The following is a 57,671-nucleotide window of genomic DNA, read 5'->3' as shown; positions in this document are numbered from 1 at the left end:
AATAGTAATCCATCAGTTTGCGGGCAATCGGTGCCGCGATCGCCGAACCGCCACCTTGGTTTTCAACAATGACGGTAACCACAATACGTGGATCATTAAAAGGCGCAAAACCGACATAAATACCGTTGTCTCGGTGTTTCTCTTTGAGGTTTTCGGCATCATATTTCTCACCTTGAGCGATGCTTACAATCTGCGCTGTACCGGTTTTTCCAGCAGGATCGTACGTTGCCCCTTTAAATGCTTTGTTTGCAGTGCCCGTCGTCTTTTTGACTGTATTGTGCATGGCATCTAGGGCAATTTGCCAATTATGAGGGTCTTTTAGTATCACTGGTGGCTTTTCTTCGGTGTACATCTGTTCTACATCACTGTTTTGTTTGGCGACTTGTACAAGGTGAGGGGGGCGATGAACGCCTTTATTAACCAAGATTGAAACTGCATTGGTAATTTGCATTGGCGTTGCAGTCCAGTAGCCCTGACCAATGCCCACAGAGATCGTATCACCGGGCCACCACGATTCGTTAAAGCGCTGCCTTTTCCATTCTGTTGTCGGCATAATTGCGGATGTCTCTTCGTGAATGTCTATGCCAGATAAGTCTCCAAATCCGAATTGACTCATAAAATTACTGATTTTAGTGATGCCCAGTCGATAAGCTGTTTCATAGAAGTAGGTATCACAAGACTCTTCGATAGCTTTGTACACATCTACATGGCCATGCCCCCAGCGCAGCCAGTCACGCCAGCGGTGATCTACATTAGGGATTTGGAAGAAGCCTGGATCCCAAATCTTGGTTTGTTCAGTAACGACGCCTTCTTCAAGGGCCAAAATCGCCAAATGAGGCTTAACGGTCGATGCTGGTGCATACCTACCTTGCGTGGCGCGATTAATGAGCGGTCTGTCAGGGTTTAGTAGCGCACGGTAATCTTTGCTGCTAATACCATGGACAAATAAATTGGGATCATAACTTGGGTTTGAATACAGCGCTAGAATCCCACCATCTTTTGGATCCATGACAACAATAGCACCGCGTACACCTTGTAAAACCTCTTGGGCTATTTTTTGTAGTCCAATGTCTAATGTAAGAACCAGATCTTGTCCTGGTTTAGGTGGTTCAACACTGAGTGAACGAATAATGCGTCCGCGGTTATTCACTTCAACCCGTTGAGAACCGACCTGCCCGTGCAGGCGCTCTTCATAGAACTTTTCGATCCCTAACTTGCCGAAGTCGTGCGTTGCTCGGTAGTTTTTATCCCGTCCTTGCGACTCCAGTTCGGTAAGCTCTTTTTTATTAAGTCGAGATACATAGCCAAGTGCATGAGTTAGCGCATCTCCATAAGGGTAATGGCGAGCCAACCTCGCTTCAACGCTGAAACCAGGGAAGCGGTGTTGGTTGACTGAAAATATAGCAACTTCTTGTTCATTGAGTCGCGCTTTTAATACTTGGCTTTTAAATCGTCTAGAACGGCGATTACTCTTTATGACGGCGGCTTTTTGTGCGTCAGTGATCTCGATGATGTCATCAATGAGGTCTAAGGACGCTTCAATATTGTCGACTTGTTCTGGGATCACTTCTAAATTGTATACAGGCCTATTTTCGGCGAGCAATACCCCATTTCTATCGTAAATGAGCCCTCTGTTGGGGGCTATGGGGATCACCTTGATGCGATTGTCATTAGAGCGGGTTTGGTAGGTATCGTGTTGCTCAACTTGAAGGCTATAGATGTTATTTAAAAGTATGCCGATTAGCAGTACAACAAAAACAAAGCCAACAAAAGCTCGACGCGCAAAAAGATTCGCCTCTGCGCTATGATCGCGGATCGTTGGCCTAGTTTTAAGCATATTACTATTATTCTCTGTGATAAGGGTGGTTGTTATTTAAGCTCCAGCCTCTGTAAAGACTTTCTGCAACGACAATTCTAACCAGCGGGTGTGGCAGAGTAAGGTTAGATAGAGACCACTTTTGTTCCGATGCAGCGATACACTCTGGTGCTAAACCTTCAGGGCCGCCTATCAGTAAACTGACATCACGTCCATCCAACTGCCATTTTTCCATATTGCTTGCTAGTTGATGGGTATCCCAAGGCTTACCTGTGACTTCCAGCGTGACAATGCGATTTCCTTTTGGAATAGCAGCTAAGGTTTTTTCACCCTCTTGTTGCAAAATACGCTTAATGTCGGCATTTTTACCGCGTTTACCTGCGGTGATCTCAATGAGCTCTAATGGCATATCTTTGGGAAAGCGGCGCTGATATTCTTTGAAGCCTGTTTCCACCCATGCAGGCATTTTAGTGCCAACTGCAATCAACTGGATTTTCACATTATCCCCAAAGCTTTTCTAAATCGTAAAAGTCACGAGTTTGGTCTTGCATAACATGTACGACAACATCACCCAAATCAACCAATACCCACTCACCAGCATCTTGTCCTTCGTGGCCAAGCGGGGTCTCACCTGCGTGACGCGCTTCTTTGGCTACATGATCTGCAATCGACTGGACATGGCGTTTTGAATTACCAGAACAAATTACTAAATAATCTGTTATTGAAGAGGTTTCACGTACGTCTAATTGGACGATATCGCGGGCTTTCATATCATCGACTTTATCAATGGCGAAGTCTAAAAGTTGTTTTGAATTCAAATCAGAATCTCTTTGCTACATTTACTTATAAATAAGGGCGTAATTCTAACACGCTTTTCTCTATATTTCCCAAGGTGATTTAGCGCTTACTTGGTGTACAATTCGTTTTTGTTTATATAGGTTAGGACATTGGTGCTCAACCAAGGTTCAACATTTTCCCCCGCTTTTATTGCCGCCCTGATGTCGCTGGATGCCGCTGAGAATGGTGTACCTGTTAGGAAGTAACACTTGCCAAAAGGATGTGCGTTCAGCGCTGAAGGAGTCAGTACTTCAGCGTTTTTTAAATATGTTTCCAGGGCAGGTGTCGGATTGTACTCATCGCCAGGACGGCGATATACCACGACATGGCAAAGCTGCGTAATTTTTTCCCATTGAAACCATTTATCAAGACTATTGAATGAATCCATCCCCATTAAAAAAGCGATAGGCTGTGTTGGAAATTCATCTCTGAGCTCTTGCAACGTAAGTACCGAGTAGGAGGGCTCTGTACGCCTTAATTCTCGATCATCGAGCGCAAACTTGGGGTTATCAGCTATCGCAGTATACAGCATGTCTAGACGATGTGCCGCGCTGATGCTAGGACCTTGCTTATGCACAGGTGTGGCATTGGGCAAAAAGCGCAATGTATCTAATGACAGTTCTTCAACACATTGCTTGGCCATATTTAAATGACCTTTGTGAATGGGATCAAAGGTGCCGCCAAATATAGCTATCATCGTTGGCTCATCCCATTTAGCGGATCATCAAAAGCGCCCTCGTAGGGCATTGGAAAAGGTACTGACTGGCAAAAACTCAAAGCGATATGTGCGAGGCTTTGATAAGGGGCTACCAGCAAATTGCGCTTATAGGCAGAGTCATATTGTGCAAGTAAGGCGATGATTTTCTCTAATTGGGCGATCGTCATGCGGTCCAGCGCTTGTTGTGTCACTTGCTGCTGGTTTTTCCATATATTGTGTTGCTTGAATTGTGCACCAATGGCTTGCCCAGCAACCAAAGCACGCTTGATACTTAGCAAGGTACTGGCTTGATTGTGGAGTGTCCAAGCCACGCTGGTGGGTTCGACATTATCAGTTGCTAGTTTATTGAGGATTTTAACAATGTAACCTGGGTTACCTTTTAACAGCCCATCATTTAAGTCAAAAATATCGAACTTGGCTTGGTTGAGCAATCCACTCATCAATTGTTGTTGATCTACCAAGCTGTCTTTATATAACAAAGATAGCTTTTCAAGTTCTTGTGATGTGGCCAGTAAATTGCCCTCAGTCGCAGCCAGCAGACTGCGTTTCGCATCATGCTTTAAATTTACTTTGAGTCGTTTACATGCTTCGTCTAGCCACTTTTCTAAGTGGTACCCTGTTAAAGGGTAGCAGGGGACAAACAGGCCATTTTTTTCTAACGCTTTGAACCAGGCCGCGCGCTGAATATCCTGACTCGCTTTGTTGCCTTTGACAACTAAGATAACATCGGGATTAATATGGTTGGCAATCTCTTTGAGGGTTGTCACGCCTTGCGTAGGGGGTTTTTGTTGATTTAAATCTAATTCTATCAAGGTTTTGGCGCTAAAAAGAGACATGCTATTATATTGTGCAGCCAATTCTTGCCAGTCAAATCCTGGTAAAATGGCAAACTTAATAACTTCATCAAATCCCTGCTTTTTAGCCGCTTGGCGCACGCTTAAAGCGCAGTTCCCTTCTTGGAAAGGCTCTTCACCGAGAATGAGGTAGAATGGTTGCAGGCCTTGTTTGAGTTGGCCTGCCAATTGATTTGCATAACAGCGCATTAGAGTTGTGATAGTTCTCGAATGATACGTTTAGTTGCAAGCTTGCGCATTTCACTCAAAATGATTTCAAGCTCTTTTGACTTTGCAAGCGAGTTGTTTGGGTCGTCTTGATAGTTACGATATAGCTCAAAGCTCTGCTCATAGGGGGCTTGGTTTGGCCTTGTCAATCGGTAAGAGACCACATAGGCCAGCTCATATTGAGCAACCTGTCCGTTAGAAAATAAGCTGAGCGTTTGTCTGCTAAGTGAATCTTTGTATAAGTGCAGCTCTGGGGCCGCGCTAGAGTGATTAATACTGTCACCCTCATTGACTTTAACCTGAGAACGCTGCAATTCGTATTTTAATTGTTCAAACAATGCGGACTTTTGGTCGTCACCGGTCAATTGGAGTGCTCGCAGATCTTCTGGTAGGTAAGAGGCCTGCTTTAGATGAAACCCACATCCAGTGACAAAGAAACAGACTAGCAACATTGCTAGCCCATTACGTAGATTACCCAGCATACGGATCGCAGACAAGCCACGAAGGCTTGCTGCTAATATTCCTCGCGGAGTAGAGGCGACCATTAGTTGGCTACCACGTTGAGTAGTTTGCCAGGCACGTAAATTACCTTACGGATTGTTTTACCATCCGTGAATTTAGTTACGTTTTCTTCGCCAAATGCCAGTGCTTCTACTTGCTCTTTTGTTGCGTCGGCAGCAACGGTTAATTTCGCACGTAATTTACCATTTACTTGCACAACAATGAGCTTCTCATCTTCAACAAGGGCATTTTGGTCAACGGTTGGCCAAGACGCATCTAGCACATCACCTTCATGACCAAGCTGACTCCACAACTCATGACACATATGCGGCGTGATTGGCGCAAGCATAACCACCATCGCATTTAATGCTTCGTTTGCTATCGCTATGTCTTGTGCCTCGTCTAGCGGCGCTTTTGAAAGTTTGTTTGACAGTTCCATAACGGCAGCAATAGCCGTGTTAAACGTTTGACGGCGTTCAACGTCATCGGTGACCTTTGCAATTGCCTTGTGAACTTCGCGACGAAGCGCTTTTTGATTGCTGCTTAATGCCGCTAAGTCGAGTTCTGCCGAGCCCGCATTTTTCACGTCTACCGCGTACTTCCAGATGCGACGCAAGAATCTTTGTGCGCCTTCTACACCTGAATCAGACCATTCAAGCGTTTGCTCTGGTGGTGCTGTGAACATCATAAATAAGCGAACGGTATCCGCACCATACTGCTTAATTACCGTTTGAGGATCGATGCCATTATTTTTTGACTTGGACATTTTACTCATACCGGCAGAGAAGACCGGTTCGCCATCGTCTTTGTGCCAAGCTTTAGTAATTCTGCCCTTGTCGTCTTTTTCAGTTTCTACATCGAGTGGTGAAATCCAAATATCACCGCCTTTCTCATCTTTACGGTAATACGTATCGGCTAATACCATACCTTGACACAGTAAGCGCTCAAATGGCTCGTCAGAATTCACCAAACCAAAATCACGCAATAGTTTGTGGAAGAATCGTGCGTAAAGTAAGTGCAGGATAGCGTGCTCGATACCACCGATATACTGGTTTACCGGCAGCCAGTAGTTTGCAGCGCCAGGCTCCAGCATTCCTTCATCATAACGCGGGCTGCAGTAGCGAGCGTAATACCAAGATGACTCCATAAAGGTGTCAAAGGTATCCGTTTCATGGAATACAGTTTCACCATTAACAGTTGCTTTTGCCCACTCAGGATCTGCTTTGATTGGTGAAGTAACACCATCCATTACAACATCTTCAGGTAAACGCACTGGCAGCATATCTGCTGTGGCCGCAAGCTCAGAACCATCTTCTTTGTTCAGCATAGGGATCGGAGAGCCCCAATAACGCTGACGACTTACACCCCAATCGCGAAGGCGGAAGTTAACGGTGCGTTTACCAGCACCGATACCTTCTAGTTTATCGGCAATCGCGTCGAAAGCGGCTTTGAACTCTAGTCCATCAAACTCACCAGAGTTGATTAGAACCCCTTTTTCGGTAAATGCTGCGCTGTCTAGATCGGCAACTTCCTCAGTGCCCTCAACAGGCGCGATTACTTGCTTAATCTCAAGGCCATAAGCTGAAGCAAACTCGTAGTCGCGTTGATCGTGTCCTGGAACTGCCATAACGGCACCCGAGCCATAATCCATCAGTACAAAGTTAGCGATCCAGATTGGTACTTCTTGGCCAGTTAATGGGTGGATAGCAGTAAAGCCTGTCGCTACCCCTTTTTTGTCCATCGTCGCTAGATCCGCTTCAGCTACTTTGGTGTTTTTACATTCTTCAACGAATGCTGCCGCCGCGCTGTTGTTTTGTGCGGCTTCTAGAGCTATCGGGTGGCCAGCTGCTACAGCAACATATGTGACACCCATAAAGGTATCAGGACGTGTTGTATAAACTGTAAAGCTTTCGCCATTGTCAGCTCGTTTAAAATCAATCTCTAAACCCTCTGAGCGGCCAATCCAGTTGCGCTGCATGGTTTTAACTTGCTCAGGCCAATGATCTAGCTTATCAAGGTCATCAAGTAGCTCTTGCGCGTAGTCAGTAATTTTAATGAACCACTGTGGAATTTCTTTTTGTTCTACTAATGCACCTGAACGCCAGCCTCGGCCATCGATAACCTGTTCGTTTGCAAGTACTGTTTGGTCAACAGGATCCCAGTTTACTGTAGACATTTTCTTGTAAACTAAGCCCTTTTCGTACAGCTTAGTGAAGAACCATTGTTCCCATTTGTAGTATTCTGGGTGGCAGGTTGCAATTTCACGATCCCAATCATAGCCAAAACCAAGTTGTTTTAACTGGTTACGCATATAATCGATATTTTCGTAAGTCCACTTTGCTGGTGCAGTGTTGTTTTTAATCGCAGCATTCTCTGCTGGCAAACCAAAAGCATCCCAGCCCATTGGCTGCATTACATTTTTGCCCTGCAAACGTTGGAAGCGTGATACAACGTCGCCGATAGTGTAGTTACGAACGTGACCCATATGGAGTCGACCACTTGGATATGGGAACATAGATAAGCAGTAGTATTTTTCTTTGTTTTCGTCTTCAACTACTTTAAATGTTTTATTTTCTTCCCAATAGGACTGAACCTTTGGTTCGATTTCTTGTGGGTTGTATTGCTCTTGCATTGACGTTTCCAGACTTCTTGCAAACTAATAATAAAAATTGGCCAATAGCATACCCGAAAACTTGTTGTGATCACAGTTTCGGATGGTCATTTTACGAGTAATTAGGAGATTTTTGGCAGAAAGTGAACTTTCTCAATGACCCGCATGCATTATATCGCCCAAATGCCGGTATTATGGCTCTTTCGAGTGACTGAACTATACTTTATATCAGAGTGAAGTGCTCAACACATGTGTCAATTGTAAACCGCGAATGTTTTGTGATGAGGTGATAGTTCGGTCTACCTAGGTGAATCACATTGAGAGCGCGCCAAATTCAACCCATCAAATCACAGTTAAGTGTCTGAATGTGATTGATAAGGAGGCGCAATGGCTGATTATAAACAGTGGCTTAGCGATTTTTCTAAATGGATGAAAGATATTAGAGAACATGAGTTAAAAAAGCTTGTGGAGAATTTCATTCAAGAAGAAGAAAAATGGCGAGAATTTGGCCAAAACAAACTCAGTGATTATCGCCATTATTTTAAACGCGACCTTGAGCATATCACCGAGCACCATGAACACTATGAAGGAGTTGCTTGGGAGGAATTTAAAGCAACTGTTTTATATGAACTGGCGTATCTTGAAGACCGCACTCAGCTCGAATGGCAGGCGCTCATGTCTGATTTTGAGCATGATGGGGTTTATAAACAGGGTGAATGGATAGCTTTGGGCCAATTAGTATGTAAGAATTGCGGCAATAAAGTTGATATATATCACGCCTTTGAAATCTCTGCTTGCAGTGAATGTGGACACGATAGCTTTATTCGTAAGGCGCTGACCCCCTAATAACTCGGTTTCTATCGGGTGTTAACAATAAAGAATTCAGGAATGACTAAGACAATAAAGCCGCTTCTATCGGAGCAACTTGCACCGAGTGTTTCCTTGCAGCACATCCGCTCGTGTATGCAAAACCCGTATCCAGAGTCTTTACCTTTTATAGGTCAGCAGCGCGCCCAAAGCGCGTTAGACTTTGCGCTTGGCATGGACTTGCCTGGATATAATGTATTTGTCATGGGGGAAGCCGCGACAGGTCGCTTCACGATGGTTAAAGAAAAACTCGAAGCGCACAGTAAATCTAAGCCAACCCCAAAAGAATGGCTTTATGTCAATAATTACGAAGATCATCGTGAGCCCATCACCATGTTTATGCAACCTGGCGAAAGCCGTAAGTTAGCTGATGATATTGATGCGTTTTTAGATGAGGTTGTTGACACATTTCCAGCGGCCTTTGACAACCCAGGCTACCAGCGAAAGAAAAAGTCGTTAGACAGAGATTTTGACAATAAATACAACGCGGCTTTGACTGCTGTCGAGAACTTAGCGATGGAAAAAAGCGTTGTCATGATGGAAGAAAATGGGGCAGTCAGTTTTGCCCCGGTCGTGGATGGCAAACAGTTGGATGATACTGAGTTTGCCGCACTGGATGAACAAGCTCAAGCTCACTTTTATGATGCGATTGATGAGTTAGAAGATGGTCTCATTGAAGCGTTGATTGAGCTGCCTCGTTGGAAAAGAGAGTCGTCAGAAAAATTACGTAAGCTCAAGAAAACCACCATTGAGCTCGCCACAAAGCCACTGCTCAAAGCGCTCGAGCATAAATATGCGAGTCATATAGGTGTTATCCGTTACTTAAAAGATCTGAGAGTCGAAATTGTTGAAGCCGTACTAGATTGGCTGGATGATGAATCAAATGCCTCAGAAGAGCAAAAAGACGATTTTGATGCGAAGGGGATGCTGTCAGATTTCTTTGCACCTAATATTTTAATTGAATATAAAGAGGGCGCACCAGCGCCGGTTGTGTACGAGCCAAATCCAACTTTCGGGAATATTTTTGGCAAAATCGAGTATGAGAGTGCGCAGGGCTCGCTCATTACAAGCTATCGGTCAATTCAAGCCGGCGCACTGCATCGAGCGAATGGCGGTTACTTAATCATGGATGCTGACAAAGTGATTTCCTCTTCGCAGGTTTGGGACGGTTTGAAGTTGTCACTCAAGACGCACCAAATTAAAAATGATTTACCTTATCAGGATAGCTCGGTTGGGAGCAGCTTTACACTGAAACCTCAGCTCATTCCCATGGATGTAAAAATCATTTTGCTCGGTTCAAGAGATTTGTATTACACAATCAGTGAATACGATGAAGAGTTTGGCGAGCTGTTTAGAGTCCTTGCGGACTTTGATTACTATTTACCATCGAGTGATAGACTTCAGTATCAATTCGTTTCAAAAGTACAAGATTATACAGAGCAAACGCTTAAATGTAGCTTAACTGCTGAAGCCTTAGCTCGGTTACTTAAGTTCAGTTACCGCCAAGCTGAGCATCAAAATAAGTTGTCTGCACGGTTCGCCGATGTATTAGAGCTGGTGGCTGAAGCCAGTTACTACGCAAAGCAAGATGGTGTTGATGAAATTGATGCTCACCACATTAATGAAGCGGTGTTAGGCAAACAATATAGAACGGGCCAGTTAAGTGAGAATATGCTCAGTGATATCGAAGAGGGCCACACATTAATTGCCACAGAGGGAAAGGCAGTTGGTAAGGTTAATGGACTCACCGTTTTGCATATTGGCGATACCTCTTTTGGTAACCCAGCGAGGATCACGGCAACCGTCTATGCTGGATCAGATGGCGTAATCGATGTTGAGCGTGAGGCAGAACTTGGTAAGTCAATCCACTCTAAAGGGGTGATGTTGTTGACTGGTTATTTGGGCAACAAGTACGCTCAAAACTTCAGTTTAACCTTGAGTGCCAATATTGCCATTGAACAGAGCTACGGTTATATCGATGGTGATAGTGCGTCACTTGCTGAGCTTTGTGGACTTATCTCAGCAATTACCCAGCTACCCATCGACCAATCATTAGCTTTGACTGGATCCATCAATCAACATGGCGAAGTACAAGCCGTAGGTGGTGTAAATGAAAAAGTCGAGGGTTACTTTAAGCTTTGTAAAATGCGCGGATTGACGGCAAAGCAAGGCGTCATTATTCCGCATTCAAACCTGATCAACCTCGTGCTTGAAGATGAGGTTATTGATGCAATTAATAGTGATAAATTCCAAATTTTCGCGGTGAAAAATGTAGATGAGGCGCTCGAACTGTTGATGAAAGTACCAGCAGGTGACACACAAAATGGCGCGTACCCTGAAGGCACTATTAACCAAAAGGCTTTGCTACGTTTGGAGCAAATTGCACAGGTTGTGAGTGGCGAAGACAAAGAATCAACAGAAGAAAGCGAATAGGAAGTAACATGTCGATGACAAGTATTATTGTAACAGTGCTAGCACTCGGGCTGGCATGGTTCATTTATAATGGCAATCAAAAGCAAAAGCAGGTAGCACAAATAAACCGCATTGACGCACAGGCGTTCCTTGCTGAAAATGGCGCTAAGGCGGGTGTAACAACAACGGCAAGTGGCTTACAGTATGAAATCATTCAAAAGGGAACGGGGACAACTTCTCCAACGTTAAATGACTCCGTGACAGTGCACTATCATGGCACCTTGTTAAGCGGGGTGGTGTTTGATAGCTCCGTTGAGAGAGGAGATGCCCTGACATTTAGCCCAAAGCAAGTTATTGCTGGGTGGACTGAAGCATTACAGCTTATGGTTGAGGGAGATAAGTTCAGACTGTTTATTCCCCCAGATCTGGCATATGGAGATCGCGCAGCGGGAAAAATAGGCGCGGGGTCCTTGCTCGTGTTTGAGGTGGAGTTACTGTCAATAAATTAAATCGAGGCATTGTAATTACAAGCTCGTTGCGCTTTTTTAACGCAGGTCGATATTAGATCGAAACAGGCGCTGGTGCCGTCAATGGCAAGAAAAGGGAGCAGGGTGTCTGTTGCATGTCATCTGCCGTGTTATGACAAGGGGTATTGTCCTAGCGCAAGGATCAATAAACAGATGATTATTTGCCGAATAGAGTTTTGTTCCCTTATTGATATGTGCAGGGCGATAAAAAACCCACTTTGCTGCCAAAGTGGGTTGTGCTTTTAACTCCAGCCGTCATACCTTTTTCTACGTGACAGTAGCAATGTCAGTATCACACCTAGCAAAACCCCGCCAAGCGCAATGCCACCGCCATAGGACAGAAGCAGGTGTTGTTCACGTTCAACTTTGCTCTGTGCGCTCTTGGCCTGCTGCTCTAATTGCGCATTTAAATCCTTGATCGTTTTTTGTAATTCACTGTTTTGTGATTCAAGCGTATCGTAATCACTTTGTAGCTGTGGCATGGCTGATTGTAAAGATGCTAACTGATTTTGAGACACGTCCAATGCCTGTGTGAGCTCACTGAGTTGCTGCTTTAATCCAGGTTCTGCTGTGACAAACTTGGATTCAACCCAACCACTACGTTCTTTATTGTCAATGATGCGTACGTAATTATTATTTTGCTCATTGGTAATGGTGACAGGTGTCCCCGCTTCAATGGAACCGAGTATACGGTAATTTGTGCCTGGACCTGCGTGCATAAACAAGTAGAGATTATCAACGATATAGCCGTTAGGCATCGTCTGTTGTGCCGTTTGTTCCTGTGGATTTGTCTCATCTAAATCTTGTGCATGCAATGTAAGAGGAGAAAAAACAAACAAAAATGGCAGTGCGAGCTTTTTGAACATTCGCGAGCCTTTATTTTTTAAGTTTTATAGACAATTACCAAAATAGTATGGATTTAAGCGGCGCTTGGCAAGCGCTTAAAGCATAAACAGAAGGTTTTAATCTATATGTAACTGAAGGTTACCGCACCGTGAAGATGTATCTTTATATCGTGCAGTAGGTTAGCGAAAAAAATAGGCATTTAGGAAGCGTTTACCTGAAAAATGACAGAAGAAATGACGAATGTGTATGAGATGATAAGGATTTGTATAATTTAGTGCGTTTAGCGCTAGCTGGTGGTAAAAAGATTGCAAATGTTGATGCCTTTGTATATTTTGGGGGTTCTCAATTTTTATAGGTAAACCACGCCCTAATGGACACTGAAATAGAACTGAAGTTTTTGGTTTCAGATAATGAAGTTCCCTTGATCCCAGCTTTAATTACACAATTTGCAAAGCGGGTAAACAATAAACCAGCAAAAAATCTCCAGAATGCTTACTATGATTCTCCGAATAGAGAGTTGAGAGCCCTTGATATTGGCTTGCGCACTCGTTGTATGGATGGCAATTGTGAGCAAACAATTAAGCTTTCTGGCGAAGTCGTTGGTGGGCTTCATCAGCGTCCGGAATACAATCTACCGCTAGCTGGGAACAAACCAGACATTTCTGCATTTGACAGTGGCATTTGGCCAATGGGCATGCGCTTAGAGTCTATCGCAGAAAATCTATATCCAATATTTAGTACCAATTTTATTCGCCGCACTTGGCTCATTGAAACAGACAATGGCGGTAAAATAGAAGTGGTATTAGACAAAGGGGAAATTGCGGCAAGAGGCCAAGTAGAGGCCATTTGTGAACTTGAAATCGAATTGATTGAAGGTGAGCGCGCTGATCTATTTGAGCTTGCTGAACAGTTTTTATCCCACATAGGCCTTCGTCTTGGTTTTTACTCCAAAGCGGCACGGGGGTATCGACTCGCGGATGATTTGCCCTTAGCGGTAGATAAAGCAATTGGGTTTGTGCCGCTATCAGATGATTGCACACAAGAGCAAGCGCTGATAGCAACCGTCAATTATGCTATTGAATTTGTCCAAAAACATGAACAGTGCTACGTGAATGAGCCGAGCTTAAAAGCATTGAAGCGTATCATCGATGGCGTCCGTTTAATTAGACATGCTTTTTGGTTGTTCAATGATTTTGTTGCAAAAGAATCGACAGAGGCTTTGAAGAAAGAGCTAAAGTGGTTGTTGGGTGAATTACAGTGGGTCGAAAGTGCCAGTTATTTAAAAACTTATACGTCCAAACGACATGCATATTATAAGCGAATTCATAACGCACCTGAATTAGCACAAGTAATTGATGACCTTAAAGATGTCCAGCCTACTCCAACTGATTTAGAAGATTTGTTTCACTGTTCTAGATATAACAGGCTCATTCTAGATTTAACACGGTGGTTGTTAGAGAAGAACTGGCGACAAAATTGGGATCAAAATGCCATTAAGGCCGCGCAGAGCAGCGCAAAATCTCAAGCAAAAAGAATGTTTGATTCAGACTGGAAGGGGTTACGACATACTTTTTCAAACAATGAAGTGATGTCAGTGAACGCATACTTGCACGCAAGAGACGTACTTGAGACGATGTTGCTTAGTGGTAATTGCTTTGGCAGTTTGTTCGAGGCGTCCGATCGCCATGACTTTAGAGCGCCTTGGGTTGATATTGTCTTTGGTATTCATGAATTGGAAACTTTGCATTATTTAAAGCAATTATGTGAAGGTCAAAAAGAGCAGCCTTTCACGGAAATATTATCTTGGTTGCAGCAAAAAGCCGATTTTCTTGTGAGTGCCATGGAACAAAGCCGACATGCATCACTCAATTGCGAACCCTATTGGTAACAAGGTGTATGCCCGAGCGTTGGCATGCATCTTTATTTGTGCCATTACACTGGCTTTGTCTACTCGGTTTGCATACGCTTCTGAACCTTGGCAGCTGTATAAATCTAATGCTTGGCTCGATATTTACTACCGCAAACTGCCCAATGGCCTTTTGCAGGTAAAAGGCCATGCAACACTCGATAAAACAACGACAAAGTCTGTGATTGGCGCTTTAACTGATACAGACTCCATCCCCCTCTGGGTTGACAATATTCAGTCGGTTACTTTACTCGCAGCGCCGCAAGAGAATCGCTCGCTTGTCCATACAAAACTAAATCTCCCTTGGCCTGTGGCAGATAGGGAGATGCTGACGTTATCGTGCTTTAGTCAAATAGAGGACAACCAGCATTTATTGCAAATTCGCTCAGTCTTCGCGCCTGAAAAGTCGGACTCGTTAATTCGCATTACAGAAATTGTGATTGATTGGGAATTCTTCGAGCGTACATCTGGTTTGGATATCACCTACACGGCGCAAGCTCAGCTTAATGGCTCAGTGCCACAATGGTTAGCAAACAAAGCGTCACTTAAAAATACCCAAAAGATGCTTCAAGCATTAAAAGCACATCTCGCGACGCAGCAAGCACAGCTCTCGAATTGGACATTGCTGCCAGGAGATTGTGACGGATTTTGAAATAGTCGCGACAGGGCAAAATTCATCTACTACACTAAAATCAAAGCCACCTGACAGTTGCCATATGATAGACATTGATGACAAGGTTTTAGCTGATTTAAGATCCGGGTTCAACCTCCCTGCAAAGCCAGAAATTTTGCAAAGCTTACAAAATGAGCTCAATCAAGATGAGCCTGAGTTAAATCGAGTGGCCGAGATAATATCCGTAGATGTCGCGACGTCTGCTGCCGTTCTGAAGGTCATAAACTCCCCCGCATATGGCATGTCTAGGACAATCACGGATATTAAGCAAGCGGTGATGTTTTTAGGTATGAACTGTATCACGCAAGTAGTGACAGGGCATTTGCTTAAAAGTGCTTTTGACCAAAACGATAGCTGTATTTCTTTGCAACGATTTTGGGACAGTGCTTCTGAAATCTCTCAAGTGGCTATGCTTATCGGCAAAAAAGTTCGGGCCGAGACACCCATTGAAGACTTGCAGCTATTAGGGTTGTTTCATGATGCTGGTATTCCCGCTATGGCAATGAGATTTGGTGATTATGCTGATGTTTTATCTCGCGCTTCCCAACGCCCCGAGAAAACCTTACTACAGTACGAAGAGCAAGATTATCCGACCAATCATACGGTGGTGGGGTATTACTTAGCGAGTTCTTGGCATTTACCAAAGCGTGTTTGCCAAATTATTTTACGCCATCATGATGCCTTGTTTTTTCAAGATTGTGAAACCGAAGTCGAAAAGCAAACAATGGCCATATTGAAATTAGCTGAGAACTTTACGTTCGAGATCAAACATTTTAGAAGTTGTGCCGATTGGCATGCCTTTAGAGATGACGCAATGCTTTGCTTGGACCTAAGTGATGATGATTACACGGATATCAAGGAAGATGTTGAAGAGTTTTTGATTGGCTAGAATTGTAATTTAGAGCGTGCAATTAGGCATTAAAAAAGGCGCAATTAGCGCCTTTTTTGCAACTTAATCGTCATCAAACGATTATAAGTTAGCGGCTGCTTTTAGTGCGTCAGCTTTGTCTGTTTGTTCCCAAGGAAACTCTTCACGACCAAAGTGACCGTATGCCGCTGTTGGCTGATAAATTGGGCGCTCTAAGTCAAGCATGGTAATCAAACCATAAGGGCGAAGATCGAAGTGTTCACGTACCAATTCGATTAAACGTGCTTCTTCTAGTTTACCTGTACCGAATGTATCAATGCTGATTGACGTAGGCTCAGCAACGCCGATTGCGTATGAAACCTGAATCTCACATTTATCAGCAAGGCCAGCTGCCACAATATTTTTTGCGACATAACGGCCTGCATATGCAGCTGAGCGATCAACTTTTGATGGATCTTTACCAGAGAAAGCACCACCGCCGTGACGTGCCATACCGCCATACGTATCAACGATGATCTTACGACCAGTCAAACCACAGTCACCCATTGGACCACCAATAACAAAACGACCCGTTGGGTTAATGAAGAACTTGGTTGCTTCAGTAATAAGTTCTGCAGGTAATGTTGGTTTGATGATAGTTTCCATGACAGCTTCAACAAGGTCATCTTGTGAGATTGAGTCACAGTGCTGTGTTGAAAGTACAACCGCATCAATACCAACAGGCTTACCATTCTCGTATGCAAACGTCACCTGTGACTTTGCATCTGGGCGTAACCAAGGTAGTGTGCCATCTTTACGAACAGCAGCTTGACGTTGTACTAGACGGTGTGAATATGTAATTGGTGCAGGCATTAAAACGTCTGTTTCGTTACATGCATAACCAAACATCAGACCTTGGTCACCGGCACCTTGCTCTTCAGGACGAGCACGATCAACACCTTGGTTGATGTCTGGAGACTGCTTACCAATTGTGTTTAGAATTGCGCAAGAGTCCGCGTCGAAACCCATATCAGAGTGGGTGTAGCCGATTTCACGAACTGTTTTACGAGTTAGCTCTTCGATATCTACCCAAGCACTTGTGGTTACTTCACCACCAACCATGACCATACCTGTTTTTACATAGGTTTCACAAGCAACACGTGCTTTCGGGTCTTGTTCAAGAATTGCATCTAATACTGCATCTGAAATTTGGTCAGCAATTTTATCCGGGTGGCCTTCAGAAACTGACTCAGAAGTAAATAAGTGTTTCGCCATTATTTTATACTCACAATAGGGCGCTTCGCGAACACGCGTAAAACAGCGCTAAAAATTTAAGAGGATATTCTAACTAAAACATTAAACTATGCATAGCTTTTTTACGCCTAGACGTCTATTTTTACATCGCTTCTTTTAATGCATTAAAAACAATGTGAATTTATTACTTTTCTGCTGATTTTAATTGCAGTGGTTATTTTATTAGGTAAGAATGGGCCTTTAAAACAACCGTGCAAACATTTAAAGGTAGGAGAATCCATGCCATCTCGCAAAGAACTTGCAAACGCAATTCGCGTTCTATCCATGGACGCTGTACAAAAGGCTAAATCAGGCCACCCAGGGGCACCAATGGGAATGGCTGACATCGCAGAGGTACTTTGGCGTGACTATTTAAAGCACAACCCAAATAACCCAGAGTGGGTTGATCGTGATAGATTTGTATTATCAAATGGCCACGGTTCAATGTTAATTTATTCACTGTTGCACTTGAGTGGCTATGACCTGTCAATTGAAGATTTGAAGAATTTCCGTCAAATGCATTCCAAGACTCCAGGTCACCCTGAATATGGTTATGCACCAGGAATTGAAACAACCACAGGTCCATTAGGACAGGGTATTACAAACGCTGTTGGTATGGCGATTGCTGAAAAAGCGTTGGCTGCGCAATTTAACCGTGACGAATATGATATTGTAAACCACTACACTTATGCGTTTTTGGGTGATGGTTGCTTGATGGAAGGTATTTCTCATGAAGCATGTTCTTTGGCCGGTACGCTTGGGCTTGGCAAATTAATTGCATTTTGGGATGACAATGGCATCTCTATCGATGGTGAAGTTGAAGGGTGGTTTAGTGATGACACACCAAAGCGTTTTGAGTCATACGGTTGGCATGTAATCCCAGCAGTGGATGGTCATGACAGTGAAGCGATCAAAGCGGCAATTGAAGCTGCTCGTGCTGAAACAGGCAAACCAACTCTAATCTGTTGTAAGACCGTCATTGGTTATGGTTCACCGAATAAATCAGGTAGTCATGATTGCCACGGTGCGCCACTGGGCGATGATGAAATTAAAGCAGCACGTGAGTTCTTAGGTTGGGATCATGGTGCGTTTGAAATTCCTGAAGGTGTGTATGCCAAATGGGATGCAGCAGCACATGGCCAGCAAATCCAGAGTGAGTGGTTGGTTAAATTTACTGAGTACCAAATTAATTACCCAGAGCTAGCTGCCGAGTTTGAACGTCGTACCAAAGGCGAGTTACCAGCTGATTGGACAGCGCAATCTGAAGCATATATCGCACAATTACAAGCGAACCCGGCGAATCCAGCGACTCGTAAAGCGTCACAAAATGCCTTAAATACATTTGGTCCTATGCTACCAGAGTTTATGGGCGGCTCTGCGGATCTTGCGGGTTCCAACTTAACCATTTGGGAAGGCTCCAAAGGCCTGACAGCTGAAGATGCATCTGGCAACTACATTTTCTATGGTGTCCGTGAGTTTGGTATGTCTGCAATCATGAATGGTATTGCACTGCACAAAGGGTTCGTACCATACGGTGCAACTTTCTTAATGTTCATGGAGTACGCGAGAAATGCAGTTCGTATGGCAGCACTTATGAAGCAGCCAAGCATTTTTGTGTATACACACGACTCTATCGGCTTAGGTGAAGATGGCCCGACGCACCAACCAGTAGAGCAACTGGCGAATATGCGCATGACACCAAACCTAGTGAGCTGGCGTCCATGTGACCAAGTTGAGTCTGCGGTTTCATGGCAGCAAGCGATTGAACGCAAAGATGGCCCTACATCGCTTGTATTTACGCGTCAAGGACTAGAGCAGCAAAGCAGAACAGAGGCACAAGTCGCAGCGATTAAACGTGGTGGTTACGTCCTAAGCTGTGATTCAAACCCTGAAGTCATTTTGATTGCAACGGGTTCAGAAGTTCAGTTGGCCGTTGAAGCTGCTCAGCAGTTACGTGAAAGCGGTAAGAAGGTGCGCGTTGTATCTATGCCTTCTACTGACGTATTCGATGCACAATCGGCAGAATATAAAGAATCTGTACTACCAGTCGCGGTTACACGCCGAGTTGCGATTGAAGCGGGCATTGAAGATTTTTGGTACAAGTATGTTGGTTTAAACGGCGCTATTGTTGGCATGAGCACATTTGGTGAGTCAGCGCCAGCTGGTGAGTTGTTTAAACACTTTGGCTTCACTGTTGAGAACGTTGTAGAAAAAGCAAACGCACTTTTCTAAGGTAACGCACATACCTTGTGCTACAGTGAGTAGACACAGGGTATCAGCTTTAAAAACCGCCTCATTGACACAGGCGGTTTTTTTATATCTATGATCTGTGTCGAAAAGAGAGATGTATAGTTCAGGTGTTGACAGACAATGGAAGCGGTGCTGATATTCCTCAGCATAGGCATTAGGAAGGAAAGAAAAAGGCCATAACGAATTATGGCCTAGTTGTCGTTAAACTCTAAATTGAGATACTGACTGTCTGAGTTCTTCAGCCAGTTTGGCAACCTCAGAACTTGATATCGAAGTCTGGTTTGCCCCTTCGGCTGTTTGCTCAGCAATGGTGACGATGGACTCAAGTCGTTCACTGATCTCTTGAGATACCTGCTGCTGTTCATTGGCTGCTGTGGCGATTTCCTCACTGACATCATGCGCTCTGGATACTGCATCTGTAATGCTATTAAGTGCTTCGTTTGCAATATCACTTTGAGCCACACAAGATTCCGCCTGTTGCTGACCCTTCGACATTGCACTCACGGCCTCTTCGGCGCCGGATTGTAGCGACTCAATCATGGATTGAATCTCTTGGGTCGACTCTTGAGTCTTGCTTGCCAAAGAGCGAACTTCATCTGCAACCACGGCAAAACCACGGCCTTGCTCACCCGCACGGGCAGCCTCAATAGCCGCATTGAGTGCAAGAAGGTTCGTTTGTTCAGCGATACCGCGAATCACATCCAAAATCCCACCGATTGCTGAGCTATCTTGATGAAGTTTATTGATGACTGAAGAGACCTCTTCAACTTCGTGCGCTAACTGCTCAATCGTCCGTTTGTTATCGTGAGAAATACCTTTGACTCGTTCAGCTTCTTGATCTGCATTTTTGATTTCCTCAAGCGCTTGGTGGGCACTATTGCTTACCCCATGCGCCGTTGAACTCATTTCAGTCGTTGCTGTAGCGGCTTGTTCAACCTGAGATTGTTGGCTCTTGATTGCATGACTCGACTCAGAGGTAATTGCTGACGTTTGTTCAGAAGCTGCTGCCAATTGTGTAGAGCGAGAAACAATGCCAGCGATAAGATCTTTCAAGCTCTCGATTAAGGTATTACAGCTTTGTGCTAACTCTCCGAATTCGTCTTTTGCTGAGGCGTCAAGAGAATGTGTCATGTCACCTTTGGCGACGATATCCAATACGCGGTTGACCTCTGCAAGCGGTTTTGTAATTTTACTTACAGTGAAATAGGCAATACCGATTGCAAGTAATGCAGCCGCAATCATACCAGTCCAAGTTGCAATATTTGCAGAAGAAACATCTTGAGTCACTTCGTTTTGAATTTCAAAAGCGAGTTGTTTAGATTGCGCAACGAGGTTACCTAGCTGCTTTAAAGCTTTGGCTGTCGCTTGCTCAGCAGTATTTAATTCATTTTTTGTATTTTCTCGCGCATTGATAAGTTGCTCTCTATTACTAGCGATACCGTTACTACCTTGAAGCTGCTCAGACAAAGTTTGATAGTAGGTGTCTAAATCATTGAGCAAGTCTTCATCCAATTCTGCAACCGTTGCACGCATTAACTCGATGTTGCGGTCAATGTCTTCAAACACATAGCTTTGCTCTTTTTTGACGATATCTAACGTACTTCTTTCGTTAATGGTGAGCATGTCCGCGCTACTTGTGGCAAGTGAGCTAAGAGAATTTTCTAGCTTGTTTGCTGCTTGATAAGCTCTTTGGTTTATGGCCTCAAAGCCTTCTAAGTCCAAAATGTCGACAACCACGGTTGCGGCGTCATCTGCTGCGATTTCAGCTTCTTCTAACTGGTTTTTCAGTTGTTTGTTGAGGCTAAGTTCTAATGCCTTGTCTTGAAACAATGATTCCACCGAACTAGAGAAAGTCTGGAAGCTTGAGCGTACTTCCTTACTGCTGCTGGACAGTGTTGGTTCATCACTAACAATGTTGTCTAGATCCGAATAACTACGCTCGAATGCTTTTTGACGCTCGCTAAAAGCAGACTTAAGGCTGTTTAAGTCACCGCTTGATTGAGTATAAAAACTAGCTTGAGCTATTTTACTCATTTGAGTAAATTCAATCTGTAATGCTGCGCTGCGGTCAAGCGCTGGTAAAGATAGCGTATTAACGAGCTGAGTAGAACTATCTATATTTGCAATCCTTAGCAGTGAGTTCCCTCCGATGGACAATAAGAGTAGGGTTATGATTATAAAGCCACCCCAAATACGTTGGCTAACGGTTAAATTCATACAGGTATACCATCAAGTTAAAGCAGTACAACTACTTATCGGATTTATTGCGCATTAGTTAAGTATTTTATAGCAGATGTGAATAGAAAATTCAGTAAAAATGGACAGGTTTCGATTATTTGCTTGTTATTTGTTCATTTGTAGACAAGTTTAGCAGTGTCATCGGTCCCCCCCAAACACATCCAGTGTCTAAAGCAATCACTTTGTTTAAATTGGTCTTACCTTCCAGCGCAGCCCAATGACCAAAAATAAACTGCGTGCTCGCCGTTTTAAATCTAGCGTGATCAAACCAAGGTTGTAATTCACTTTCTTGGCCAAGTCCAGTTTTATTTTCAAAATCTAGGCATAATTCATTGGTTAAAAAACGCATGCGTGAAAAGACATTGATGATTGAATTAAATTTAACTTGTTTGTCCTGTGTGTCAGTGATGACGTCGGGCTGCTTTCCATACATAGCTTTGAGATAATCTGCTGCTTCTGCGCCTTGATAGCAGCTTTGTGCCCAATCGGAATGTCGCAGTGCAGTCTCTATGCTCCACAATGGATAGATCCCCGCGTGGGAAATAAAGCTGTCATATTGCGAGTTGTACACACAAAGCGGCTGCGACTGAAGATATGTGATATATGACGCCAACTTATCACTGGCTAACAGTGGGGCCAGTTTATCTTTTGGATTCGCTTGTTTATTTGCTAGAACAGTCGCAATGAGGTGTAGGTCGTGATTACCTAATGTGACCGTAACCGAGTCTTGCAATGTATAAACGAGGTCAATACATGAAAGGGAGTCAGGTCCTCGCGCAACCAAATCTCCCACAAGATAAAGGTGATCTTGACTTGGGTTAAAATCAACTTGTTCAAGTAAACGCTTAAACGGGCCGTAACAGCCTTGTAGATCACCTATTGCGTAGGTAGCCATAGCTTAATGCAAAATATCCGGTCGGTTTAGTCGAAATACTTTGATCGGTGCTTTAAACTCAGACCCAAACTCGTTGCGCATTAAGTAGTAGCCTTCCATCGTACCTACAGGTGTATCGAGTACCGCACCACTTGTGTATTGGTAGCTTTCACCAGGGCGAATCGTCGGTTGCTCTCCAACCACACCATCGCCTTCAACCTCCGTTTCTTTCCCGTTGGCATCTGTTATAAGCCAATAGCGACTCTCTAGCTTGGCACTACATAAACTATGGTTTTTGATAGTTATAGTATAAGCAAATACGTACTTGTCTTTCTCAGGCTGAGACTGAGCTTCTACATAAAATGTTTCTACCGAGACTTTTATCGGAGTACCGATCTCACTGTTTGTTGTCATAAATCCAATTTGCAATTTCAATGAATTGAGAAAGGGAGATATTTTCCGCTCTAAGGGACGGATCAATACCTAATTGTGTAATTTCTTCTACAGTTAGTAAGTTAGAGAGGCTGTTTCTGAGCGTTTTACGTCTTTGGTTAAAGGCCTCTAAGCAAACCGTATTTAGGATTTTGGTGCTTTTTGCGTTGCGACTCGCAGGATCTTTTGGCATTAATCTAACGACGGCAGAATCCACCTTTGGTGCTGGCTTAAAACATGTTGGTGGCACTTCAATCACTGGTATGGCATGGCAGTAATATTGTGTCATCACACTGAGTCGACCATAAGCTTTTGAGCCTGGTCCAGCAACCATACGATTCACGACTTCTTTTTGAAGCATAAAGTGCATATGTTCAACCTGATCTGCAAACTCAAATAGGTGAAATAGCAATGGTGTAGAAACGTTATAGGGGAGGTTACCAAAGATCTTTAATTTAGCTTGCTCATCGACCAAGGTTGAGAAGTCAAACTTCATAGCATCACCTTGGTGCACAGTCAGCTTACTGCCCATGAAGGGGTGTGCAATTAAGCGTTCAGCCAAATCTCTGTCTAACTCAACAACGGTCAATTTACCACTGAGCTCCACTACAGGCTCGGTAATTGCGCCTAAGCCTGGTCCTATCTCTACAAGGTTATCACCTGGTTTTGGATCGATAGCAGTCACTATCTTATCGATAATACTGTCATCATTAAGGAAGTTTTGGCCAAATCTTTTGCGGGCGCGATGCCCTAAATGTACTTTATCTGTCATGAATTCTGTAATTTCTTGCTTGCAAGCTTAATTGCTTCGTGTATTGCTAGTTCAAAGCTACCAACTTCTATGTCACCTGACGCGGCTAAGTCTAGCGCCGTACCATGATCGACAGAAGTTCGAATAAAGGGTAAACCCAGCGTAATATTGACCGAGTTTCCGAATCCTTTATATTTTAACACAGGTAAGCCTTGATCGTGATACATAGCAAGCACCGCATCTGCATTATCTAAATATTTTGCTTGAAACAGCGTGTCAGCCGGCAATGGGCCAATGAAATTTTTACCCTCTTGGTTCAGCATCTCGAGTACTGGCGTGATTGTCTCAATTTCTTCATTACCAAGATGTCCACCTTCTCCTGCGTGGGGGTTTAAGCCACACACTAAAATGCGAGGTTCTGCAACCCCAAATTTTGTTTGCAAGTCGTGATACAGAATGTTCGCAACCTTAGTAAGGCGTTCTTTGGTGATTGCTTTGGAGACATAGGCAAGTGGAATGTGGGTTGTCGCGAGCGCAACTCTCAGTCCTGTTGTGGCAAGCATCATGACGACATCAGGTGTATTTGATTGATGCGCGAAGTACTCTGTATGACCACTGAAAGAAATACCGGCACGATTAATAATGCCTTTATGTACTGGACCTGTGACCACCGCCGCGAATGTACCATCCATATTTTTTTCGGACGCAATACGAAGCGTGTCTAGGACATACTGACCATTTCTTTCATCTAGCTGGCCAGGTGTGACATCACACCCTTTGTCTACTTGTAAATAGTAGAGCTGTTTGGCTTCAGCAGGTTTGACTGGGTGGTCAGCATTAAACGGTAATAGCTCGATAGCTAGCCCAAGCTCTTTTGCTCGCTGTTCTAAGATGGTTTTATCAACCACCGCGACAAGCTGCGCAGGCCAGCTTTGTTGCGCTAATTTCAGAACCAGGTCTGGCCCAATTCCCGCGGGCTCACCTGGTGTAATTGCTATTCTCAAGCACATATGGCGTCTTCTTATTGGCTTTCTATAACTTGAATGTGAGCTTGCTCGCGCATTTCTCTCATCCACTTAAAGCTTTCTTCTTTAAACTTTCTTCTGAATAAAAGCTGATGAGCACGATTAAGCTTTGCTTGTTCTGTTTTATCAGCAACTCGCTTATCTAGCAACTGAACAATGTGCCATCCAAATGTACTACGAAATGGTTCACTGATCTGATCTTTTTCCAACCCCAGAAGTGTATCTCTAAAAGCAGGTACATAGGTTGATGGATCAGTCCAGTCATACTCGCCCCCTTTGAGCGCCGAGCCAGGATCTTCAGAATGTTCTTTTGCTAACTCTGCAAAGTCAGCATTGCCCTCGCGAAGGTCTTTAACGAAACCAGCAAGCATGTCTCTGGCTTTTTCTTCACTGAGAATAATAGATGGCTTTAACAGAATGTGTCGAGAGCGCACTTCGACGGTTTCGACGACTTCACGCCCTCTGACATCTTGTACTTTGATGATGTGGAAACCTGCACCCGAACGCAGTGGACCGACAATTTCGTCTTTTTTCTTACCTTTGATTGCTTCGGCAAACAGCGTTGGCATTTCGTTGATACCCATCCAGCCTAATTGTCCGCCATCTAGTGCGTTAGCACCGCCTGATGACGCAATTGCAATGCGTTTGAACTCTCTACCTTCATTTAAGAACTTGATGACGTTTTCAGCACGTTCTCTCGCTTCTGCGATTTCTTCAGGATTGGCTTTGCTGTCAACTTTAATAAGAATGTGCCCGATATCATACTCTTCACTTTGGCCTGATTGTTGCGCCAAGATCTTATTCAAGTTTTCGACTTCTTGTGGGCTAATGTAAACCCTTCTGTCGACTGCACCACGCTTAACTTGGTTCATGGTGATTTCTTTTCTCAGCTCTTCTCGATAAGCTTGATAGCTCTCACCCGAGGCTTCAATAGAACTTCGCAAGTCAGCGATTGTACCGCCTTGCTCTTTTGCTATGTTAGACAGTGTTTGGTCCAAGTGAGCATCGGAAATTTCAAGTCCCATACGCGTTGCCAGTTGTAAAACTAACACTTGATCAATCAGTCTATCAGTGGCCTGAATACTCAAAACTTTATCAGAAGGTAACTCAGTCCCCTGTTGTTTTGCTTGCTCTTTTACGCGATTGATAATTTGGTCTACTTCACTTTGTAAAACCACACCTTCGTTGACAGTCGCAACAACTTTATCTATTTGTACACGTTCAGCAAGTGCTTGCTGGCACAGTGCAGCGCTCAAAATTGGAATTAGTAACAGCTTTTTGAAATTCATAAGAGTCTTTGTTGTTAATTATTTAAAAAATAAGGTCTTCGGTAACCAAAGATACCTTGTTTTAGCAATTGGCTCGCGTCGTATCTTGACTTGCTTCCCAACCCTTTTAACACAAAATTGATGCTAATGCTTGAGTCAAAAATAGGGTCTTGAAATTGCGTTGTTTTATTTAAGTCAGTTTCTATGGTTCTATTTCCCGTGATCTGGATAGCCCAGCAGCAAGATTCATACTGAACCCCTGCAAACACTTCAACACTGCGTTTTGCAGTCAAATCTCGGTGGTAACTTGCGACCATTTGCCAGTTTTCATCAATGGGTAAGCTGGTAAAAATACCAACCTGATCTATTTCATTACCTGAGACATCGTTTGCATAGTGATGGTTCAACTGTACCAGCTTTTTATTATTACCACGATAATCTAAAGTCATATGCGAGCGGATCAAATCTTTTTCATCGGCATCATATTGCAATCCGCCAGAAAAGTACCAACGAGGGTGCCAATGTATCTTTGTTTCCGCAGCAAATAAAGCATTGTAGTTATTTTCTCGAAACTGCTCGTTGAGTGTGGCTTCTGTTGGCTTTGCTGAATTGCTCAAGTATATGATCTGGCCAACACTGAAACTAAACCTTTCAACATTCTTGTTATCTAATAATCGAGTTGTTGCCCCGAGTGTAAACTGATTTGCCTCTGAAATGTAGTCCACGCTAGAGAATCGTCTTTCTCTGAATAACCCAAAAAAGTCATCCTGCATTTTTACTGTGTCGTATAGACCGATCTTACTTTGGTCTTTATCTCGGGTATAAAGGTACTGAATCTGAGGCTCTAGTGTCTGTGTGCCACCTTCGAGTATGCTGTTCATACTGCGTTCTAGGTTTAACTGGCCATGAAGTCTCACTTGGGGCAGTGTTCTTGAGACTGATTCTTTGAATTCATTTTCGCTGAAATTACCATTTTGCTCATAGTGCGTGTGCAGTAGGGCAAAGCGGGAGTCAAATGACCAAGCATGATCATTCAAATTGTAAGTGACACTTGGTTCAAGGTGAAGTCGAGTCGCATCAGTAATCGTTGCATTACTGTTTCTAAAATGACTCAGTTGGCCTGTGAAGCGCCAATCTAAACCAAGATATTGTTCAGCGGTACGATTTTTAATCGTAATTTCGGGGAGCGTGGAGTAGGACTCTGTATGATTACCCAACACTTCAAAGTCTTGCACTTGGAGATTGATCAGCCAGTCTTCACCTAGATAGCTAAGTTCCCCTTTTCTTGTTAATTGTGTATCCGTTTGATTTGCATAGCTAGAACCCAGATCTGTTAGGTAGTTGTCATCACTGACATTGGTGATGTCGATGCTCGCGCGCCAAAATTCATCAAAGTAACTTTGTTGTTGCCAATGAACTAAATAACGATCATCAAGGCTCGCTTCAGATTTATCGTTACTTAGATATTCAGTTGCTAAAACGCCATAGTGTTGATCGGTCAGGTATCTAAACTCGCCTTGCAATTGCATGCCTTTGTTAGACATGTAACGAGGTGTGAGCAATGCGTCATAATTTTCAGCAAGATTAAAATAATAGGGGGTGACTATCTCCAGTCCATACCGGTTGGAGCTCGATATCGTCGGTGTTAACAATCCTGATTTTCTTTTGTCATCAATCGGAAAGGTAAAATACGGGACGTAAATAATGGGCGTATCGAGTATTTTTAGTACTGTATTATAAGTTTCACCCCAGCCATTCTCCTTGTCTAATACAATTGAGCTGGCTTCAATAGCCCAAAATGGGGAATTACCCGGACACGTTGTGAAACTGGCATTGAACAAGCCAACCTGACTTTGCGACGCATGTAGTTTTTCTGCTTTGCCTCTACCTTGTTGCTGAGTCAGCCGATATTCAGCACCGAGGAGGCTAAATTCGCCATTAGACAGATCTGCATACATACCAGAGCTATTGACGAGGGTATAGCTGTCTTGGAAAAGCAGCGGTCCTGACGCATTGAGCAAGCCTTGTCGTTTGTCGATCAGCGCGCTTTGTGCAGTCATTGACATGGTATCTGTGTTGACGGCAACATTACCAGAGAACTCTGCACTTTCAGTGCCTTGTAGTTCTACTTTATTTGCTTGAATGTCGATGGTATTAGGCACTAAGTCGGGTATAGGTTGCCACCCTTTAGGCTGAATATACTCTTTACAGAGTCCGCCAACAGTGTTCGAATTGGCTATAGCCGTTGTACTAATAAGGGGTAGGACTAGAATGCCCCAATTTTTACTCATTTATCAACCTTGTCTACCTAGCACCACTATTCAAGCCAGACATGATAAATGAAAACCGTGTTAAATACAGTAATTAAGATCAGTAATTGGTGAGAAAAATGACGAGGCCAAATTCAACAGTGACAGAGCAAAGACATCGGGACAGAGTGTATTTTATCGCGCAGTATCTAACCCACAATGCGTACCCAGATACGAATCCCACACTCGAGGCAATAACAGGGGATGCAAGCTTCCGTCTGTACTTTAGAGTTAAATTGGCTTCTACGGCACTTATTTTGATGGATGTCGCGCCAATAAAAGGATCCATAGAGCCTTTTGTTGAGCTTAATAACGACTTTAAAAACAGCGGGTTGAAAGTGCCTCAGATTCATGCATATGACATTGAGCGAGGTTTTGTGTTACTGGAAGATTTGGGGTCTATTCACTTGGCGGATGTTATTGACGCGCAGTTTGATACAACTAAGTACAGTGAGTTACTCAGTTGGATTCCCCAAATTGCCAAAATGGGCCATTCAAAATGGATGAACCCGTATGATAACGATTTTATTAGTCAAGAAACAAACCTATTCAGACAGTGGTTGGTCGAAGCTTGGTTAGGCATTGAAATGCCTGTTGCGCTTGAGGCGCAATGGCAAGATTTAACACAGCGGTTAACCAATCAAATGCGAGCGCAGCCCCAAACGGTTATGCATCGCGATTTTCATAGCCGAAACATCATGTACTGTAGCGGGGAGGGGAGGCTCATTGATTATCAAGATGCGGTTGTTGGTCCAGTGTGTTATGACGCTGTTTCTCTTCTCAAAGACTGTTATATCAAACTACCACAGGCTGCGTTCTTATCGTTGCGAAAGGAGAGCTTTCAACGACTCGAGCAAGCGGGTGTCCTTGATGGCATGACTTACCAACAATACATTTATCATTTTGATCTGACAGGGATGCAAAGGCACTTAAAAGCTGCCGGGATATTCGTGCGGTTAAATTTAAGAGATGGTAAGGCGGGTTATTTGCAGAATATTTTACCAACGCTTGAGTATGTGATTGATGTGTCAAATAGTTACAATGATTTTCAATGGCTTGCAACTTGGTTACAATCCGAGATAATACCCTTGATACAAATCAAACTTCAGAGTTGATAATGAAAGCGATGATTTTAGCGGCTGGTCGAGGTCAGCGTATGATGCCATTAACCGCGGATAGACCAAAGCCTCTTCTTGAGGTCTTAGGAAAACCCCTAATCGTGTACCACCTTGAAAGGTTAAAAGAAGCGGGTATCAATGACGTGGTTATCAACCTTGCATGGCAGGGGCATCTGATTGAGCAGACGTTAGGAAGTGGTGAGCAGTTTGGCATGCACATTGAGTATAGTTATGAACCAGAGGGTGGATTAGAAACTGCGGGAGGTATTGCCAAAGCTCTGCCCGCGTTGTGCCAAAAGGATGATACGTTTGTCGTGATCAATGGGGATATCTTTACTGACTATGACGTACATGCGTTGAGTCAGTTGCAATTATTAGAGGGCGAAGCCCACATAGTTTTAGTTGAGAATCCAGAGCATAATCCGCTAGGAGATTTTGCGCTTGTACATCAGCCTAGCAACCAACAAAAGTACACTTTTTCAGGTATTGGCCTGTATCACAAAAGCTTTTTCGTTGATGTGGCAGCTGGCAAAGTCCCTCTGGGCCCAATGTTGCGCAGCGGCATTGGCGCTCACAAAGTGTCTAGTGAATTATACCTCGGTGTTTGGCATGACATCGGGACGCCTGAGCGATTAACTCAAATCAACCAAAATATGGAGTCCAATCATGTGGGGTAAGTTGTTAGGCGCAGGCTTTGGATTTTTGTTTGGTAAGTGGCTTGGCGCCATATTAGGCTTTTATTTAGGGCACTTATTCGATAAAAGTCTCAAGCAGGATTTTGATAAAGCAGGGGGCTTTCAAGGGTTCTTCAATGGAGATGACTTAAATGAGCGACAAGCGCTGTTTTTCTCTAGTTGTTTTTCAGTTATGGGCCATATCGCCAAGTCTAATGGGCGTGTGAGTGAAATTCATATTCAAGCTGCGTCAGCATTTATGGATGAAATGCGCTTACATGGAGATGAACGAAAAGAGGCACAAAGTGCGTTCAATGCTGGGAAAAGCGCAGAGTTTTCTATCAAAGAATCCGTCAGTGACTTCAAAGAAGCATTTGCTAGACGATACGATTTATTGCAGTTGTTTTTGGAAATCCAAATTCAAATGGCGTTTTCTGATGGGCATCTAGCGGCCCAAGAGCTGGCGCTTTTAAAGTTGGTAAGTAAATACTTAGGTATCGGTGAAAAGCATTTTCGTTTTATTCTTAAACGTTATCAGGCTGAATTTAAATTCAGGCAGCAACGTGCTCAATGGCAATCTCAGCAACAAGCGCATGCTAACCAGCATGGGCGACAATATCAGCAGCACTCGCAGGCTTCTGCACCGTCGCAAGCCGTGTCTGCATCACAAGCGCTTGCTGTGTTGGGATTGGATCAAGGGGCCAGTGACAAAGACATTAAGCGTGCCTACAGAAAGCTCATGGCGCAACATCACCCAGACAAGTTAGTGTCGCAAGGGTTACCGGAACACATGATGGAAATTGCCAAAGCCAAGTCACAAAATATACAAGCTGCTTATGAGGTTTTGAAAAAGAAGTAGCTATTCACTCATAGCTGACGTAGGAAGCCTGATAGTTCTTTTCTTAGCCTCTGATGTTGACGTTCTTGTGTATGTTGCCCAAACAGTTGTCTTTGACGGTAATCGTATTTACTGTTTCGTTTGGCCCACCTGCGCCGGTCTTTAATTGTATGCAGTACGGCTGGATTATCATAAGAATAGTACACATCTAAGAGTGCTGGGCTGACTAAGGATAAGCTGGCTGGCAGATGCTTATTTCTATCAGGGTTGGCGAGCTGTGCACTGACGGTGATAAGTGCGTCGACTCGGATATTTGGCAGAGTAGCAAGATACTCGGTGATCAGTCCTGCGCTATTGCCAAATGCAAGAATCGCGATATGCTCGCTATCGCGAAGCGCCAGTGTTTTATACAAAGCTGAAAATCTTGCAACCAACTCGGCCTTATACTCATTGAGGGCAGAATCACTCACAAGAGCGCGCTTAGTGGGGTTATTCTTCTCAACTTCAACGTCATTGCCAGCAATGGCATCTTTCATTAAATCTGGGCCATAGTTAAAGTCAGGAGACGGAATTACATAGGTATCGTAACCGTCGTCGTTTAAGGCTTCACGTAAATAACTCAACCCATTACCTTGAATGGGGCTCTGATCAACCCCTGGCAGCATCACGATAATACCGCGTTTATAGTTACTCATGTACTCTGAAAAGAGTACGGGGATTTCTCTTTCGTCATCTTTAATCGTGATAAATGAATCGCTGGCAAACCAGTAGTCAAGGTCCGATTGGATAATGTCTGCTTTTGCAATAGGCGCAATATGCTCAACTGCCAATGTTGATGCCGAATTGATGACTAGGGTTAGGCAACATAGAAAATAAGAGACGGGTAATGGCAGGGCTTTCATTGTCATTCACTTTTTATCGACGCGTATACTGTAAAGTATCGACGGCAAGTCAATGAACTTTAGCAATTTAACAAGGTAATTTGATACACTTGAACGTGTTGATAGGATTGGAGGTATATCAGTGTCAAATACGACAAATAGCAAACGTGATTATTTATGGTTGTTTTTTAAAGGCGCAGGTATGGGCGCAGCAGATGTTGTACCAGGTGTTTCTGGTGGCACAATCGCGTTTATAACGGGGATTTATACGCGTCTATTAGCGGCAATTAAAAGTGTTGATTTAGACGCTTTGAAAATGGTGTTTAAAGGGCAATTCAAAGACGCTTGGGCGCATGTCGATGGTAGCTTTTTACTCGCAGTATTTGGCGGCTTGTTCACTAGCGCGTTGTCGTTAGCAAAACTGATAACTTATTTACTTGAGCACCATCAGCAACTGGTCTGGTCCTTTTTCTTTGGCTTGATAATCGCATCGTTTGTATATATTGCCAAAAAAGTAGAGCGTTGGCAGATAAAGCATATTGTGAGTTGTATTTTAGGTGCTGTTATTGCTTATGTAATTACTTCTCTTAGTCCGGCAGAGGCGCAAGCACAACCTTGGTTATATTTTGTGGCTGGCAGTATAGCCGTGTGCGCAATGATCTTACCCGGCATTTCTGGCAGCTTTATTTTATTGTTGTTAGGCATGTATGGTCACGTACTGAGTGCTATCAACAATAAAGAAGTGATGTTAGTCGGCTTGTTCTTACTTGGTTGTATTTGTGGTTTACTGATGTTCTCGAGGTTTTTGTCGTGGTTGTTGAGCCAGTATGAACAAGTGACGTTTGCAGTACTTTCAGGGTTTCTGATTGGTTCTTTAAATATGTTGTGGCCATGGAAACAAGTTGTGTCTACCTATGTGAATTCTAGCGGTGTTGAAAAGCCATTGATGCAAAAGAATATCTCGCCGATGGAATTTACTCAGCTAACAGGCCAAGATCCTCAGCTATTGATCTGTATAACACTGGCTGTGGGTGGCTTGATATTGATCCTCACTTTGGATCGTATGAGCCGACAAGACTAATCTCACCGCTTTTCAAGGGTTAAGTTACCAGTGGCTGGTAACTTAACTTTCGTTTTCCCTCGTGATATGTCCACCCTGAGTTCAATTGATAGCGATGCCTATCACATACTCACACATTCTTCATAAACGCCATTTATCTTAAGTATAGATATGCCTTGTAGTACCAGATATCAGTCTTTTACATGCCATATCGTAAAATAACTGTAAATGTAGACTTGTGTACAATGCCACGGGTGTAAAAAGTGTGTTACCTTTTGGCGAAGATGTGCTCACTTATTTAGGAAAAGCCTTGAAATGAAACATGTAGGGATAATTTGCCTGCTATTTTTCTGCTTGCTGGGAATGAGTTTTTCAGCGTTTGCTTCTACTTCTCAACTCGATTTAACCGCCAATACGCTTGGGTTTATTTGCATTGCCATATTCGTGGTGGCATACACCCTTGTTATGCTTGAAGAAAAACTGCATATGCGAAAATCCAAGCCCGTTTTAGTTGCTGCTGGTCTGATTTGGATACTGATTGGGGCTTACTATGTTGAGCAAGGTATGCCTGAAGCGACCGAGCATGCGTTTCGACATAACCTCCTTGAATTTGCCGAACTGATGTTGTTCTTATTGGTGGCAATGACGTATATCAATGCCTTGGAAGAGCGTCGGCTGTTTGATGCACTACGCACATGGATGGTCCGCAAGGAATTCAGTTATAAGGCATTATTTTGGCTAACGGGTTTTCTTTCATTTTTCATTTCGCCAATAGCAGATAACTTAACGACGGCGTTATTAATGTGTGCGGTAGTAATGAAAGTCGCCGAGGGGGATAAAAAGTTCATTAACTTAAGTTGCATCAATATTGTGGTTGCTGCAAATGCGGGTGGCGCTTTTAGCCCTTTTGGAGACATCACAACATTAATGGTGTGGCAAGCGGGCATGGTAAAGTTCAACGAGTTTTTTGTGTTACTGATTCCTGCCGTAGCCAATTATGTTGTACCAGCAGCCATCATGAGCTTTTTTGTTGCTGATAAAAAGCCCAACTCGAGCTGCGAAGTGGTTGAGCTCAAACGCGGAGCGCTACGCATTTTAACTTTGTTTTTACTAACAGTGGCAACAGCAGTCATGTGCCACAGCTTACTGCATTTACCACCAGTGCTAGGCATGATGATGGGACTTGGGTACCTACAGTTTTTTGGTTATTTCCTACGTGTGACATTACCTGGTTCTTTGGCGCGAAAAATGGCGATGGCGGAACGTGAGGGGGACAAAGAGCGACTCAAGAAATTGGGAAGTGTTGTGCCGTTCGACGTTTTTAGCAAAGTTTCTCGAGCAGAGTGGGATACGCTACTTTTCTTTTACGGGATTGTCATGTGTGTAGGCGGACTTGGGTTTCTTGGCTATCTAAATTTGATGTCTCATGTACTGTACGGCGGTTGGTCTACTACAGGTGCCAATGTGTTCTTAGGTGTGATTTCAGCTGTCATCGATAATATTCCAGTTATGTTTGCGGTGTTATCAATGCAGCCAGATATGTCACATGGCCAATGGTTGTTAATTACCTTGACAGCAGGTGTGGGGGGCAGTTTATTGTCAATAGGATCTGCTGCGGGTGTTGCTCTGATGGGGCAGGCGCGAGGATACTACACATTTTTTGGTCACTTAAAGTGGACGCCGGTCATTGCGCTTGGCTATGCTGCAAGTATTGTTGTCCATTTATGGTTAAACGCAGAGTTGTTTACGATTTACGATTAATTGCAACACCTAATCGCTATGTTAAGAGCTTGTAGACCGAGTGAATCGCTTGGTCTACGGGCTTACTTTGCTCAGTTGCACCGATAATACAACTTCTCTTTATGCGCCCTTGCTCTTTGCCTATCATTACCCCTGACTCTGTAAAGGCAGCCTCAACGGCTTCCATGGCCAGTTCAGTGGCCAGTATCCTGTCTTCGGTGGAGGGGCTACCACCTCTTTGAATGTAGCCCAACACACATACCGCACTGTCAATGTGTGCTTCACGATGAAGCGCTTGCTGCAATCCTTGAGGGCCGCCGGGCCAGAGGTTTTCAGCAAGTACAATGACAAAACTACTATGGTTGTTTTGTTGTTTGGTTTGAATTTGTTCGATCAGTGTTTGCTTCACTTGAGCTAAATCCTGAGCTGGGCAATTTTCAAATGACAATATACTTTCGGCGGCTGTTGCAAGACCTACATTAAAAGCGATATGCCCACTGTGCCTACCCATGACTTCAACAATAAATACGCGCTCAAATGCATTTGCAGTATCTCGAATTTTATCGATAGCTTGTGTTGCGGTGTTCACTGCTGTCGAAAAACCGATTGTACTATCTGTGCAAGCTAGGTCGTTGTCTATTGTGGCTGGTACACCAATTAAACGTCCCGTCCAATGGGGCTGTAGTGCCATCATACCGCGAAAAGAGCCATCTCCACCAATAACAACGAGGGCCTTAATATTATGGCGTTGTAGTGTTTTTACGACGCTTTTTACGCCTTCATCGGTATGCATTTGTGGGCAGCGCGCGCTCTTTAAAATCGTGCCTCCATACTGCATTATTGGCCTGACCATATCCGGGGTGAGCGTCTGGTAATCATCATCGATGAGTCCATTGTATCCGTGATAAAAGCCAATGCACTCGATGCCTTTTTTATGGCAAGACAGCACGATGGCACGAATGGCTGCATTCATGCCGGGTGCATCGCCGCCGCTGGTAATAATTGCGAGACTATCCATGATAAACTTCCAATTTTTCTACCACATGTATTAGCCTTTATCCTAGACAGCGATGCTTAAATGTCAACGCCTTAGGAGTTATTGCTCGGCAATTGACCAAACTGAAATACTACCAGAAATCTCGTTTCCGACGATCAGTAGCGCGGTACCGATAGGACTGTCTTGTGCGCCTATAAATACCATGCCTTCAGGTGCAAGATCACCGCTGATGTCAGCGTCTTTTTGTAAGCCACGATTGATCATGTAGGTATTCATCTTGACATCAAATGGGTTGGTCACGTCATACACTAAAATACCACCCATTCGCTCCAAACCAATAAATGCATAGGTACGATCACCGATATTACCAATAGCAAGCGCTTCAGGTTCAGCACCTTTGGCATCAGAGCGCGTGTCGCCTGAGTTTTCATCTTCATCGTTGTTAAATGCTTCACCGTGAATAGCCGCTGTGATCTTGCCTACGTCATCCCCCGAATCATAGATCCTATGTCCATTATGATCCCAGATTGAGAACGAACGTGCGCCATATGTATAGAGCTCTTCATATTGATTGTCGTTATTTGTATCTCCAAGCTCTGTAGACACCTTTAAACGGCCAATATCTAGGTCATCATTGTTCAGATACGAAAAGGTACTTCCTAACGTGAGATCTTCTGCGCGAGACTCATCAGTATATGCTAAACAGCCATCATCTTTGTCAAACTCGATTCCACCCTCAGCAAGGCAAGAGGTTTCATCCTGAGAGTCAAAGAAGTATTCTCGTCCGTCCCCCTCATTGGCAGAGACAATAAAGTTAGCGCCTTGCCATTGATAGGTCGCAATAGAGTCTGGCTGGTACATACCATATAGTCCAGGGTAAGAGGCAAAGTTAATCATATCGTCTTTATCGGAAGCGTCGAGCGTCCAGTTGCTCCAATCTTTAAACCCAAGCCCTTTTACAGTAAGCGCATTTGTCTCAAGGTCTACGATGGCGAGTGCATTGTTTTCCTGAAGTGAGACATAGGCATAGCGCCCATCTTTACTCACGGATACGTATTCAGGCTCAAGGTCCATTGAGACGCTCGTGTTTATCGTCTTCCCTTTAATTGTTCTACCCGTCGGGTTAGCGAAGATTACACCTTGTGCTTCAAGTGTTGCTTGTTGGTCATCAAAAGCGTTGAAGTTGAGCAGGGTTGCGGAGTCAGCAATTTGGTTATTGATGATATCGATGATCGCGATACTCCCCTCGGGATCAATGCTGTAATCACTTTTAGGCTCCCCTTCATTGGCGACAACCACTTTGCTGCCGTCGGGTGTAAAAGTTACCATATCCGGCAAATCACCGACGGTGACCGACTTTATAAATTGTGGATTATCCTGTGCAATATCAAAAAAGAGGATTTTACCAGCTTGGCCTGTATCCTTTGCTACGGCCACGGCCAATAGGTTATTGTGAATTGATAAGCTGTTTGCGTCTCCTGTCTCAAATTCACTCAGTTGAATCGTTTTACTACTTTCTAAGTTGGTGTTTGTAACGACACCCTCTGGGTTTTTCGCTAGCGCTTCTGTATCCATCTGTGCGAGGCCAATGATTTCAATTGTCGCAGGGGATGCGGAACTATTGAGCGCAAAGATACGTTGACTTTGTGCATGGTATGCCACAATTTCAGCCGCGCCTTCTGGGCTTTGCGCATTTAAAACGGCACGTCCGACTAGTGTGGGTACTAATTGTACAGTTGCGGATTGCCCTGATTCACCAACTTGTCCTTGCGCACCTGTATTGCCTTTTTCGCCCGCCGGTCCTGTTTGACCAACTTGTCCTTGTTCACCTGTTGCACCATCTTTGCCATCTGATCCATCATCTCCCTCCAGTGCACAACCAATGAGTAATGTAGAAAGTGCCAAGGGTAGTATTAGTTTATTCATTATTTGATTTCTCCTAAAAGCAAAAATTGTCGAAAAGGAGTGAATCACAGCGGTTTTACGAAAGCATGACAGTCATAAAAGTTTCAGGAAGAGAAAGGGAGAGGTTTTGAAATAGAGGGGGGCTAAATTGAGCAGTTAAATGGCCCTCGCACAAGGTGCGAGGGAGGCCAATTAATTATCACCTGTGGTGATACGTGCTAACTCTTCACGTTGTGCTGTTGGGAGATTGTCCACAACAATGTTGTAGGAGTCATCAATCAGCTTTCTCAGCTCATCTTCCGGGATGCTACCATCTAGTACGATGGTATTCCAAAGACGTTTGTTCATGTGATACCCAGGAACAATTGACGAATATTTGTCACGAAGTAACAAAGCTTCATCAGGGTCACATTTTAAATTCAACCACCAAATGGGTTCCCCATTCGCATTTGTTTGACCTTCTTTACCTTCATAAAGGGTCGCAAACATCTTATGTTGCACTTTATAAACGTCTACCTCTTGCGCAAACGGTTTAGTAATAAAGGTTCCAGGCTTTGCCTGTAAATATGTATGTACACTCTTCTGATCCATAGCCCGTGTCCTTGAAAAAACTATATTAATTAATACAACATGGGGCTAATTTTAGCAGCTATTGAGAGATTTCTGTAATATGTCAGCTTTTTTGCACATTCTTGATGCGGTGTGCAAGCCTAATAAGTGTATAAAAATTCACTGACCCGGTTTACTCAAATACGTTATTTTCACAATCCTTTGAAAAACCGTTGGTTAGTCAAGTGAATATTCAAGACTTTAATTAGTTCGCGTTTATATACATTAAATCATCTCAAGTGTGTAAAAAACACACTACACAAAACGGTCCAGCTGCAAACTACACCATGACCAAATGATCTAACAAGTACTGCGTTGACTACTTACTACTAACTTTAGCTTAGTATTAGCCAATGCACTATTTAGTTTTACAAAGATAGGCTTTACGTTGCTCTTGGCGCTTCTGTCACTTTACCAAACATTAATTTCACAGGCGAATAGCCAATGCGACGATAATGCCCGTCATGATAAAAGTCGGGAAGACTGGCAACGACAACGAATTAGTCATTGCTAAATTTCTAAAAAGTTGTTTCTTATAGAGTTTTCTAAAACTCTATGTCGAAATACCTATTTTAAGTACTAAATACCCGCAAATACTTGTATCTTCAAGGCTGGTATTAAATTAAATAATACAAAATTTTGCAACAATTTATGTCGTTTTGGGTGATTTTCACTCTAAAATACGACGGTTTGCTTGGAATTTGTACTGGGTTGGTTGGGATTTGTTCAGTGGGGAGGTTTCTCAAGCTTTTCGTGTTATACGTGTCATATTCTCAAGGTTTCTGGTTGAAAAGAGCCGTATTTTATTGGGGTTTAGTTTACTAATTGAAGACTTGGCTTTTGCTCTGTTTCAGCCTTTAAAAAACGCTCGAATTCTTCACTCGAAAGTGGTTTAGAGTAGTAATACCCTTGTAGTGTTTGGCAATCTAATTGCTTGAGCAGTGACAATTGTGCTTCTTCTTCTACGCCTTCCGCCACAACATGTAGATCTAGGTTGTGTGCAATCGTTACAATGGAATCGACCATATTACGCCCTCGCTCACTGGCCATGTCGTCAATGAAGGCTTTATCTACTTTTAATGTGTTCAGTGGGAATTGCTTTAGATAAGCCAAAGACGAATACCCCGTACCAAAATCATCCATTGCCAAATGTATTCCGCGAGAGCTCAGTGAGCGCATAATTGAAATTGCTTCTTGAGGGTCATCCATTACTGTGCCTTCGGTGATTTCTAGCTCTAAAAAATAAGAAGGTAGTTGATTTTTTTGCAAGATAATATCGATGCGAGCTGTGAGGTCAGGTAAGCTGAATTGTTTTGCCGAAAGATTCACGGCCACACGTCCATTAAATAGACCTTCGTCGACCCATCGCTTGACATCTTTACAGGCTTTATCCAGTACAACTTCACCAATTTCAATGATTTGGCCAGTTTCTTCAGCGATAGGAATAAAGACGCCAGGGCTAATAATTCCTTTTTTAGGCGTTATAAAGCGTACTAAGGCCTCCATACCAACCAACTTGCCTGTACGAATATCCATTTTAGGCTGATAATACACAACAAAATGATCTTCCTTTAGACCAAACCGCATTAAATTTTCTATTTGCAGGCGTTTTACTGCTTGTTCATTCATAGAGTCATTGAAGAATAGGTAGTGATTACCTTTTTGTTTTGCATGATACATTGCTGTATCTGCATTTTTCAGCAGTATTTCGGGTGTATTTCCGTCTTCTGGGAAAAGTACAATACCGACAGAAGAAGTGATCACCAGTTCATGGTTGGCCATTTTGAAAGGAGTAGCGATGGCCGCCAAAAACTGTTTAGCCACTTTGGTTATCGTGTGTATGTCATTTGTGCCAGACATCACTAAGGCAAACTCGTCTCCCCCCAAACGGTAGAATGTATCTTGCTGCCTACATAACTTGTTTAGTCTCATAGCCAATTTGGATAACAGACTGTCGCCGAGCTGGTGGCCTAAAGAGTCGTTTATTTTTTTAAAGTTATCTAAATCAAATACCAACAACGCATGGTGAGTGCCTTGTTGGGAAAGCTTTTTCAAATTGGTAAAAAAGAGATTCCGGTTAGGTAAGCCGGTAATGCGGTCCCGGTTAGATAGGTTGTGAAGCTGCGACTCAGCCTTTTTCCTTTCGGTTAAATCAGAAAACACGACCACGTAATTCGTGATATGACCATGACTGTTTTTGATTTCGTCAATCGTGACTTCGATAGGAAGCATTAGACCTTGTTGATTATAAATTTTAAGCTCTTCTTGCCAATGTTCGGTTTCTTTTAGTGCTGATTTTATTTGTCTAATAAAACGGCTGTCGTAACCTGGCAGTTGAAAGTCGGAATTAAGATATTGGGCGCGCTTACCACCAAAAATTCTCAAGTAGCTAGGGTTTAGGTCAACTAATTTAAAGTGGTTGTCATAAATGGCGATGGCATCTGTCAGAGACTCAACGCATTTAGCAAAGAGGTTTAGGCGTTCTTCAGTACTTTTTAAGTGATTGATGTCTCTGACTGTGCCTGTCATTCTCAAAGGGTTTAAATTGTCGTCTTTGCTGATGACTTTGCCTTTGTCTAGGACCCAATGGTATTGGTTTAAGTTGTCTTTTAATCGATATGAAGCCTCAAAAAAGGCCGTTTTTTCAGCAAAGTGAAGTTTAAGTTGTTTTTCTACCAGCGGGATATCTTGCGGGTGGATCCGACTTGCATTGGGAATAAAGTGTTCGCATTTGGCCTCATTCAGTGCGTATTTATCATTGATACGAATGATTTCACCAGATTGAATGTTCCAATCCCACAATGTATCGCCGCTGCCTTCAACGGTACTTTTCAGCCACTTTTCAGACATTCGCAAGTTCGACAATGAACGAGAAGCTCGACGATTTAATATCAGCAACACGACAAATGGCGCAAATGCCACGAGGGCCACCGTTATAAAAGGCGTAGGGTTATCTAATATAGGCTCTACATATGGATGCGCATGAACTGAGGTACTCAGAATAAGAAGGGCGATAAGAGCCGATAATATGCTTATGTTTTTTTTATGTACCATAGTGCAAGAGTTAGCTGTATTCACCCCTAATCTAATCTAAACAACCTGTCTGAGTCAAAGCATAATTGATGAAACGTGAAAAGAGTCAGCTAGATGTCAAAATCTCTGTCATTTGATGCAAGAAAAATACACGAATGTAATCAAACTGAAGTGATAGCGACATAAAACCTGCGGTTTTATGTCGCGTGGTTCTATGCCGCGCGGGGCACTAATTCATTTGGAGTGTAATACTTGGGAAGTCAGGTGCAGTGACATGCATGATGAATTGCTTGAGCTGTTGAAACGTCAGAGATTGCAAACTTTTCAATAGTTGTTCTTGCATTGAAAAAGCGTGATCATCATTGCCTATGGCAACCCAAAATCGTTGTGAACGTAACCGAAGGTTCTTATCTTTCTCTGCAATTTGTGATTTAAGCCCCGATTTGACATCTTCCCATTGTGTTTGTTCTAACTGGTCTATGTGCGCCACAAAGTCTGCAATGAAACTATTGTGATGTGCGAGCAATTCGGCGCTGGTGAACTTTGGCGATTGTATATAAAACGCGATACCGGCTCTGGTGTTGAACGGTGCATAGCCAGCGCCGACTAAGTATCCGAGCTGTCGCTGCGTTCGCAATTGTTCAAAGTAATGTTGACTTATCAATTGATTAAACGCCATAATTTTTATTTTGTCGTCAACATTTTGTGAGGGAGCTTGAATATAGTGGACAAAAGCATGTTCGCTGCTCTCTTTCGTGTATTGCTCAACACTCGACGTTTGAATTGTATTAAGCGGTTTTTTCAAATCTTCTAATATTTCACTCGATGCAAAGTTACACAGGAGCTGCTGTTGAATGGCTTTTGCATGTCTTTTTTGCCAGTTGCCATGTAAAAATGCCTTTGCATGAATTGAATTAAAGAACGTTGCGCGGAACGTATTAAATTCGTTGAAACAAACGTTCTTTAGCGCTTTGGCAAGTGCCTCCGGCGTGGGGTTCCACGGCATGAGCTTGGCACCAAGAAGGCTAAAAAGTTCACTAACAGGTTTGTTTTTATTATGATTTTTCCAATGGCGGATGAGTTGTTTTTTATATTCTGCAAATCGAGTGGCACTGATAGGCTGCTTTTGTAAGGCTTCAACCAATTGCGAAGCCAGTTTCAATTGGCAAGCTGATAGGCCCGCAGTATGCAGTGTTAAGCCTCCTTGATGAGACGTTAAATGGTAGCTAAGCCCGGCAAGCTCTGCGGAATAAAACTGTTCAGCAACACTATCCATAAATAGATCCGCAAACAGCCGTGTGAGTGCCATGGTTTTGTGATCGGCAATCGAGATTTCAGAATCTAACTCTAAGTAAAAATGGCCTTTGGTGACACGAAATGTAGCATCTTGTTTAAACCAAAACTCAAACCCAGGCTTGTCTTTGAGTTGAGTTGGCACTTTATCTGTCGATTCCACTTCAAAGAGTTCGTTATCGTGTGCTAGATAAGGGTTGACATTAGGCAATAGCATTTCAGGTAAGGGAGCCTGAATATTGGCAAGTGCTTGTAACCAATCGGCACTGATCTGCTCGACTTGATAGGGGGTGTTGTACCATTGTGCTTTTTTATTTATGATTTCGGATTCGTGTGTTGCACTAGGGTGAATCATGATAAGGCGCATGTTATGGGGCGACAAATATCCCAATAGTTGCTCATGCAACGCTTCATTGAAGCCTTCCATACAATAGTCGCCATACAAGACATTCTGCTCGTCATAATGATGCATGTTAACACTGACATTACTCACCCAGTCGATCAGTTTATTGACCTCTTGATTATCGAAAGCCAGCTCCAACAAACGCTTTTTATCCTGATATAGCGAAGGCAAAGCGGCTTTTTTGTCTTTAATCAAACAAATGTATTCAAACAACATCTCTACAATATCTTCGTAGTATTCAATGCCGGTATCAGTCAGTGCAAAGCTGACATTAAAGTCTTTGAAGTTACTCCCATTTATGCCCCCACCGGCTGATAGCGCATTGATCCAACCATTTTTCTTTAAAATGGCATATAAGGAACCATCGCCTTCATACCCTAATAAATGGGCTAAAAAGCTTAAACTCTTGTATCGATAAAGATCTTCGATATCCGGCATAGCGAAGCTGACAATGAGTTTTTGTAAATGTTTCCGCGGTTTAATGTGAAGTAACAGTCCTAGGTCTTGCTGCCTGTATAAGGGGACTGCAATGGGCGGTTTCTCTACCCCTGAGCCAGATATTGCACTAAAGTGCTCATACGCCAATTGTGTTAACACAGCTAAGGGTTGAGGACCCGCTAAAACAAGGGTCATCCATTGTGCTTGATAGTGAGTTTGATAAAATGAGACCACTTCATCACGAATACTTCGCGATTTATCACCGAGTGTGTCGTGATTTCCGACAGAAAACTTTGTAAATGGATGAGCTGGGTTTACGGTTTCTTTGTGAACTTGAATAATGCGTCTGTTATCGTCTTTGACTTTTAGGTTAAATTCAGAGTCGATGGCATTTCGTTCATCATATAGGGCTGATTCTTCAAAAAGCGGTGCGATAAAAAAGTCAGCAAAACGTGGCAGTACTTCATCAAACTTTTCAGCGCGAACATCAAAAAAGTAGCAAGTATGCTCTGTGGCAGTCCAAGCATTAGAGTTTCCACCAAATTGACTGATGACCTGCGAGAACTCGCCGCGATTGGGGTATTGCTCTGTACCCAAAAACAACATATGCTCAATAAAATGCGCCATACCTTGTCGATCGATAGGATCGTCAAAGTGGCCTATATTTATTGCCAATGAGGATGCAGACTTCTCACTGCTCGGATCGTTAACAAGTAGTACCTTAAGACCATTGTCCAGTGTCAGGTGCTTATATTGTTTATTATCATTGTTACTTAATTTCAAATGTGCGCCGCCGATATATAAATAAGTGAGATAGTCTGTCGATTACGTAAATTACTAACAGTTATGAATCTTTTGTTTTAATATAGCGGACAAATAACTAGGTTTACTACTGATAAAGATAAAAATTTCGATACTTTTCGGAGAGCTATGAAAACCTTATTGATTATGCGCCATGGCGAAGCCGGGCCAATGCAAGCAGATGATGCCGGTCGTTTGTTAACTGGAAGAGGGCAAGCACAGGCTCTCGAAATGGGGCAATGGTTACAAGAGCATCATCAGCCTCAGGCTTTGCTAGTGAGTCCATATCAGCGTGCCCAGCAAACTGCGTTTGAAGTAAAACGCCATAATCAGTTTATGTTTGAGGAAACGTGTACAGATATCGTGCCCAGCGGTAGTGCCTCTTTCGCGGTGGATTACATCGAAACGTTACTCAGTATGAACGACACAATAGAGTCTTGGCTGGTTGTGGCACATATGCCTATTGTCAGTTACATGGTTGATCAGTTAGTCCCCGGTGAAATGCCTATATTTGGGACTGCAAGTATCGCTGAAATACACTATGACCCTGCGACACATAAAGCATCATATATTGGTATGCACTCGCCTAAAGTTTAAATTTTCGTGCGTGACACTTGCTTGCCAGAGGATACGAGTGTCTACCTTTTTACATATACTTAGAATGAACTTAGGTGTAGATACCCGAGTTACATTGCAATTATTTTTGCCAAATCCACTTTTCAATTGAACTTATTTAAACCGACATAGTCCACTGATAGGTGCTTGGATTATGATCCTTATAAGCGGTCTAATGTCCTCCCTTAGCTGTAAAGGCTTAGATAAAATGCATCTGCTTTCATGACACCGGTTACCATTTTGGGCGATGGGAATCGGTAAAAATTAAATTTCTGCTAGGTTACGCCTTTAGTGCATAATTTAGCTGTTTTTGAAACATCAATAGAATATTGATCTTTTGTTTAGAGAATAGGTAAAAAGCCATTTCGTGACCACAATATTTATTTTTTTATAAGGACAAATGTCCGCTTTTTGTTGCTAAAAGTTGTAAAGTTTGGCCTAACGTCGTCGAACGTTGTAAAAATGTGTGTAATTTATGAGTTTATTTGAAGCATTTTTAAATTATGCTGCTATAATTACGCCCGTTGCGTTCAGCCTCGTTTTTTCGCTTTGCACTCTCGATAATGAGGTCCGCGTTGTTTGTCATTGACGCGCAAAATTGAACGCCATAGCCAATGTGAAACGGCGCCCAATTTACCGTTGAACTCAAAGAGTGCATAAAAAAGGTCAAAAACCAACATGAAAGCAATGAAAAGATCTACGTTAGCAACTTTAATTAATGCAACGTTGTTCTCTGCTGTGGCAGGTACTTCATTCACTACACTTGCTGAAGAAGAGCAAGCAAAAAGTAATCAACTGGAAGTGATTCAAATCACCGCACGTAAACGTGTTGAAAACGCACAAGAAGTGCCAGTTTCAGTGTCTGCATTACAAGGCGACAATTTAGACGCCTACAGTTCAGCTGGTATGGATATCCGCTTTATGAACGCAAAGATCCCGAGCTTATCGGTAGAATCTTCGTTTGGACGTACATTCCCGCGCTTTTATGTCCGCGGTCTTGGTAATACCGACTTCGATCTAAACGCATCTCAACCAGTTTCTTTGGTTGTAGACGAAGTGGTTCAAGAAAACCCCATTCTAAAAGGTTTCCCTGTATTTGATATTGAACGTATCGAAGTGTTACGTGGTCCACAGGGCACATTATTTGGTCGTAATACGCCAGCCGGTCTAGTTAAATTTGATTCTGTAAAGCCAAGCCAAGAGTTTGATGGCTATGCATCAGTTGCTTACGGTAGCCGCGAGTCTGTTGACTTTGAAGGAGCTGTTGGCACAGGTCTAACGGACAGAATCTCTACGCGTGTATCTGTTTTATGGCAAGAACAACCAGATTACATTGATGTGCGTTCACCAGAAGGTGTAACCAATGAGTTCGCAAAAGATGAATCATTAGGCGGTTATAGCGAAAAAGCTGCGCGTATCCAATTCTTATATGAAGGTGATGACTTCACCGGTCTACTGAACTACCACGTTCGTGACCTAGATGGTCGTCCAATTCCTTTCCGTGCAAATTTAATTGAGAAAGGTTCAAACAACATCAACCCTGCGTATGATAATGATGTTGTATTCCACGATGCATCTTCTCGTGCAACACAGCAAGTGGAAACGCAGGGTGTGAGTTTAAAACTGGAGTGGGATCTTGCTGAGCACACAGTGACGTCTATCACTGCGTGGGAAAGCGCAGAAATCTATTCTCGAGCTGACGTTGATGGCGGCTATGGTGCTGCGTTTTTACCTGCACAAGGCCCAGGTGTAATCTTCTTCCCGTCTGAAACGGCGGATGCGTTGCCGAATCACGATCAGTACACGCAAGAGCTACGTTTGTCGAGTAACTATTCTGGTGACTTCAATTACCAGGTTGGTGTGTTCTTGTTTGATGAAGAAATGACGATCGAAAGCTTCAGCTTCGATACGTTAGCGTACGATACCGCTGCGGGTAACTACGGTCTGCAAAATGGTTATGCTGTTCAAAATCAAGAAACTTCTGCATGGGCAATCTTCGGTTCATTTGATTATTCGGTTTCTGATAAGTTAGATGTCACTTTAGGCCTACGTTATTCTGACGATGAGAAAGAATTCCGTGCAGAGCGTACTAAGAGCCCTGTAGGTGCTGCTGATTCGATCGTTGGCACTGCTAACCCTAGCGACAGTCATGTAAGCTGGGACTTAAGTGCGACATACAAACTTACTGATGATGTTAACTTGTTCGCACGTTTGGCAAATGGTTTCCGTGCGCCTAGTGTGCAGGGGCGTATCCTATTTGGTGATGAAGTAACGGTTGCTGAGTCAGAGACAACGAACTCAATCGAGTTTGGTATTAAGTCAGATGTATTAGACGGACAAGGTCGTGTGAATGGTACTGTTTTCTACTATCAGATGGATGACCAACAGTTAACCGCTGTGGGTGGTGGTGCAAACTTTAACCGCTTAGTTAATGCTGATAAAACAACTGGCTACGGTTTTGAGTTAGATACTGAGTGGGTGCTTACTGACGAACTCAATGCGACATTCAACTTGAGCTATAACAAAACAGAAATTGACGATCCAAGCCTAGCGATTCAAGGCTGCGCTCAGTGTACGATCACAAACACAAAGAATGACGCTGGTCTTTATAACCTAGACGGTAACAGCTTACCTCATGCGCCAGAGTGGATTGCAAATGCGACGTTACGATATACCAAAGAGCTTGAAAATGGCGACTTCTTTGTATACGCAGACACGTCTTACCGTAGCAAAATCAACTTCTTCTTGTATGAGTCAGTTGAATTTGAAGGTGAAGCGCTGTTTGAAACCGGTGTGAGAGCAGGCTATGCATGGGCATCAGGTGACAACGAATATGAAGTGTCAGCATTTGTACGTAACTTGTTTGATGAGCAAGTTGTGATCGGTGGTGTAGACTTCAACAATAACACGGGTATGTTGAATGAAGAGCGCTTCATTGGTGCTGAGTTCAAGGTTCGCTTTTTCTAATTAGTGAAAGTGAAATAAACCCTTATAAACCCGTGTTATTGATTAAATAACGCGGGTTTTTTATTTCTTTAATGCAACTGTCCAAATTAGTTGGTACAGTCGCAGCGTAGTATTCAGTAAGAGGAGTAAAATATGTCTGGATTTTGGAACTATCGTGTGATTTATTGTGAAGGCAAAGACAATGAGTCAGCGCTATACCAGATTCATGAAGTTGAGTATAACATCAACGGAAAAGTAACAAATTGGTCAGAGACTGGCGCAGCTCCTTTTGGACATACCATAGAAGAGTTACAAGCAGACTCAGATAGACTGAAGTCAGCCTTCGAAAAACCGGTGTTAAAAGTCGTAAGGAAGCAACGTGGCTACGAGCTGGTGGAAGTTGAAACGGGTGAAGAGGCTTATGCTGAACCGCCATCTGCGCTAAAAGGCGAATAGTGCATTAATTGATAAGGAGTGTTTATGGAGATACAAGCGTTATTATTTGATTTTGATGGGACGTTAGTAGATTCAGAAACACTTCACTACTTGAGCTGGTGCGAAGTTTTAAAACCATTTCAAGTGTTTATTGATGAGCTGACTTTTTGTAATGAGTTTTCAGGTGTGCCCACCGTTAAAACTGGGCATATTTTACAGCAACGTTATTCTTTACCTGAGACAGCGAATGTACTTGCGCAGAAAAAAAATCTGCAATTTATAGAAACTGCGAAATCACATAAGCCAATTTTAATGCCCCATGCTCGGGATGTGTTGGCACGCTGCGCAACACGGTTTAAGCTTGCCCTCGTTACTGGGAGTACGCGCGCAGAAGCCATACCTGTCTTGTTACACTATGATTTGCTTGAGCTGTTCGATAGTGTTGTTTGCAAAGATGATGTACAGCATCCTAAACCCCACGCAGAACCCTACCTAAAGGCTCTGAACGACTTAAATATAAATGCACAGCAAGCGATTGCATTAGAGGACTCTCATACCGGTTTAACATCTGCCGTTGACGCAGAGGTAAGAACGATTGTGATACCTCATCAACATTCACAGCAACAAGACTTTTCAAAAGCGACATGGCTCTGCGCCAATTTAGAAGCCGCTTATGAAGTGATAACAGCAAACGATTAGTCTGTACAAATGCGCTAAAAGTGCTACTTTTGAGGTTGGATATACGTTTTTTATCTGCAAAGGAAAGTAGCATGAAACTTCATATCATTTGGCTTATCGCCTTCTTATTCACCGTTGTAACATCACCTTTATCAGCCAAACAAGTTCCTCACATCCAGCTTGCCAAAGTGTACACACAACAACAGCCTGTCAGTCATTATTTAGTTAGTGAGAAGTATGATGGCGTGAGGGCTATCTGGGATGGCCAACAGCTAATAACTCGCGGCGGTCACCTCATTCACGCACCCCATTGGTTTACCGCAGCCCTACCCAATCGCTGGTTAGACGGAGAATTGTGGGCAGGGTACAACAACTTTGCATTTGTCAGTAGTTTGATCCGTAGGAAGGTACCAAATCATGAAAATTGGCAACAGGTAGAATACCTTGTTTTTGATGCTCCAGATACAGCAGTGCCTTTTGAAGTGCGTTATCAAAGATATAAAAAGCTCATCTCACACTTACCGAGTATGCACATAAAAGCTGTTACGCAGCACAGCTTTGAAAGCAAATCCGAATTGGACTCCTTTTATCAACAGGTTTTGGCTCGCGGTGGGGAAGGGGTGATGCTACATGATAAATATGCAGAGCACCAACATGGTAGAACTGCTCACCTCCTCAAATATAAGCCTAAATTTGATGCCGAAGCGGTGGTCATTGCACACTTACCCGGCAAGGGTAAGTTTAAAGGGATGATGGGCGCCCTTAAAGTTCGTATGGCCTCAGGTGTGATGTTTAACCTCGGCACGGGGTTTAGTGATCAGGAGCGTCACTCACCGCCCCCAATCGGCAGTACTGTCACTTTTCAATATCAAGGTAAGACCAAATATGGCAAACCGAGATTCGCGAGTTTTTTGAGAGTCAGAGAACCGTTGTAGCATTCGTATATTATACCTGTTGACCTTTTTTTTATGTGCTGGCTGTGTTAAATTCGCGACCTTTTTCCAAGCAGATGTAAGGTTGTGACAATGGTCGTTGGTTTTGATTATGGTAGTTCAAATTGTGCAATGGGTGTCATGCAAAATAATGTGGTTGATCTCATTCCATTGGAGCAAGGTAAACATTACTTACCGTCTACCTTATATGCGCTTCACAACTCTTTGATATCTGACCTTGTTGCAAGGGAGTTAGATGGTAACAATCAGGCAGCATATCGTACCGCGAGGGCTGGAATCCTCAAAAGTGCCCAATTTGCTCGCACTGACCTAGATTTAGACAGCACGGAAAGCGGTGTTTTCGTAGGGCAAGAAGCAATCGAAGAATATATTTCTATGCCTGAAGAAGGATATTTTGTGAAATCTCCCAAATCCTTCTTTGGTGCCATTGGCCTGAAACCAGAGCAAATCGCATTTTTTGAAGACATCGCGAGTGCGATGATTATTGAACTAAAGCGCAGAGCAGAGCGTCAACTCGGTAAAACGTTGACTCATACTGTTATTGGCCGCCCCGTCAACTTTCAAGCCGTTGGAGGAGAAGACAGTAATCGTCAGGCCATTGATATTCTGACGACAGCTGCGCACCGAGCAGGGTTTAAAGAGGTAGAGTTCTTGTATGAGCCGTTGGCTGCGGGTATCGACTTTGAGTCTAATTTACAACAGGACCAGAAAGTTTTGGTCGTTGACATTGGCGGGGGAACGAGTGATTGCTCTTTTGTTCAAATGGGGCCTAGTTTTAGAAACAAGCAGGATCGTAGCGGTGATTTCTTAGCCCACACAGGCAAGCGTATTGGAGGCAATGACTTAGATATCGCGTTAGCTTTTCATCAGTTAATGCCGATATGTGGTTTGGGTAACGAGTTTAAATCAGGGTTACCACTGCCACACCAAATATTTTGGCAAGCCTGTAAAATTAACGACATTCAAATGCAAAGTGATTTTTATAGTCCTGCTTTTGGCCGAGAGTTGGTGACGATGCTACGCGATGTAAAAGAAGCGAAAAAGCTAGCGCGCCTACAAGTGATCCATGAAAACAAAATGACGCATCAATTTGTCAGACAAGCAGAGCTTGCGAAAATCGCATTGAGTGAACACCTTGAGTGTAGTGCCGATTTGTCATTTATCGAAACACAGCTAATGCAGCAAGTCAGAGTTTCTGAGCTTGAAGAGTCAGTGCACAGCAGTTTGTCCCAAATTACGCATTTAGCTCAGCAAGCAATCTCAGATGCAGCCGTCAAACCGGATGCTATATATTTGACGGGAGGAAGTGCTCAGTCGCCGTTGTTAAAGCAAGCGTTACGCGAAGCATTGGGTACTATCCCAATGCTAAATGGCGATAACTTCGGCAGTGTTACGGCCGGTTTGACTAAGTGGGCTGAGCGCATTTATCGCTAACTGAGTCGATTTTTTAGGTAGGCTTCGTAATCGGGTTGCTGTCTCGGCAGCTCGCTATCCATAAAAGTGGAGGTCAGTAGCATATCTGCTGTGGCCTCATTGCATGCAACGGGAATATTCCAAACAGCGGCAAGGCGCAACAATGCTTTGACATCAGGGTCGTGCGGTTGGGATGAGAGTGGGTCCCAGAAGAAAATCAGCATATCGATATCTTGTTGTGCTATTTGGGCGCCAAGTTGTTGGTCACCGCCCATGGGACCGCTGAGTAATTTAATGACTTTTAAGCCTGTTTTGGCCTCGATTAAATTACCCGTTGTACCAGTGGCAGATAAACGGTGGTTATACAGTATGTCTATGTGATTGGCACACCAGGTCACTAAAGTTTGCTTTTTTCCGTCATGCGCGACTAAAGCAATGTGTTTTTTGGCTGGAATCGTTGAATGTTTCTGTTCCATAAGCGAGCCCTTCTATAAGAGGAGGTTTACTGCCAGTGCAATAAATATGGCACCCGAAATTCTGTCTATCCAAAGCGGAGCCTGTGGATGTGCTCTAAAATATCCTGCGATTTTATCTCCTCCATATACATATGCACAGTCTATGGGAAAAGCTAAAATAGGGTAGAGCAGACCAAATAAAGCGAGTTGTAATGTTGTTGAAACCACCAAAGTGGTATCAACAAATTGTGGAATAAATGCGATAAAGAATAGTGCCACTTTAGGATTGAGTACTTCGGTCATCATCGCTTGCAACGTCACATTTTTATTTGGTTTATCTGCCTCAATCTCTGCGTCTTGCTGTGCTTCTTTCGAAGGTTTACCAAAGGTATCCTTGAGTGTCATGACACCCAGATATGCAAGATACGCAGCCCCTAAATACTGAACCGCCGTGTAAGCCGTCTCGGATGCTTTGAGGATTGCTGACAGGCCAATAACAGCAAATAATGTGTGCACTACTCCACCCAATGCAAACCCAAGCGCACTTTGCATTCCTGCGGTTCTCCCATTGGTAAAGGTTTGTGCCATTAAAAAAGCATTTGACGGGCCTGGGGCAACTGCAATAACAAGACTTGCTACAGCAAAAGAAAACAAGTATTCGGGGTTTAGCATGGCATATTGTTCTTTTTTTGACTTCGACGTTAGTGTAATGGGTTAACAAAAATTTGAAAATGCTTTATTGCAAATAATAAAAACTATGCGGGGTTTTAAACCCGCATATCAAGGTTGGGGGATCTTGAGTCTATTGCTCTAAACAATGCTAAAAGAAGTCAAACGCTTTTTAGATATCAGCTAAACAGCGAATGGTGAGCAGTATGCCTTCACTCTATGACATTTTTACGACTGAATTGGGTTATTTATATTAAGCCGTGCTGTGCAATGAATGGCGATACCTCGAAAACAATAAGATTAAAAATGGCGTTGCCATGACGAGGTGCAGTGCTAACTGCCATGGTGCAATGAGGCCAAGTGGCTGTGTCGCCACGGCTAATACCCCTGCGCCACTCATTTGCATTAACCCTATCAATGCTGATGCAGTACCCGCTTGTTTAGGAAATTCAGCAAGTGCGTTCCCAGCTGCGGCGCCTAAGGTAAATGCAAACCCTATTGAAGCCATGTACATTGGCAGCATGTAAGTGATGACTTCGGTTTGAGGCAGTAAGAATGTCATGAAACCAGCACCACAGAATAGTGTCAATCCAAACTGAAGTGCCCGTCGGCTGTTTCGTTTGATAAATTGCGGTGCGATAAAGCTCGATACAATACTGATTGATGCATTGATGGCAAACCATAAAGTAAAATCAGACATGGGTCTGTCTAAGTGACTCATGATCCAACCTGGTGCACCGACAACAAAAACCAACATGGCAGACATGCACACCATTGTAATTGACGCATTGAACATAAATTTAGCACTGTTCAGCATAGGTAAAAAGCGGCGTAAGTCTAAAATGTGGCCCTGATAAATTGAATCGTCAGGTTTGGTTTCTTTAAATAGTAGAAAGATCATGACAGAGCCTAGCGCAGCAAATATACTCAAAAATACAAAGTTACTGCGCCAGCCAAATTCGACGGTCAGCCATGCGCCCAAAATCGGGGCTAGTGCGGGTATAAAACACACAATACCATTTAAATACGTGATCATTTGGCCACTGCCTTTGTGGCCAAAGCTGTCTCTTACAATGGCAAATGCGCTGACAAATGTCGCACACGCGCCGAGGCCTTGAAGTACTCGGGCTATCATAACCCACTCCCAAGATTGCGCGAATGATGCGACGACAGCACCAATGATGAATAGTGCAATGCCCACAAGCGCAACTGGTTTTCGGCCATATTTGTCCGCCAGTGGTCCTGCGATAAGTTGGCCTATGCCAACGGCAAGCATGTAAACACTGACCGTTTGTTGTATTTTTGCTTCACTGACAGACAACGCGCTTTGCATATCAACGAACGCAGGAAGGTAAAGATCGATGCCTAGCGGACAAAAAATGACGAGCAAGGCGAGGATAAAAATTAATGATTTGCTGGTACGGTGTTGCATGGTGTCTCCTTTTCGACGCTATTGTATTGCGCATCCAATAAAAAGACAGGACAAAACGCCGAAATCAGAAAATAATTTATTTATTGTTAGAAATTATCGAAATGATATTGCCACTAAGAACGTGACAGAGTCGAAAGGCGTTAATCATGCGGGCCAAACATACCTATAGACGCTAGTTTTAACTGGTCTGATGTGTTAGGTTGTTCTAAAACACTACTCAGGATAGCGTATGGCTAGCTCACTATTAAAAGCATATAAAAAATTTAAGTGGCTCCCTTTTGGTAACTGGTTATTCAGTAAAGCAATATGTAAAAGAGCGCCCTATTTTGCCACCATAAAGCCAAAGGTGACGCACTTAAGCTGCGGTCGTATTTGTGCAGAAATGCCAAATCGCCGTGCAGTTCACAATCATATCGGTACCGTCCATGCAATTGCACAATGCAATCTTGCTGAGCTATGTGCTGGCGTTGTGACAGATGCGACGGTGCCAAATCATACACATCGGTGGATACCTAAGGGAATGACAGTGCAGTATCTTAAAAAAGCGGATTCAGACTTAAAGGCACACGCAACCATCCCAATGCCTCGCGAATGGCAAGACAAAGAAGATTTGATTGTACCCGTAGAGGTATTCAATAATGACGGCGTAAAAGTGTTTCACGCCGACATCACCATGTACATTACTGAAAAAAGCTAAGCGTGCTCTTGCTGCTCAATGGAGGTGACGTTCGAGAGGTCGGTATTATGTTTAAGCTGGCCTTCTATGTGTGCGCCAGCTTCTATACTGAGCGTATCGTGGATAATATCACCATGTACTTTTGCAGAGGGCTCTAAGCGAACCTGTTGAGCTGTAATACAACCATTAACCGTACCTTTTACCTCGACTTGCGTTGCTTTAATATTCCCTTCAATGGTGCCGTGCTCGCCAATGACCAAGTGCTCAACTTCCAAGTTACCGGTAATCGTACCATCAACTTGGATTTCACCATCGCATTTGACATCACCAATGACTTGGGTGTTGGGAGAGATCATTGCCACGTATAACGTAGAAGATTTATTATTTTTAAGTTTATTGAACACGTTCCAGTACTCTTGCAAGTTTAACAGGGTTAATATGCTTTTTATCCTGTAATACCTCATAGTGCAAGTGTGTACTAGTACTTCTTCCTGTGCTGCCCATTAAAGCTATAACATCAGACTGCTTAATCAGCTGCCCTTTTTTGACTTTTATAGTATGTAAATGGCCGTAACGGGTCATAACGCCATTGGCATGTTGTATTTCTATAAACTTGCCGTAGCCACCATTTTTACCGGCTCGAGTGACTGTTCCATCAGCGGGGGCGATTATCTGAGTTTTATGCCAACCAGCGAGATCGACCCCTTTGTGATAGGCGCGTCTCCCCGTTATTGGGTCTTTTCTGTAACCAAAAGTACTTGAGATATAATACTTATCTTCTTTTACTGGCATGCTTTTGGGTAGTGTCTGAACTAAATTTTCTAACTGGTTTAACTTCACTGAGCTATCAATTGCTTGTATATACGCATTCGGGAGTAAACCACTTTGAACTTGATGATAAGGACCACCTTGCGCTTGTGTTGACGTTTGCGCTTGGATCCCTGCCTCTTGCATACTGGTGATTAATACTTGATTTCGTCTAGAGATGAGTCCATGTAGCTGATTCAGCAGTTTGGACTGCGCACCGTCTAGCTCAATGGCATGTTGCTCAAAGTCATCACCATGCTCATGTTCCTGAGCAGCGGGCTGTGTTGAGTCGGTTTGTTCTACCGGTGTATTGAGGTGAGCTTCAACGTCTTCTGTTATTGTACTGGGCAGTGAAGCCATCAGCTCATTTAAAACAGAATGCTGCGCGTCCAGCTGTGCAATACGGGTATTCTGTTGCGCCAGTTTAGCTTCTAGGGCGGCTTTTTGAGACTGCCATGCTTGTTCTTTTAGGACAACTGAATCGTTTAATTGGGATAGTCCATTTTTTTGTTTGAAATATTGAGCGGTTGCGAAACCAAGCCAAACCAAAGTTGCAAAAACACTCAATGTTAAAGTGATTTGTAGCCAAGTTGGCACCGTCAACAATGACACTCTGCCGTTCTGACGCAACATTAGTTGTTTAGGTTGAAATAGCTGACCTATTAGGTTTTTGATAACGCTTAACATAACACTCAAAAATTTAGATAACGCCTAACTCTAACAATTTTTATACAAAAATCCAGTATAAAAATACAAAAAAAAGGCGTGTTTATGCACGCCTTTGATTTAAATAGAATTATATTCTTCGATTATTTTGCAGGCAGTACGGTGCCTTCTACAGAGCCGAAGCCAATGCGGTTGAAGCCGTCGGCTTCGCACCAGCCACGCATGATAACCTTGTCACCATCTTCAAGGAACTTACGAGACTCACCATTGTTTAATGTGATTGACTCTTTACCACCGCGAGAAAGTTCAAGAAGTGAACCGGCTTCTTCATGCTCAGGACCTGACTGTGTACCAGAGCCTAACATGTCACCTGGTAGGAAGTTACAGCCATTTACAGTGTGGTGTGTAACCATTTGTGCAACTGTCCAGTAGCTATGTTTGAAGCTAGACTCCGATACCTTGCTCGGTGCCACATTTTCGCTGCGCATTTTATCCGTCTCGATAAGTACATCCATTTGAATGTCAAATGCACCGGCTTCACGGTTATGTGCAGACTCTAGGTAGCTCATAGGTTGCGGGTCGTTTTCGTCACGGTGCCACGCTGTACGGTATGGTGCTAATGCTTCTGTCGTCACTATCCAAGGAGAGACTGTTGATGCAAAGTTTTTAGCTAGGAATGGACCTAATGGTTGGTATTCCCAAGCTTGCAAGTCACGCGCTGACCAGTCATTGAATAAACAAAAACCAAATACGTGATCTTCTGCCTCTTCAATACCGATAGCATCGCCTAGTTCATTGCCCTTACCAAGGTAGATACCAAGCTCTAACTCATAGTCAAGTCGCTTACAAGGGCCAAATGACGGTGCTTCTGCATCAGGTGCTTTAGTTTGGCCTTTTGGACGAGGGAACGTTTGACCAGAGACATCGATAGATGAAGCACGGCCGTGGTAACCAATTGGTACCCACTTGTAGTTCGGTAGAAGTGGGTTATCCGGACGGAATAAGCTACCAACGGCTGTTGCGTGATAGATTGAAGTATAGAAATCTGTATAGTCGCCGATGTGACATGGTAATGCATATTCAACATCGTCTTGCGCAACGAGTGCACTTTCAAGCGTACCCTGGTGCTCAGAACCTTCGCGCAGTGCACGAGATAGTGCTAGACGTAGACCTGACCAATGTGCTTTACCAAGGCCCATAAATTCATTAAGTGCTTGTGCATTGGCTGCTTCAGCAGCTTCTTGAGCAACGCCGTCGAAAATGTTTGCTGTAGCAACTGCGCCAAGATCTAGTACTTGATCACCAATTGCAACACCGCCACGGAACTCTTCGTTGCTACCTTTACGGCGAAAAGATGCGAAAGGTAAGTTTTGGATAGGGAAATCAGTACCTGCTTGGTTTGCACTTACTACCCAGCTTTTTAAATTTATATCGTGTGTTTCATTGATAAAAGACATGGTCTTTCCTTTTTTATACAAACTGCATATGACTATGCATTTTTATTTGTGCTTTCGCCAGAATATGGCCAAGTTTAAATAGCAAAAGCAGCTTAGAAAAGCTGCTTTTTAGTTCGTCTTTACTGGTAAGTGATTAAATCACACCACGACGCTCTTGGTCACGTTCAATTGACTCAAATAGAGCCTGGAAGTTACCTTCACCGAAGCCACCATCGTCTACACGCTGGATCATTTCAATGAAGATAGGACCGAATAGGTTCTTAGTGAAAATCTGTAGTAGATAACAGTTTTCGCTTTGGCTATCAACCAAGATTTGATGCTCTTTGATCTTTTGCTTATCTTCTGCAACCCAAGGAACACGGTCGAAAATAGTGTCGTAGTAATGGTCAACAATATCTAACGTTGCGATGTTTGTTTTGTCTAGTTTATCTAGAGAACCCACAAGGTCGTCAGTTAAAAACGCAAGGTGCTGTACGCCCGGACCATTGTACTCATCTAGGTACTCATCGATCTGGTTGTTGTTGTCGTCTTTACCTTCGTTGATTGGAATCGAGAAAGTACCACAAGGCGACTTAAGTGCGTATGATAGCAGTGCAGTTTTCTGACCTTTAATGTCG

General features: G+C 43.4%; 48 protein-coding genes (2 of these 48 cut by a window edge). 19 read left to right on the top strand and 29 right to left on the bottom strand.

The window, feature by feature from the left end; all coding sequences use genetic code 11:
• From mrdA to leuS, 7 genes are all read right to left on the bottom strand, one after another.
• On the bottom strand, positions 1 to 1,837 hold the 5' portion of the coding sequence (mrdA, locus tag L1286_RS10530) for a penicillin-binding protein 2 (RefSeq protein WP_235406932.1). 35 nt of this gene lie to the left of the window's left edge; 1,837 of the gene's 1,872 nt are visible here — the first part of the coding sequence; it begins with the start codon at positions 1,835 to 1,837; the stop codon falls past the left edge of the window.
• A gap of 7 nt (positions 1,838 to 1,844) precedes the next feature.
• Positions 1,845 to 2,315: a 23S rRNA (pseudouridine(1915)-N(3))-methyltransferase RlmH gene (rlmH, locus tag L1286_RS10525; RefSeq protein ID WP_063367576.1), complete on the bottom strand. Its 471-nt coding sequence runs from the start codon at positions 2,313 to 2,315 to the stop codon at positions 1,845 to 1,847.
• Between the two features lies 1 nt (position 2,316).
• Positions 2,317 to 2,634 carry a ribosome silencing factor gene (rsfS, locus tag L1286_RS10520; protein ID WP_235406930.1) on the bottom strand — a complete coding sequence of 106 codons (318 nt, stop codon included), beginning with the start codon at positions 2,632 to 2,634 and terminating at the stop codon, positions 2,317 to 2,319.
• An 86-nt stretch (positions 2,635 to 2,720) separates the two neighbouring features.
• On the bottom strand, positions 2,721 to 3,350 hold the full coding sequence (nadD, locus tag L1286_RS10515; protein ID WP_235406929.1) for a nicotinate-nucleotide adenylyltransferase: 630 nt from the start codon (positions 3,348 to 3,350) through the stop codon (positions 2,721 to 2,723).
• Positions 3,347 to 4,414, bottom strand: a complete 1,068-nt coding sequence (gene holA / locus L1286_RS10510; protein WP_235406927.1) for a DNA polymerase III subunit delta — start codon at positions 4,412 to 4,414, stop codon at positions 3,347 to 3,349. Before holA ends, nadD begins: the two co-directional genes overlap by 4 nt.
• A complete protein-coding gene (locus L1286_RS10505) occupies positions 4,414 to 4,914 on the bottom strand; it encodes an LPS-assembly lipoprotein LptE (RefSeq protein ID WP_235407049.1) in 501 nt (166 codons plus the stop codon). Before L1286_RS10505 ends, holA begins: the two co-directional genes overlap by 1 nt.
• Before the next feature lie 62 nt (positions 4,915 to 4,976).
• Complete coding sequence (gene leuS / locus L1286_RS10500; protein WP_235406925.1) at positions 4,977 to 7,565, bottom strand: leucine--tRNA ligase; 2,589 nt, start codon at positions 7,563 to 7,565, stop codon at positions 4,977 to 4,979.
• A gap of 366 nt (positions 7,566 to 7,931) precedes the next feature.
• Here leuS and L1286_RS10495 point away from each other — a divergent pair, with 366 nt between their 5' ends.
• Genes L1286_RS10495 through L1286_RS10485 form a run of 3 tightly spaced genes read left to right on the top strand, consistent with a single transcriptional unit; the run spans position 7,932 to position 11,332 of the window.
• Positions 7,932 to 8,390 (top strand): zinc ribbon-containing protein, encoded by a 459-nt coding sequence (locus L1286_RS10495; RefSeq protein WP_235406924.1) that lies wholly within the window; start codon positions 7,932 to 7,934, stop codon positions 8,388 to 8,390.
• Positions 8,391 to 8,432: 42 nt separating this feature from the next.
• On the top strand, positions 8,433 to 10,844 hold the full coding sequence (locus L1286_RS10490; protein WP_235406922.1) for a Lon protease family protein: 2,412 nt from the start codon (positions 8,433 to 8,435) through the stop codon (positions 10,842 to 10,844).
• Between the two features lie 14 nt (positions 10,845 to 10,858).
• Positions 10,859 to 11,332: an FKBP-type peptidyl-prolyl cis-trans isomerase gene (locus L1286_RS10485; protein ID WP_442961712.1), complete on the top strand. Its 474-nt coding sequence runs from the start codon at positions 10,859 to 10,861 to the stop codon at positions 11,330 to 11,332.
• 260 nt (positions 11,333 to 11,592) lie between these two features.
• Here the strand turns inward: L1286_RS10485 and L1286_RS10480 are convergent, their stop codons facing one another.
• A complete protein-coding gene (locus L1286_RS10480; protein ID WP_235406919.1) occupies positions 11,593 to 12,216 on the bottom strand; it encodes a TIGR04211 family SH3 domain-containing protein in 624 nt (207 codons plus the stop codon).
• Between the two features lie 350 nt (positions 12,217 to 12,566).
• Between L1286_RS10480 and L1286_RS10475 the strand changes: the two genes are divergently transcribed.
• The 3 genes from L1286_RS10475 (at position 12,567) to L1286_RS10465 (ending at position 15,664) form a co-directional block, all read left to right on the top strand.
• A complete protein-coding gene (locus L1286_RS10475; RefSeq protein ID WP_235406917.1) occupies positions 12,567 to 14,084 on the top strand; it encodes a CYTH and CHAD domain-containing protein in 1,518 nt (505 codons plus the stop codon).
• Positions 14,053 to 14,754, top strand: a complete 702-nt coding sequence (locus tag L1286_RS10470; protein WP_235406915.1) for an START domain-containing protein — start codon at positions 14,053 to 14,055, stop codon at positions 14,752 to 14,754. The genes L1286_RS10475 and L1286_RS10470 overlap by 32 nt, the downstream gene beginning before the upstream one ends.
• A 64-nt stretch (positions 14,755 to 14,818) precedes the next feature.
• The gene (locus L1286_RS10465) at positions 14,819 to 15,664 is read left to right on the top strand and encodes an HDOD domain-containing protein (RefSeq protein ID WP_235407047.1); all 846 of its coding nucleotides are present in this window, start codon (positions 14,819 to 14,821) and stop codon (positions 15,662 to 15,664) included.
• Positions 15,665 to 15,745: 81 nt separating this feature from the next.
• Here the strand turns inward: L1286_RS10465 and metK are convergent, their stop codons facing one another.
• On the bottom strand, positions 15,746 to 16,897 hold the full coding sequence (gene metK, locus L1286_RS10460; RefSeq protein WP_235406914.1) for a methionine adenosyltransferase: 1,152 nt from the start codon (positions 16,895 to 16,897) through the stop codon (positions 15,746 to 15,748).
• Positions 16,898 to 17,155: 258 nt separating this feature from the next.
• Between metK and tkt the strand changes: the two genes are divergently transcribed.
• Entirely contained in the window at positions 17,156 to 19,147 is a 1,992-nt protein-coding gene (gene tkt, locus L1286_RS10455) for a transketolase (RefSeq protein ID WP_235406912.1), read from the top strand.
• A 219-nt stretch (positions 19,148 to 19,366) separates the two neighbouring features.
• Here the strand turns inward: tkt and L1286_RS10450 are convergent, their stop codons facing one another.
• The 7 genes from L1286_RS10450 to lptD all read right to left on the bottom strand — a co-directional run bounded on the left by L1286_RS10450 (position 19,367) and on the right by lptD (position 28,044).
• Entirely contained in the window at positions 19,367 to 21,382 is a 2,016-nt protein-coding gene (locus tag L1286_RS10450; protein WP_235406910.1) for a methyl-accepting chemotaxis protein, read from the bottom strand.
• A 115-nt stretch (positions 21,383 to 21,497) separates the two neighbouring features.
• Positions 21,498 to 22,298, bottom strand: a complete 801-nt coding sequence (locus tag L1286_RS10445; protein WP_235406909.1) for a symmetrical bis(5'-nucleosyl)-tetraphosphatase — start codon at positions 22,296 to 22,298, stop codon at positions 21,498 to 21,500.
• Between the two features lie 3 nt (positions 22,299 to 22,301).
• Positions 22,302 to 22,691 (bottom strand): Co2+/Mg2+ efflux protein ApaG, encoded by a 390-nt coding sequence (gene apaG, locus L1286_RS10440; RefSeq protein ID WP_235406907.1) that lies wholly within the window; start codon positions 22,689 to 22,691, stop codon positions 22,302 to 22,304.
• Positions 22,675 to 23,481, bottom strand: a complete 807-nt coding sequence (gene rsmA, locus L1286_RS10435) for a 16S rRNA (adenine(1518)-N(6)/adenine(1519)-N(6))-dimethyltransferase RsmA (protein ID WP_235406906.1) — start codon at positions 23,479 to 23,481, stop codon at positions 22,675 to 22,677. Before rsmA ends, apaG begins: the two co-directional genes overlap by 17 nt.
• A complete protein-coding gene (gene pdxA / locus L1286_RS10430; RefSeq protein WP_235406904.1) occupies positions 23,478 to 24,470 on the bottom strand; it encodes a 4-hydroxythreonine-4-phosphate dehydrogenase PdxA in 993 nt (330 codons plus the stop codon). The genes rsmA and pdxA overlap by 4 nt, the downstream gene beginning before the upstream one ends.
• Positions 24,471 to 24,481: 11 nt before the next feature.
• Complete coding sequence (gene surA, locus L1286_RS10425) at positions 24,482 to 25,774, bottom strand: peptidylprolyl isomerase SurA (protein ID WP_235406903.1); 1,293 nt, start codon at positions 25,772 to 25,774, stop codon at positions 24,482 to 24,484.
• A 14-nt stretch (positions 25,775 to 25,788) separates the two neighbouring features.
• A complete protein-coding gene (gene lptD / locus L1286_RS10420) occupies positions 25,789 to 28,044 on the bottom strand; it encodes an LPS assembly protein LptD (RefSeq protein WP_235406902.1) in 2,256 nt (751 codons plus the stop codon).
• Positions 28,045 to 28,142: 98 nt separating this feature from the next.
• On the opposite strand from lptD, the gene L1286_RS10415 reads away from it, so the two are divergent.
• Genes L1286_RS10415 through djlA form a run of 3 tightly spaced genes read left to right on the top strand, consistent with a single transcriptional unit; the run spans position 28,143 to position 30,713 of the window.
• On the top strand, positions 28,143 to 29,177 hold the full coding sequence (locus L1286_RS10415; protein ID WP_235406901.1) for an aminoglycoside phosphotransferase family protein: 1,035 nt from the start codon (positions 28,143 to 28,145) through the stop codon (positions 29,175 to 29,177).
• Between the two features lie 2 nt (positions 29,178 to 29,179).
• A complete protein-coding gene (murU, locus tag L1286_RS10410; protein ID WP_235406899.1) occupies positions 29,180 to 29,857 on the top strand; it encodes an N-acetylmuramate alpha-1-phosphate uridylyltransferase MurU in 678 nt (225 codons plus the stop codon).
• Complete coding sequence (gene djlA / locus L1286_RS10405) at positions 29,847 to 30,713, top strand: co-chaperone DjlA (protein ID WP_235406898.1); 867 nt, start codon at positions 29,847 to 29,849, stop codon at positions 30,711 to 30,713. The genes murU and djlA overlap by 11 nt, the downstream gene beginning before the upstream one ends.
• An 8-nt stretch (positions 30,714 to 30,721) precedes the next feature.
• Here djlA and L1286_RS10400 read toward each other — a convergent pair whose 3' ends face one another.
• Complete coding sequence (locus L1286_RS10400; protein ID WP_235406897.1) at positions 30,722 to 31,594, bottom strand: DUF3530 family protein; 873 nt, start codon at positions 31,592 to 31,594, stop codon at positions 30,722 to 30,724.
• 121 nt (positions 31,595 to 31,715) lie between these two features.
• On the opposite strand from L1286_RS10400, the gene L1286_RS10395 reads away from it, so the two are divergent.
• The gene (locus tag L1286_RS10395) at positions 31,716 to 32,654 is read left to right on the top strand and encodes a DUF368 domain-containing protein (protein WP_235406895.1); all 939 of its coding nucleotides are present in this window, start codon (positions 31,716 to 31,718) and stop codon (positions 32,652 to 32,654) included.
• Positions 32,655 to 32,996: 342 nt separating this feature from the next.
• Positions 32,997 to 34,394 (top strand): sodium:proton antiporter NhaD, encoded by a 1,398-nt coding sequence (gene nhaD, locus L1286_RS10390; RefSeq protein WP_442961711.1) that lies wholly within the window; start codon positions 32,997 to 32,999, stop codon positions 34,392 to 34,394.
• A 16-nt stretch (positions 34,395 to 34,410) separates the two neighbouring features.
• Here the strand turns inward: nhaD and L1286_RS10385 are convergent, their stop codons facing one another.
• The 5 genes from L1286_RS10385 to L1286_RS10365 form a co-directional block, all read right to left on the bottom strand.
• Positions 34,411 to 35,391, bottom strand: a complete 981-nt coding sequence (locus tag L1286_RS10385; RefSeq protein WP_235406892.1) for a 6-phosphofructokinase — start codon at positions 35,389 to 35,391, stop codon at positions 34,411 to 34,413.
• 78 nt (positions 35,392 to 35,469) lie between these two features.
• A complete protein-coding gene (locus L1286_RS10380) occupies positions 35,470 to 37,299 on the bottom strand; it encodes a choice-of-anchor I family protein (RefSeq protein WP_235407046.1) in 1,830 nt (609 codons plus the stop codon).
• A gap of 168 nt (positions 37,300 to 37,467) precedes the next feature.
• Positions 37,468 to 37,866 (bottom strand): MmcQ/YjbR family DNA-binding protein, encoded by a 399-nt coding sequence (locus L1286_RS10375; protein WP_235406891.1) that lies wholly within the window; start codon positions 37,864 to 37,866, stop codon positions 37,468 to 37,470.
• Positions 37,867 to 38,697: 831 nt separating this feature from the next.
• Entirely contained in the window at positions 38,698 to 40,938 is a 2,241-nt protein-coding gene (locus L1286_RS10370) for a bifunctional diguanylate cyclase/phosphodiesterase (protein ID WP_235406889.1), read from the bottom strand.
• Between the two features lie 208 nt (positions 40,939 to 41,146).
• Entirely contained in the window at positions 41,147 to 43,834 is a 2,688-nt protein-coding gene (locus L1286_RS10365) for an insulinase family protein (RefSeq protein WP_235406888.1), read from the bottom strand.
• Between the two features lie 147 nt (positions 43,835 to 43,981).
• Between L1286_RS10365 and sixA the strand changes: the two genes are divergently transcribed.
• The 6 genes from sixA to yegD all read left to right on the top strand — a co-directional run bounded on the left by sixA (position 43,982) and on the right by yegD (position 50,913).
• Positions 43,982 to 44,449, top strand: coding sequence for a phosphohistidine phosphatase SixA (sixA, locus tag L1286_RS10360; RefSeq protein ID WP_235406886.1), 468 nt, complete (start codon positions 43,982 to 43,984; stop codon positions 44,447 to 44,449).
• 696 nt (positions 44,450 to 45,145) lie between these two features.
• Positions 45,146 to 47,434, top strand: coding sequence for a TonB-dependent receptor (locus L1286_RS10355; RefSeq protein WP_235406885.1), 2,289 nt, complete (start codon positions 45,146 to 45,148; stop codon positions 47,432 to 47,434).
• A gap of 132 nt (positions 47,435 to 47,566) precedes the next feature.
• A complete protein-coding gene (locus tag L1286_RS10350) occupies positions 47,567 to 47,869 on the top strand; it encodes a hypothetical protein (RefSeq protein WP_235406884.1) in 303 nt (100 codons plus the stop codon).
• 24 nt (positions 47,870 to 47,893) lie between these two features.
• Entirely contained in the window at positions 47,894 to 48,547 is a 654-nt protein-coding gene (locus L1286_RS10345; RefSeq protein WP_235406882.1) for an HAD family hydrolase, read from the top strand.
• A gap of 71 nt (positions 48,548 to 48,618) precedes the next feature.
• Positions 48,619 to 49,461 (top strand): DNA ligase, encoded by an 843-nt coding sequence (locus L1286_RS10340; protein ID WP_235406880.1) that lies wholly within the window; start codon positions 48,619 to 48,621, stop codon positions 49,459 to 49,461.
• Between the two features lie 90 nt (positions 49,462 to 49,551).
• The gene (gene yegD, locus L1286_RS10335; protein ID WP_235406878.1) at positions 49,552 to 50,913 is read left to right on the top strand and encodes a molecular chaperone; all 1,362 of its coding nucleotides are present in this window, start codon (positions 49,552 to 49,554) and stop codon (positions 50,911 to 50,913) included.
• On the opposite strand, the gene L1286_RS10330 is transcribed toward yegD, so the two are convergent.
• The 3 genes from L1286_RS10330 to L1286_RS10320 form a co-directional block, all read right to left on the bottom strand.
• A complete protein-coding gene (locus tag L1286_RS10330; RefSeq protein ID WP_235406877.1) occupies positions 50,910 to 51,368 on the bottom strand; it encodes a methylglyoxal synthase in 459 nt (152 codons plus the stop codon). The genes yegD and L1286_RS10330 overlap by 4 nt on opposite strands.
• 12 nt (positions 51,369 to 51,380) lie before the next feature.
• Positions 51,381 to 52,019 carry a LysE family translocator gene (locus L1286_RS10325; RefSeq protein ID WP_235406876.1) on the bottom strand — a complete coding sequence of 213 codons (639 nt, stop codon included), beginning with the start codon at positions 52,017 to 52,019 and terminating at the stop codon, positions 51,381 to 51,383.
• A gap of 250 nt (positions 52,020 to 52,269) precedes the next feature.
• Positions 52,270 to 53,448 (bottom strand): multidrug effflux MFS transporter, encoded by a 1,179-nt coding sequence (locus tag L1286_RS10320; RefSeq protein WP_235406874.1) that lies wholly within the window; start codon positions 53,446 to 53,448, stop codon positions 52,270 to 52,272.
• A gap of 229 nt (positions 53,449 to 53,677) precedes the next feature.
• Here L1286_RS10320 and L1286_RS10315 point away from each other — a divergent pair, with 229 nt between their 5' ends.
• Positions 53,678 to 54,145: a hotdog fold domain-containing protein gene (locus L1286_RS10315; protein WP_235406873.1), complete on the top strand. Its 468-nt coding sequence runs from the start codon at positions 53,678 to 53,680 to the stop codon at positions 54,143 to 54,145.
• Here L1286_RS10315 and L1286_RS10310 read toward each other — a convergent pair.
• From L1286_RS10310 to hppD, 4 genes are all read right to left on the bottom strand, one after another.
• Positions 54,142 to 54,528: a bactofilin family protein gene (locus L1286_RS10310; protein WP_235406871.1), complete on the bottom strand. Its 387-nt coding sequence runs from the start codon at positions 54,526 to 54,528 to the stop codon at positions 54,142 to 54,144. The two genes, L1286_RS10315 and L1286_RS10310, sit on opposite strands and share 4 nt — an antisense overlap.
• A complete protein-coding gene (locus L1286_RS10305) occupies positions 54,518 to 55,618 on the bottom strand; it encodes a M23 family metallopeptidase (RefSeq protein ID WP_235406870.1) in 1,101 nt (366 codons plus the stop codon). The genes L1286_RS10310 and L1286_RS10305 overlap by 11 nt, the downstream gene beginning before the upstream one ends.
• Positions 55,619 to 55,740: 122 nt before the next feature.
• Complete coding sequence (gene fahA, locus L1286_RS10300; RefSeq protein WP_235406868.1) at positions 55,741 to 57,054, bottom strand: fumarylacetoacetase; 1,314 nt, start codon at positions 57,052 to 57,054, stop codon at positions 55,741 to 55,743.
• 133 nt (positions 57,055 to 57,187) lie between these two features.
• Positions 57,188 to 57,671, bottom strand: the 3' portion of a protein-coding gene (hppD, locus tag L1286_RS10295) for a 4-hydroxyphenylpyruvate dioxygenase (protein ID WP_235406866.1). Its footprint extends 563 nt past the window's final position; 484 of the gene's 1,047 nt are visible here — the last part of the coding sequence; its start codon lies beyond the right edge, outside the window; its stop codon occupies positions 57,188 to 57,190.

The organism is Pseudoalteromonas sp. SMS1, assembly GCF_021530565.1.
Lineage (GTDB): Bacteria > Pseudomonadota > Gammaproteobacteria > Enterobacterales > Alteromonadaceae > Pseudoalteromonas.
The sequence above is the reverse complement of the archived record's forward strand: the minus strand, read 5'-3'. Positions and strand labels throughout refer to the sequence as shown.

What these genes read in the sequence shown, in the direction of transcription:
- nhaD (WP_442961711.1), top strand. Translation starts at nt 32,997, where the DNA reads ATGAGTTTTTCAGCGTTTGCTTCTACTTCTCAACTCGATTTAACCGCC.
- L1286_RS10465 (WP_235407047.1), top strand. Translation starts at nt 14,819, where the DNA reads ATGATAGACATTGATGACAAGGTTTTAGCTGATTTAAGATCCGGGTTC.
- rsmA (WP_235406906.1), bottom strand. Translation starts at nt 23,481, where the DNA reads ATGACAGATAAAGTACATTTAGGGCATCGCGCCCGCAAAAGATTTGGC.
- L1286_RS10320 (WP_235406874.1), bottom strand. Translation starts at nt 53,448, where the DNA reads ATGCAACACCGTACCAGCAAATCATTAATTTTTATCCTCGCCTTGCTC.
- L1286_RS10480 (WP_235406919.1), bottom strand. Translation starts at nt 12,216, where the DNA reads ATGTTCAAAAAGCTCGCACTGCCATTTTTGTTTGTTTTTTCTCCTCTT.
- leuS (WP_235406925.1), bottom strand. Translation starts at nt 7,565, where the DNA reads ATGCAAGAGCAATACAACCCACAAGAAATCGAACCAAAGGTTCAGTCC.
- L1286_RS10475 (WP_235406917.1), top strand. Translation starts at nt 12,567, where the DNA reads ATGGACACTGAAATAGAACTGAAGTTTTTGGTTTCAGATAATGAAGTT.
- L1286_RS10415 (WP_235406901.1), top strand. Translation starts at nt 28,143, where the DNA reads ATGACGAGGCCAAATTCAACAGTGACAGAGCAAAGACATCGGGACAGA.
- L1286_RS10400 (WP_235406897.1), bottom strand. Translation starts at nt 31,594, where the DNA reads ATGAAAGCCCTGCCATTACCCGTCTCTTATTTTCTATGTTGCCTAACC.
- L1286_RS10450 (WP_235406910.1), bottom strand. Translation starts at nt 21,382, where the DNA reads ATGAATTTAACCGTTAGCCAACGTATTTGGGGTGGCTTTATAATCATA.
- L1286_RS10370 (WP_235406889.1), bottom strand. Translation starts at nt 40,938, where the DNA reads ATGGTACATAAAAAAAACATAAGCATATTATCGGCTCTTATCGCCCTT.
- L1286_RS10330 (WP_235406877.1), bottom strand. Translation starts at nt 51,368, where the DNA reads ATGGAACAGAAACATTCAACGATTCCAGCCAAAAAACACATTGCTTTA.
- lptD (WP_235406902.1), bottom strand. Translation starts at nt 28,044, where the DNA reads ATGAGTAAAAATTGGGGCATTCTAGTCCTACCCCTTATTAGTACAACG.
- L1286_RS10485 (WP_442961712.1), top strand. Translation starts at nt 10,859, where the DNA reads ATGACAAGTATTATTGTAACAGTGCTAGCACTCGGGCTGGCATGGTTC.
- L1286_RS10505 (WP_235407049.1), bottom strand. Translation starts at nt 4,914, where the DNA reads ATGCTGGGTAATCTACGTAATGGGCTAGCAATGTTGCTAGTCTGTTTC.
- L1286_RS10325 (WP_235406876.1), bottom strand. Translation starts at nt 52,019, where the DNA reads ATGCTAAACCCCGAATACTTGTTTTCTTTTGCTGTAGCAAGTCTTGTT.
- metK (WP_235406914.1), bottom strand. Translation starts at nt 16,897, where the DNA reads ATGGCGAAACACTTATTTACTTCTGAGTCAGTTTCTGAAGGCCACCCG.
- L1286_RS10340 (WP_235406880.1), top strand. Translation starts at nt 48,619, where the DNA reads ATGAAACTTCATATCATTTGGCTTATCGCCTTCTTATTCACCGTTGTA.
- apaG (WP_235406907.1), bottom strand. Translation starts at nt 22,691, where the DNA reads ATGACAACAAACAGTGAGATCGGTACTCCGATAAAAGTCTCGGTAGAA.
- L1286_RS10385 (WP_235406892.1), bottom strand. Translation starts at nt 35,391, where the DNA reads ATGGATAGTCTCGCAATTATTACCAGCGGCGGCGATGCACCCGGCATG.
- fahA (WP_235406868.1), bottom strand. Translation starts at nt 57,054, where the DNA reads ATGTCTTTTATCAATGAAACACACGATATAAATTTAAAAAGCTGGGTA.
- pdxA (WP_235406904.1), bottom strand. Translation starts at nt 24,470, where the DNA reads ATGTGCTTGAGAATAGCAATTACACCAGGTGAGCCCGCGGGAATTGGG.
- L1286_RS10315 (WP_235406873.1), top strand. Translation starts at nt 53,678, where the DNA reads ATGGCTAGCTCACTATTAAAAGCATATAAAAAATTTAAGTGGCTCCCT.
- surA (WP_235406903.1), bottom strand. Translation starts at nt 25,774, where the DNA reads ATGAATTTCAAAAAGCTGTTACTAATTCCAATTTTGAGCGCTGCACTG.
- yegD (WP_235406878.1), top strand. Translation starts at nt 49,552, where the DNA reads ATGGTCGTTGGTTTTGATTATGGTAGTTCAAATTGTGCAATGGGTGTC.
- L1286_RS10305 (WP_235406870.1), bottom strand. Translation starts at nt 55,618, where the DNA reads ATGTTAAGCGTTATCAAAAACCTAATAGGTCAGCTATTTCAACCTAAA.
- L1286_RS10345 (WP_235406882.1), top strand. Translation starts at nt 47,894, where the DNA reads ATGGAGATACAAGCGTTATTATTTGATTTTGATGGGACGTTAGTAGAT.
- holA (WP_235406927.1), bottom strand. Translation starts at nt 4,414, where the DNA reads ATGCGCTGTTATGCAAATCAATTGGCAGGCCAACTCAAACAAGGCCTG.
- L1286_RS10495 (WP_235406924.1), top strand. Translation starts at nt 7,932, where the DNA reads ATGGCTGATTATAAACAGTGGCTTAGCGATTTTTCTAAATGGATGAAA.
- sixA (WP_235406886.1), top strand. Translation starts at nt 43,982, where the DNA reads ATGAAAACCTTATTGATTATGCGCCATGGCGAAGCCGGGCCAATGCAA.
- tkt (WP_235406912.1), top strand. Translation starts at nt 17,156, where the DNA reads ATGCCATCTCGCAAAGAACTTGCAAACGCAATTCGCGTTCTATCCATG.
- L1286_RS10470 (WP_235406915.1), top strand. Translation starts at nt 14,053, where the DNA reads ATGCATCACTCAATTGCGAACCCTATTGGTAACAAGGTGTATGCCCGA.
- L1286_RS10375 (WP_235406891.1), bottom strand. Translation starts at nt 37,866, where the DNA reads ATGGATCAGAAGAGTGTACATACATATTTACAGGCAAAGCCTGGAACC.
- L1286_RS10445 (WP_235406909.1), bottom strand. Translation starts at nt 22,298, where the DNA reads ATGGCTACCTACGCAATAGGTGATCTACAAGGCTGTTACGGCCCGTTT.
- djlA (WP_235406898.1), top strand. Translation starts at nt 29,847, where the DNA reads ATGTGGGGTAAGTTGTTAGGCGCAGGCTTTGGATTTTTGTTTGGTAAG.
- L1286_RS10355 (WP_235406885.1), top strand. Translation starts at nt 45,146, where the DNA reads ATGAAAGCAATGAAAAGATCTACGTTAGCAACTTTAATTAATGCAACG.
- L1286_RS10350 (WP_235406884.1), top strand. Translation starts at nt 47,567, where the DNA reads ATGTCTGGATTTTGGAACTATCGTGTGATTTATTGTGAAGGCAAAGAC.
- nadD (WP_235406929.1), bottom strand. Translation starts at nt 3,350, where the DNA reads ATGATAGCTATATTTGGCGGCACCTTTGATCCCATTCACAAAGGTCAT.
- murU (WP_235406899.1), top strand. Translation starts at nt 29,180, where the DNA reads ATGAAAGCGATGATTTTAGCGGCTGGTCGAGGTCAGCGTATGATGCCA.
- L1286_RS10490 (WP_235406922.1), top strand. Translation starts at nt 8,433, where the DNA reads ATGACTAAGACAATAAAGCCGCTTCTATCGGAGCAACTTGCACCGAGT.